At 66.4% G+C, this 47,991-nt stretch carries 42 protein-coding genes, 2 tRNA genes, 1 pseudogene and 1 riboswitch (1 of these 46 cut by a window edge); of the genes and pseudogenes, 35 read left to right on the plus strand and 10 right to left on the minus strand.

What is annotated here, in order from left to right:
* Together gltX and UC32_RS07585 are read left to right on the plus strand one after the other, a co-directional pair.
* A protein-coding gene (gltX, locus tag UC32_RS07580; RefSeq protein WP_045730624.1) for a glutamate--tRNA ligase crosses the window boundary here: on the plus strand, window positions 1–1,257 show its 3' portion. The gene continues 258 nt to the left of window position 1, outside the view; only the last 1,257 of its 1,515 coding nucleotides appear in the window; its start codon lies off the left edge, out of view; it ends in the stop codon at window positions 1,255–1,257.
* Window positions 1,257–2,003, plus strand: coding sequence for an HAD family hydrolase (locus tag UC32_RS07585; RefSeq protein WP_045730625.1), 747 nt, complete (start codon window positions 1,257–1,259; stop codon window positions 2,001–2,003). The genes gltX and UC32_RS07585 overlap by 1 nt, the downstream gene beginning before the upstream one ends.
* Window positions 2,004–2,070: 67 nt before the next feature.
* On the opposite strand, the gene UC32_RS20945 is transcribed toward UC32_RS07585, so the two are convergent.
* Both UC32_RS20945 and UC32_RS21170 read right to left on the minus strand, forming a co-directional pair.
* Window positions 2,071–2,871, minus strand: a complete 801-nt coding sequence (locus tag UC32_RS20945) for a hypothetical protein (protein ID WP_235423618.1) — start codon at window positions 2,869–2,871, stop codon at window positions 2,071–2,073.
* Window positions 2,872–3,022: 151 nt separating this feature from the next.
* Window positions 3,023–3,664 (minus strand): annotated as a pseudogene (locus tag UC32_RS21170) (hypothetical protein); the annotation flags it as partial.
* A gap of 309 nt (window positions 3,665–3,973) precedes the next feature.
* Between UC32_RS21170 and UC32_RS07595 the strand changes: the two are divergent.
* The 5 genes from UC32_RS07595 (at window position 3,974) to UC32_RS07615 (ending at window position 8,816) form a co-directional block, all read left to right on the plus strand.
* A tRNA-Gln gene (locus UC32_RS07595) sits at window positions 3,974–4,045 on the plus strand.
* 127 nt (window positions 4,046–4,172) lie between these two features.
* Window positions 4,173–4,248: transfer RNA gene (locus UC32_RS07600), tRNA-Glu, on the plus strand.
* Window positions 4,249–4,325: 77 nt separating this feature from the next.
* Window positions 4,326–5,423 (plus strand): acyltransferase family protein, encoded by a 1,098-nt coding sequence (locus UC32_RS20290; RefSeq protein ID WP_082071984.1) that lies wholly within the window; start codon window positions 4,326–4,328, stop codon window positions 5,421–5,423.
* Window positions 5,424–5,430: 7 nt separating this feature from the next.
* Window positions 5,431–7,206, plus strand: coding sequence for a dynamin family protein (locus UC32_RS07610; RefSeq protein ID WP_045730627.1), 1,776 nt, complete (start codon window positions 5,431–5,433; stop codon window positions 7,204–7,206).
* The gene (locus UC32_RS07615; protein WP_045730628.1) at window positions 7,203–8,816 is read left to right on the plus strand and encodes a GTPase; all 1,614 of its coding nucleotides are present in this window, start codon (window positions 7,203–7,205) and stop codon (window positions 8,814–8,816) included. Before UC32_RS07610 ends, UC32_RS07615 begins: the two co-directional genes overlap by 4 nt.
* Before the next feature lie 9 nt (window positions 8,817–8,825).
* On the opposite strand, the gene UC32_RS07620 is transcribed toward UC32_RS07615, so the two are convergent.
* Both UC32_RS07620 and UC32_RS07625 read right to left on the minus strand, forming a co-directional pair.
* Entirely contained in the window at window positions 8,826–9,386 is a 561-nt protein-coding gene (locus UC32_RS07620) for a DUF1697 domain-containing protein (protein WP_045730629.1), read from the minus strand.
* A 53-nt stretch (window positions 9,387–9,439) separates the two neighbouring features.
* Window positions 9,440–10,159: an IclR family transcriptional regulator gene (locus tag UC32_RS07625; RefSeq protein WP_009356552.1), complete on the minus strand. Its 720-nt coding sequence runs from the start codon at window positions 10,157–10,159 to the stop codon at window positions 9,440–9,442.
* 113 nt (window positions 10,160–10,272) lie between these two features.
* On the opposite strand from UC32_RS07625, the gene leuC reads away from it, so the two are divergent.
* The 6 genes from leuC to UC32_RS07655 all read left to right on the plus strand — a co-directional run bounded on the left by leuC (window position 10,273) and on the right by UC32_RS07655 (window position 16,801).
* The gene (gene leuC, locus UC32_RS07630) at window positions 10,273–11,727 is read left to right on the plus strand and encodes a 3-isopropylmalate dehydratase large subunit (protein WP_045730670.1); all 1,455 of its coding nucleotides are present in this window, start codon (window positions 10,273–10,275) and stop codon (window positions 11,725–11,727) included.
* A 9-nt stretch (window positions 11,728–11,736) separates the two neighbouring features.
* Window positions 11,737–12,339, plus strand: coding sequence for a 3-isopropylmalate dehydratase small subunit (leuD, locus tag UC32_RS07635; protein WP_045730630.1), 603 nt, complete (start codon window positions 11,737–11,739; stop codon window positions 12,337–12,339).
* Window positions 12,340–12,498: 159 nt separating this feature from the next.
* Entirely contained in the window at window positions 12,499–13,824 is a 1,326-nt protein-coding gene (murA, locus tag UC32_RS07640) for a UDP-N-acetylglucosamine 1-carboxyvinyltransferase (RefSeq protein ID WP_045730631.1), read from the plus strand.
* Between the two features lie 9 nt (window positions 13,825–13,833).
* Window positions 13,834–14,607 (plus strand): lysophospholipid acyltransferase family protein, encoded by a 774-nt coding sequence (locus UC32_RS07645; RefSeq protein ID WP_045730632.1) that lies wholly within the window; start codon window positions 13,834–13,836, stop codon window positions 14,605–14,607.
* Window positions 14,604–15,650: an NAD(P)H-dependent glycerol-3-phosphate dehydrogenase gene (locus UC32_RS07650; protein ID WP_045730633.1), complete on the plus strand. Its 1,047-nt coding sequence runs from the start codon at window positions 14,604–14,606 to the stop codon at window positions 15,648–15,650. The genes UC32_RS07645 and UC32_RS07650 overlap by 4 nt, the downstream gene beginning before the upstream one ends.
* 2 nt (window positions 15,651–15,652) lie before the next feature.
* On the plus strand, window positions 15,653–16,801 hold the full coding sequence (locus tag UC32_RS07655; protein ID WP_045730634.1) for a D-alanine--D-alanine ligase family protein: 1,149 nt from the start codon (window positions 15,653–15,655) through the stop codon (window positions 16,799–16,801).
* Window positions 16,802–16,840: 39 nt separating this feature from the next.
* Here UC32_RS07655 and UC32_RS07660 read toward each other — a convergent pair whose 3' ends face one another.
* Window positions 16,841–17,344: a DUF3515 domain-containing protein gene (locus tag UC32_RS07660; RefSeq protein ID WP_045730635.1), complete on the minus strand. Its 504-nt coding sequence runs from the start codon at window positions 17,342–17,344 to the stop codon at window positions 16,841–16,843.
* Window positions 17,345–17,492: 148 nt separating this feature from the next.
* Here UC32_RS07660 and UC32_RS07665 point away from each other — a divergent pair, with 148 nt between their 5' ends.
* Genes UC32_RS07665 through rsmD form a run of 4 tightly spaced genes read left to right on the plus strand, consistent with a single transcriptional unit; the run spans window position 17,493 to window position 22,465 of the window.
* The gene (locus UC32_RS07665; RefSeq protein ID WP_045730636.1) at window positions 17,493–18,521 is read left to right on the plus strand and encodes a thiamine-phosphate kinase; all 1,029 of its coding nucleotides are present in this window, start codon (window positions 17,493–17,495) and stop codon (window positions 18,519–18,521) included.
* Between the two features lie 22 nt (window positions 18,522–18,543).
* Window positions 18,544–19,536, plus strand: a complete 993-nt coding sequence (locus UC32_RS07670; RefSeq protein ID WP_045730637.1) for a DAK2 domain-containing protein — start codon at window positions 18,544–18,546, stop codon at window positions 19,534–19,536.
* On the plus strand, window positions 19,526–21,799 hold the full coding sequence (locus UC32_RS07675) for an ATP-dependent DNA helicase RecG (protein WP_045730671.1): 2,274 nt from the start codon (window positions 19,526–19,528) through the stop codon (window positions 21,797–21,799). The genes UC32_RS07670 and UC32_RS07675 overlap by 11 nt, the downstream gene beginning before the upstream one ends.
* A gap of 51 nt (window positions 21,800–21,850) precedes the next feature.
* A complete protein-coding gene (gene rsmD / locus UC32_RS07680; protein WP_045730638.1) occupies window positions 21,851–22,465 on the plus strand; it encodes a 16S rRNA (guanine(966)-N(2))-methyltransferase RsmD in 615 nt (204 codons plus the stop codon).
* Window positions 22,466–22,510: 45 nt separating this feature from the next.
* Here the strand turns inward: rsmD and UC32_RS07685 are convergent, their stop codons facing one another.
* Together UC32_RS07685 and UC32_RS07690 are read right to left on the minus strand one after the other, a co-directional pair.
* Window positions 22,511–23,299: a spermidine synthase gene (locus tag UC32_RS07685; protein ID WP_200896342.1), complete on the minus strand. Its 789-nt coding sequence runs from the start codon at window positions 23,297–23,299 to the stop codon at window positions 22,511–22,513.
* On the minus strand, window positions 23,299–24,528 hold the full coding sequence (locus UC32_RS07690) for an aminotransferase class I/II-fold pyridoxal phosphate-dependent enzyme (RefSeq protein WP_200896343.1): 1,230 nt from the start codon (window positions 24,526–24,528) through the stop codon (window positions 23,299–23,301). Before UC32_RS07690 ends, UC32_RS07685 begins: the two co-directional genes overlap by 1 nt.
* Before the next feature lie 43 nt (window positions 24,529–24,571).
* Between UC32_RS07690 and coaD the strand changes: the two genes are divergently transcribed.
* From coaD to ftsY, 9 genes are all read left to right on the plus strand, one after another.
* On the plus strand, window positions 24,572–25,072 hold the full coding sequence (gene coaD, locus UC32_RS07695) for a pantetheine-phosphate adenylyltransferase (protein WP_015937423.1): 501 nt from the start codon (window positions 24,572–24,574) through the stop codon (window positions 25,070–25,072).
* A gap of 122 nt (window positions 25,073–25,194) precedes the next feature.
* Window positions 25,195–25,719, plus strand: coding sequence for a YceD family protein (locus tag UC32_RS20295; RefSeq protein WP_082071985.1), 525 nt, complete (start codon window positions 25,195–25,197; stop codon window positions 25,717–25,719).
* A gap of 36 nt (window positions 25,720–25,755) precedes the next feature.
* A complete protein-coding gene (gene rpmF / locus UC32_RS07710; RefSeq protein WP_009356569.1) occupies window positions 25,756–25,959 on the plus strand; it encodes a 50S ribosomal protein L32 in 204 nt (67 codons plus the stop codon).
* A gap of 20 nt (window positions 25,960–25,979) precedes the next feature.
* Window positions 25,980–26,708 (plus strand): ribonuclease III, encoded by a 729-nt coding sequence (rnc, locus tag UC32_RS07715; RefSeq protein ID WP_045730640.1) that lies wholly within the window; start codon window positions 25,980–25,982, stop codon window positions 26,706–26,708.
* A 6-nt stretch (window positions 26,709–26,714) separates the two neighbouring features.
* The gene (mutM, locus tag UC32_RS07720) at window positions 26,715–27,680 is read left to right on the plus strand and encodes a bifunctional DNA-formamidopyrimidine glycosylase/DNA-(apurinic or apyrimidinic site) lyase (RefSeq protein ID WP_045730641.1); all 966 of its coding nucleotides are present in this window, start codon (window positions 26,715–26,717) and stop codon (window positions 27,678–27,680) included.
* A gap of 140 nt (window positions 27,681–27,820) precedes the next feature.
* Window positions 27,821–29,125 (plus strand): MFS transporter, encoded by a 1,305-nt coding sequence (locus UC32_RS07725; protein WP_235423619.1) that lies wholly within the window; start codon window positions 27,821–27,823, stop codon window positions 29,123–29,125.
* The gene (locus UC32_RS07730) at window positions 29,122–30,237 is read left to right on the plus strand and encodes a TolB-like translocation protein (RefSeq protein WP_082071987.1); all 1,116 of its coding nucleotides are present in this window, start codon (window positions 29,122–29,124) and stop codon (window positions 30,235–30,237) included. The genes UC32_RS07725 and UC32_RS07730 overlap by 4 nt, the downstream gene beginning before the upstream one ends.
* Window positions 30,238–30,378: 141 nt before the next feature.
* On the plus strand, window positions 30,379–33,966 hold the full coding sequence (gene smc / locus UC32_RS07735; protein ID WP_200896345.1) for a chromosome segregation protein SMC: 3,588 nt from the start codon (window positions 30,379–30,381) through the stop codon (window positions 33,964–33,966).
* Window positions 33,967–34,072: 106 nt separating this feature from the next.
* Window positions 34,073–35,275 (plus strand): signal recognition particle-docking protein FtsY, encoded by a 1,203-nt coding sequence (ftsY, locus tag UC32_RS07740; protein WP_045730642.1) that lies wholly within the window; start codon window positions 34,073–34,075, stop codon window positions 35,273–35,275.
* A 3-nt stretch (window positions 35,276–35,278) separates the two neighbouring features.
* On the opposite strand, the gene UC32_RS07745 is transcribed toward ftsY, so the two are convergent.
* Window positions 35,279–36,547, minus strand: coding sequence for an MFS transporter (locus tag UC32_RS07745; RefSeq protein ID WP_045730643.1), 1,269 nt, complete (start codon window positions 36,545–36,547; stop codon window positions 35,279–35,281).
* A gap of 224 nt (window positions 36,548–36,771) precedes the next feature.
* Between UC32_RS07745 and UC32_RS07750 the strand changes: the two genes are divergently transcribed.
* Together UC32_RS07750 and UC32_RS07755 are read left to right on the plus strand one after the other, a co-directional pair.
* A complete protein-coding gene (locus tag UC32_RS07750; protein ID WP_045730644.1) occupies window positions 36,772–38,130 on the plus strand; it encodes an ammonium transporter in 1,359 nt (452 codons plus the stop codon).
* Window positions 38,127–38,465, plus strand: a complete 339-nt coding sequence (locus tag UC32_RS07755) for a P-II family nitrogen regulator (RefSeq protein WP_015937412.1) — start codon at window positions 38,127–38,129, stop codon at window positions 38,463–38,465. The genes UC32_RS07750 and UC32_RS07755 overlap by 4 nt, the downstream gene beginning before the upstream one ends.
* A 130-nt stretch (window positions 38,466–38,595) precedes the next feature.
* On the opposite strand, the gene UC32_RS07760 is transcribed toward UC32_RS07755, so the two are convergent.
* Window positions 38,596–39,999 carry a glucose-6-phosphate dehydrogenase gene (locus tag UC32_RS07760; RefSeq protein ID WP_045730645.1) on the minus strand — a complete coding sequence of 468 codons (1,404 nt, stop codon included), beginning with the start codon at window positions 39,997–39,999 and terminating at the stop codon, window positions 38,596–38,598.
* 84 nt (window positions 40,000–40,083) lie between these two features.
* Here UC32_RS07760 and ffh point away from each other — a divergent pair, with 84 nt between their 5' ends.
* A complete protein-coding gene (ffh, locus tag UC32_RS07765; protein WP_045730646.1) occupies window positions 40,084–41,667 on the plus strand; it encodes a signal recognition particle protein in 1,584 nt (527 codons plus the stop codon).
* A gap of 99 nt (window positions 41,668–41,766) precedes the next feature.
* Window positions 41,767–42,501 (plus strand): alpha/beta fold hydrolase, encoded by a 735-nt coding sequence (locus UC32_RS07770; RefSeq protein ID WP_045730647.1) that lies wholly within the window; start codon window positions 41,767–41,769, stop codon window positions 42,499–42,501.
* Window positions 42,502–42,550: 49 nt separating this feature from the next.
* On the opposite strand, the gene thiC is transcribed toward UC32_RS07770, so the two are convergent.
* A complete protein-coding gene (gene thiC, locus UC32_RS07775) occupies window positions 42,551–44,368 on the minus strand; it encodes a phosphomethylpyrimidine synthase ThiC (RefSeq protein ID WP_045730648.1) in 1,818 nt (605 codons plus the stop codon).
* A riboswitch (TPP riboswitch) is annotated at window positions 44,363–44,470 on the minus strand. (Overlaps the previous gene by 6 nt.)
* Window positions 44,471–44,562: 92 nt before the next feature.
* On the opposite strand from thiC, the gene UC32_RS07780 reads away from it, so the two are divergent.
* The 5 genes from UC32_RS07780 to UC32_RS07800 form a co-directional block, all read left to right on the plus strand.
* Complete coding sequence (locus UC32_RS07780) at window positions 44,563–45,645, plus strand: amidohydrolase family protein (protein ID WP_045730649.1); 1,083 nt, start codon at window positions 44,563–44,565, stop codon at window positions 45,643–45,645.
* Window positions 45,646–45,746: 101 nt separating this feature from the next.
* Window positions 45,747–46,622, plus strand: a complete 876-nt coding sequence (locus UC32_RS07785) for a VOC family protein (RefSeq protein ID WP_045730650.1) — start codon at window positions 45,747–45,749, stop codon at window positions 46,620–46,622.
* Between the two features lie 96 nt (window positions 46,623–46,718).
* A complete protein-coding gene (locus UC32_RS07790) occupies window positions 46,719–47,159 on the plus strand; it encodes a hypothetical protein (protein ID WP_045730651.1) in 441 nt (146 codons plus the stop codon).
* A 225-nt stretch (window positions 47,160–47,384) separates the two neighbouring features.
* A complete protein-coding gene (rpsP, locus tag UC32_RS07795; protein WP_045730676.1) occupies window positions 47,385–47,789 on the plus strand; it encodes a 30S ribosomal protein S16 in 405 nt (134 codons plus the stop codon).
* A 1-nt stretch (window position 47,790) separates the two neighbouring features.
* The coding region (locus UC32_RS07800) for an RNA-binding protein (RefSeq protein ID WP_045730652.1) at window positions 47,791–47,991 on the plus strand (201 nt) is incomplete at its 3' end.

Genomic DNA, 47,991 nt, shown 5'->3' on the forward strand with positions numbered 1-47,991 from the left:
GACGAGGGCGTCGAGGTGGGCGGCCCGCACGAACCCTACCGGCAGTCGCAGCGCAGCGACATCTATCAGGACGTCATCAAGCGGTTGCATGAGGGCGGCTTCATCTACGAGTCGTACTCCACGCCGGAGGAGATTGAGGCCCGCCACCGTGCCGCCGGCCGTGACCCCAAGCTCGGCTATGACGGGTACGACCGGCACCTGACGGAGGAGCAGCTTGCCCAGTACCGCGCCGAGGGCCGCCAGGCCGTGCTCCGCCTCCGGATGCCCGACGAGGACCTGACCTTCACCGACCTGGTCCGCGGCGACATCACCTTCAAGGCCGGGTCCGTGCCGGACTTTGCCGTGGTCCGGGCCAACGGCGCACCGCTCTACACGCTGGTGAACCCCGTGGACGACGCCCTGATGGGCATCACCCATGTGCTTCGCGGCGAAGACCTGCTCAGCTCCACCCCGCGGCAGATTGCGCTCTACCGTGCGCTGTACGCCATCGGCGTGGCAGAGTACATGCCGGAGTTCGGCCACCTGCCCTACGTCATGGGCCAAGGCAACAAGAAGCTTTCCAAGCGTGATCCCGAGTCCAGCCTCTTCCTGCACCGCGAGCGGGGCTTCATCCCGGAGGGCCTGCTGAACTACCTGTCCCTGCTGGGCTGGTCACTCAGCGCCGACGAGGACATCTTCACCGTGGAGCAACTGGTGGAGAACTTCGACATCCACGACGTCCTGGCCAACCCCGCACGCTTCGACCTGAAGAAGGCAGAAGCCATCAACGGCACGCATGTGCGGATGCTCGCCCCGGAGGATTTCCGGAACCGGGTGGCGCACTACCTGCGGGAAGCCGGACTGGTGGGGGAGATCCTGACCGACCGCGAAGAGGAGATCGTCACCGAGGCTGCGCCCCTGATCCAGGAGCGCATCACCCTGCTGGGCGAAGCTCCGGAGATGATCGCCTTCCTGTTCAAAGCTGATGAGGCCATTGACGTGGCCGACGACGCGCGCAAGGGCCTGCCGGAAAACCTGGCCGAAGTCCTGGACGCAGCGATCAGTGCCCTTGAGCCCATTGGTGAATGGAATCCGGAGACCATCCAGGCAGCCCTCAAACAGGCCCTTGTTGAGGACCTTGGACTGAAGCCGCGCCTGGCTTTCGGACCGGTCCGTACTGCCGTGTCCGGCCGCCGCATCTCGCCGCCGCTGTTCGAGTCCATGGTGATCCTGGGCAAGGAAGCGTCCCTGCGCAGGCTTCAGGCCTTCCGCGGCTGATGGTTGTGGCCAGTTCCGCTGCCGGCGGCATCCTGGCGGCCCGCGTGGGTACCGTCCGGGGCGTCCTGTTCGATATCGACGACACGCTCGTGGATCTCGAATACTCCATGACCACCGCATTGCGGGAGGTCAGCGAGCATCTCCTGCCCGGTCTCGACCAGTCCGGGTGGGAGCGGTTCGGCCGCATCTTCACGCATGAGACGACTCATTATTACGACCAGTACCTTGCGGGGGAGCTGACATTCAACGAGCAGCGCCTCCTGCGGGGCAGGGCTGCATTGGGACACTTCGGCATCGAACTGGCCGACGGCGAGGAGTCCCACCAGTGGCTGACCGCCTACATCCAGAAGCAGCCGTCCTATGTGAAGCCGTTCCCGGACGTCCTGCCGCTGCTTGATGTCCTGGACGAAGCAGGGATCCCGTACGGGGCCGTGAGCAACAACGTCCACGACTACCAAAGGGCGAAACTGGACGGCGCCGGGCTGGAACGGGTGGCGCACCTCGTAGGCACGGACACTTTGGGGGTGGCCAAGCCCAATCCGGCGATCTACCTCGAAGGCGTCCGGCTCCTGGGTACGGCCCCCTCCGAAACCCTTTACGTGGGCGACAACAGGTTGCTCGATGCGGAGGGCTCGACGGCGGCCGGGCTGCAGGGGGTCTGGCTGAACCGGAACGCGGAAACCGCGGCGCATTTTTCAGGTGCCGCGGTTTCCACGCTGGCGGAATTGCTCCCGCTCTTCCACTAGGCGTCGTGCCCGTTCAGTGCCGCTGAACCGCTGTCGGCCAACCCGCCGTTGCTGAGCCCGCCACCGCTCAGTCCGTTCCCGGACGGGCGGCGCGGCGGCGAAGGACCATGAAGGCGGCGACGCCGGCGGCCAGCAGCAGCGCGATGAGCAGAAGCGCTGTCGCGGGACCGTTCAGCCATGACGACGGCGATACTGCCGCCACTTTGGCCTGCAGCTCTTCCGTACCGGCGGCAAGCTGTGAGTTCCCGTTGGCGAGGCTGCCGGCGCCCTCGGCCAGCCTGCCCGAACCATCGTCCAGCTTGCCGTTGCCCTCGGCGAGCTTTCCTGTGCCCTCAGCCAGCTGGCTGCTGCCGGCCTGGAGCGTGCCTGCCCCGGCGCTTAGCTGCACGGTGCCGTCGGCAAGGGCCTGCGCTCCGGCGAGGAGACCAGGGTTTGCCGGGTCTCCGTCGCCGTTGATCCCTGCCGTGAGTTTGGCGGTGCCGTCATGGAGGCTGTTGGCGGCATAGATCAGTCCCGGCTTCTCCGGGTCCCCGGGCACGCCGTCCATGCCGGTGCGGATCTTTGCCGTGCCGTCGGCAAGGAGTGAAGTGCCCAAGACAACACCAGGGTTTTGCGGGTCCGTGGAATTGAGCCGCTCCGCGAGGGTGGCAAAGCCTGCGGTGAGCCTGCCCGCACCGGCATTCAGCTCGTTGGCTCCCGCGGTGAGGGTGCTGGTTCCGGCCTTGAGCCTACCGGCGCCGTCGCTGAGTGCAGTGGCCCCGGAGTCGAGTTTGCCGGCACCGGTATTGAGCTGGGCTGCCCCCGAGTAGGCCCTCCGGCCGCCCTCGGCAAGCTTGGCGATCTTGTCCTTGAGCAGGCCGATAGGCACCAAGCCCTGGGGGCCACGCCGCAGACTCGAGCTGGTCAAGGCCCTGGCTGAGTGCAGCCAGCCCATCTCCCTTCGCGGGGTCGTTGCCCTCGCCAGGGTATCCCTCAAGCCGATCCGTCCCGGCCTTGAGCTGGGCTGTGCCATCCCGCAGTGCCGCCGCGCCGACGTTGAGGGTGCCAGCACCGGTGTCCAGCAGTCCTGCGCCGGTAGAGAGGCGGCCGGTTCCTGCCGCCAATTGCCCGGCGCCGTCCGCAAGGTTGTTCGGCGCGTTCCCGGCCGGCGTGGGAGTCAGGGCAGTGGAAAGCTCGACGGCACCTGCCTGAAGCCTTTTGGCGCCGTCATCGACCTGGTAGACACCCGGAACGAGCCTGTTGACCACGTCGTTTTGGAGCTTGGTGGTGCCTGCATGCAGTTTGTCCGCTCCGGGTGCCAACTTGTCCCGGACCCCGGAGTAGATCTCGCCCGCCCCGGACTGGAGGGCCACTGCGCCGGTGCTGAGTGCCTTTGTCCCGTCTTCTACTTTGACGGAGCCGTCCCTGACCTGGACGGCGCCCGTGTTGGCCGCTCCGGCCCCATTGGCGAGCTGGCTGGAGCCATCCCTGAGTTGGGCCGCGCCGGCTGCTGCCCTGGCGGCGCCATCACTGAGCCGGGCTGCGCCGCCGGAGATCTGGCCGGTGAGGTAGGTGTAGAAGGCAAGGAGCAGGACAAGCAACAGGGATAACGAGAAAATTGCAATGGATTGGGACCGGCTTTTGCGGCCGCTGGCCGCTATGGCTGCTGTACGGGTTGTCAACGCTGACTTCCTAACCCGCCTCCGGACGACGCTGCCCGGCGGCGAAGACCAAGGTGATTGGAACGGTTCCAGTTCTTCGGAGGCGCCCGATTGGCAGGGCGGACATCTAGTTACTGATGAGTAACTTACTCGACGGTAACTTTAACTCTGGCCGTTGGGCAAGGGTTGGGTACAAATGCAGCTTCGGGTGCCGGGAGGGGCTCGGCCACCTCGATTTGTGCGAGCCGAAAGTCTCGGGTAGAGTATTTTCTCGTGCTGAGGCGCACGGAGCAGGGCGAAGGCCCTGAATGCCGGGCCCGAAAGTTCCATTGGGATATGGTGTAATTGGCAACACTACGGTTTCTGGTACCGTCATTCTAGGTTCGAGTCCTGGTATCCCAGCTCTGATGTGAAAGTGTTTTTTGACTACATATCAGGCAGCTTCAAACGGCTCGCCGATTTGAGACTGGAGCAAGGTGTATGAAACAATCACTGAGCTTGAACGGCGGAAACGCCAAAAAAGTTACTTGGCCCCATCGTATAGCGGCCTAGTACGCTGCCCTCTCACGGCGGTAACGCGGGTTCGAATCCCGCTGGGGTCACCAATGAAATGGTCCCGGGCAATAAGCCCGGGACCATTTCTTTTGTTTAAGCTGCGCTAAAACTGCAAGTTCCTCAGCGCATGCGGCGCTACTGTGGCCCCACTACGTCGTGGGGGGAAACCAGGCTCGGAACGAGCTTTGCCGAGGGCAAGAATTCACTGAACGCCATTCGGCTGACTCTTGCAGCTACCGTCATCCTGTCCCATTCCTGGTGGTTGGGCGGCTACGGTCCGGAGCCTCAGCCAGGCGGCCTCAAGCTCGGGAGTTGGGCGGTGCTCGGTTTCTTCGGCATTTCTGGCTATCTGATTACTCGAAGCCGGGTCCGGGCGGCAAGTTCGATGGATTATGCCAGAGGACGGTTCTGTCGCATTTTCCCAGGCCTGGCTGTTTGTGTTGCAGTGGTGGCCTTTGTTTTGGCTCCATTGACTGCGGCCGCACGTGGTAACAACTATTCGCTGCGCGACGGGCTACTGTACTTCGTGACAAACCTGTCAGTTGGAACTCCTGGCATTGCACTGCCGGGCATACCCGGCTCACTGGACGGGGTGCATGATCCTGGTTCCTGGAACGGTCCCCTGTGGACGCTCTTCTGGGAAGTTGCCTGCTACGCGCTGGTCGGAATCGTCCTGGGAGTCCTGAAAACCAATCTGGCGAGAATAGCGCTGTTGGTGCCCTTCGTGGCGGGGTCCGGCTTCGTCTTCACCCTTGACGCGGGATGGGGAGCGGTACCTACGCCGCAGGACTGGCCCCTGATCCCTGTCCTGACGTTCCTGGCGGGCTCCCTGGTCTATCTGTTTCAGGACAAGATACCGGTCCATCGCACAATGCTGGTTGGAGCCGCTGCCGGGGTGCTCGTGGCGGCGAGTTCGGGGTTCGCAGCGTCTTTGGTTCACATCCCACTAAGTGTCCTGCTCATTGCAGGCTCCCTTCACTTTCCCTTGAATCGACTGGCCCCGCGGTCTGACCTCTCGTTCGGCATCTACATATACGGCTGGCCCGTTCAGCAGATGTTGGCCGCGGCGGAATTTGAAACTCACGTTTCACCTGTTGTCTTCGCCATGGCATCCCTGGCAGCCGTTACCCCCATGGCTTGGCTCTCGTGGCGTTGGGTAGAGGCTCCCGTCCTCATGTGGAGCCGTGCGCGGAATAGCCGACGGCAAGTGCCCCAACTGGCATGATGTTGCTGTGACCTCACCACAGGAGAACCACCCGGCGGACCGGCAGGAGCAGCGGAACACGGCAGCCGTGTCCCTGCTTGAACAGGTCCGCGGCACCCTGGCGGAGGTGACGTTGCCCCTGGCCCTGCCGGGGGCGGAGCAGGGGCGTCGTGACGCTGCGGCCGGCGTGGCCCAGCTCGACGATTACATCCTCCCCCGCTACCGCAGCCTCGACGCCCCGCTGCTTGCCGTCGTCGGAGGGTCAACCGGTGCCGGAAAATCAACCCTGGTCAATGCCCTGGCCGGCCACCCTGTTACCCGCTCCGGCGCCATCCGCCCCACCACCCGCCAGCCGATCCTCCTGCACCATCCTGCGGAAGCTGCCTGGTTCGAGGGCAGCCGGGTCCTGCCGGGGCTGGGCCGGATCCGGGGTGCCCTGTCCGCTGGGCCGGTCGCTGCAGCCCAAACGGTGACGGGGCCGGACGCCGGGGGCGCCTCCTCGCTGGTCCTGCTCGCCGATGACGCCGTTCCGGCGGGCATTGCGCTCCTCGACGCTCCCGACGTCGATTCCATTTCCGATGACAACCGGAAGCTGGCCGGCCAGCTGCTCGCAGCCGCGGACCTGTGGATCTTTGTCACCACCGCCAACAGGTATGCCGACGCCGTCCCTTGGCGGCTGCTCCTGGATGCGGCCGCGAGGGACATCATGGTGGCCGTTGTCCTGGACAGGGTACCGCCCGGCGCGGAAGACGAAGTCAGTGAGGACCTGCGGCGGCTCCTTGACGCTGAGGGGCTGTCAGGTGCCCAGCTCTTTGTCATCCCCGAGTCCACGCTGGATCCGCTGGGCATGCTTCCCGCCGGTGCTGTCATCCCCCTTCGGAACTGGCTCACCGGCCTCGCCGCTGACGCCGCAGGCCGGGCTGATGTCGCACGCCGCACCCTGAATGGTGCGGTCCGTGCACTGGCCGGCCGGGTTGCAGCCATCTCCGCTTCCGCCGCAGAGCAGCAGCGCGCGGCAGCTGCGCTGGAGGCCGGCGTTGGTGCCGCCTACCGGGACGCGGGCAGCAGGATCCTCGACGCCACGCGCGACGGAGCCCTTCTCCGCGGGGAAGTGCTGGCCCGCTGGCAGGACTTTGTGGGAACCGGTGAGTTCTTCCGGACCCTCGAGCAGAATGTGGGCCGCCTCCGCGACCGGCTGGGTGCCTTCTTCCGGGGTGAACCACCGCCTGCAATCCAGGTTGAAGCAGCAATCGAAACGGGCCTGCAGGCCGTCATTGTCGATGAGGCGGCAAACGCCGCTGAGCAATCCGACCACCGCTGGCGGTCCGACCCGGCGGGCCGGCAACTGCTGGGCACAGACGACCTCTCCGGGACCGGTCCCGGATTCGCGGACCGGGCAGCACGGGAGATCCGCGCCTGGCAGGAGGCGCTGATGGAACTTATCCGCACGGAGGGCCAGGGAAAGCGGACCCAGGCCCGGTGGCTCTCCTTCGGCATCAACGGGCTGGGTGCCGCACTGATGATCGTTGTCTTCTCCATGACAGCAGGCCTGACCGGCCTGGAGGTCGGCGTGGCAGGCGGAACCGCCGTCGTGGGCCAGCGCCTGCTCGAGGCCGTGTTCGGTGAAGACGCTGTGCGCCGGATGGCCGAAAAGGCACGCACCGACCTTGCTGCCCGCTGCCAGCGGCTCCTTGAAGAGGAACAGCAACGTTTCCTGGTCCGGCTCCCGGCCGCAGGGACGGTGGCGGCCGGCGTACTCGACACCCAGGCCGATGCGCTGGGCCGCCTGGCGGGCACCGCGTGAGCCGGCACAGCGGCGCCCGCGATTCATCGCGGCTGGACCGGCGGCTGGAAGCACTGAACGATGCGAGGCAGCTCGCCGGTGGTGTCCTTCCGGACGCACAGCTGGAGGAGGTTCTCCAGGTCCTGGAGCACGCCGAGTCGCGCCGCTCCCTGTCCGCGGAACACACTGTGGTGGGGTTCTTCGGTGCCACCGGAAGCGGAAAATCCTCTCTGTTCAACGCCGTGAGCGGCAGTGGCATCGCGACGACGGCGGCGCGCCGGCCCACAACATCGGAGCCGCTGGCGGGGGTCTGGGGAGTGGACGGCAGCGAACCGCTCCTCGACTGGCTCGATGTCCGCAACCGGCACCACGCAGCCCCCGTGGAAGGCTTCGCGGGCGAGGACACCGGCCTGATCCTGCTGGACCTGCCGGATTTCGATTCCACCCGCGCGGCCAACCGTGAAGTGGTGCAGCGCATGGTGGGCCTGGTGGATGTCCTCGTCTGGGTGCTCGACCCGCAAAAGTACGCGGATGCAGCGGTCCACCAGGATTTCCTTGCCCCGCTGGCCTCACACGGTGCGGTCACGCTGGTGGTCCTCAACCAGGTGGACAGGCTCCCGGCCCACGACGTGCCGCCCGTCCTGGATTCCCTCCGCGGGATCCTCGCCGCCGAAGGCCTGGGCAAAGTGAAGGTCCTCGCTGCATCTGCGCTGACGGGCCAGGGCGTGGACGGCGTGCGTGCTGCGATCAGGAACGTGGTGGTGCAGCGGAAGGCACGCTCGCAGCGGCTGGAGGCGGACGTAGCGAAAGCTTCCAGGGAACTGCGGGAGGCGTCCGGGGACGGTGAAGCTGCCGGTGTCCGCAACCAGGCCGTGGCGAGGCTGGGCGGCGAACTGGCGATGGCAGCCAATGTTCCGGTGGTTGTCAGTGCCGTGGCCCGTTCCTACCGCCTCGAATCCGTCCGGCGGACGGGCTGGCCCGCCACCCGATGGCTCTCGAGGTTCCGGCCCGACCCCCTGCGCAGGCTCAACCTCCGCAGGGACGCACCGGCGGAACTCAACCGCACGTCGCTTCCACCGGCCAGTGCCCCTGCCCGGGCCCGTACGGACTCTGCGGTCAGGGAGTTTGCAGATGCCGCCAGCGCCGGCGCGCCGGGTCCCTGGCGGGCCGCCATCCGCAGCGCGGCCCGTGAGGGCCGGGACCGGCTTCCGGATGTCCTGGACCAGGCCATCGCCGGCACCGACCTTGGGGCCAACCGGAAATCCTGGTGGTGGGGTGTCTTTAATGTGGTCCAGTGGCTGGCGCTGCTGACCGTCCTGGGCGGCCTCGGTTGGCTCGGCGGCCTCGCGGCACTGCAGTATTTCCAAATGCCGGCACCGGAGCCGCCGCGGGTGGAAGGGTGGCCGGTGCCAACCCTGATGGCCGCCTTCGGAGTGGTGCTGGGGATTGTGCTGGCCCTGGCCGGCCGTTTCATTGCCGCAGGGACCGCCGCGGCACGGGCATCGAGGGCGCGGAAGCGGCTGGAGGCGGCCGTGGCCGGGGTTGCCCGGAATCTTGTGGTGGAGCCGGTTGAGGTAGAGGTGAGCAGGCTTGCGGCGTTTAACGCGGCACTTAAGGTAGCTGCGGGCTAGGGGAGGGGCTCATCCCTTGGCTCCGGCGGCTTCCAGGCCGGCAGCAGCGTCCCGCACCTTGATCATGGTGCGCAGGTTGCGGGTAGTGGTTGCCGCCTTGAACTTGGACTTCGACGAAATCTTGCTGAACGGGCTGTCCAGGGTCCCGCCGGCCGGTGCGAGCCAGGCGAGGGCCTCAGGGCCAAGCCGGTGTTGCCGGTGTGTGTCCCCGAGGGCCTGGCCTGCAGCGTCCAGTTCGTCCAGGACAGCGTGGTCGGAGGAAAGCGTGATGTACGAGTGCGTGGACTTGTCGTCGTCCGGGTACGGGCACGCCTCCACCAGTTCTGCCACCCGGCTGGCCGGCAGGACCACTACCCAGGCCTCGTAGCCGAAAGCGGCGCGAAGGGCCTTCTCGAACTCCTGCTTCACGCCGGCGGCGTCCAGTCCGCTGGTAAGGACCACGTTGCCGCTGGCCAGCAGTGTCTTGGCGTCGCCAAAGCCGCTGCCCTTCAGTGCGTCGCGAAGGTCCGCCATTTTGATGTTGATGCCGCCCACGTTGATGCCGCGGAGAAATACTGCGTAGCTGCCCATGGGCCACAGCCTAACCGCCCGAGGTCGGGTTGGGTGCTGTTGCCCGGCGGCGGTCAGTCGTTGTTTTTGCGCAGCGCTTCGGTAAGGATGCGGCCGGCGTTGCAGACCACTTCGGCGTGCAGCCTGCCGGGCTGGCGGGTCAGCCGCTCAATGGGGCCGGAAATCGATACGGCGGCAATGACGCGCCCGGACGGTCCGCGCACCGGCGCCGAGACCGAGGCGACCCCCGGCTCGCGTTCGCCAAGGCTCTGGCCCCAGCCCCGGCGTCGTACGCCTGCCAGGACGGTGGGCGTAAAGCGCGCCGACTGCAGGCCCTCGAGCAGGCGGTCGTGGTCTTCCCATGCCAGCAGGACCTGGGCCGCGGAACCGGCCTTCATGGATAACTGGGTGCCCACGGGAATGGTGTCGCGCAGGCCAATGGGGCGCTCGGCCGATGCTACGCAGACCCGCCAGTCGCCCTGGCGGCGGAAGATTTGCGCGCTCTCGCCGGTGGCGTCCCGAAGCTGCATCAGGACGGGGCCGGCAGAAGCGATGAGGCGGTCCTCGCCGGCGGCCGATGCCAGTTCAACCAGCCGGCTTCCCAACACGAACCTGCCCTGGATGTCACGGCTCACCAGCCTGTGGTGGACCAGCGCGAGGGCGAGGCGGTGGACAGTGGGACGGGCCAGGCCGGTGGCCGCCACAAGCTGTGCCAGCGTGGTGGGGCCGGCTTCGAGCGCGTCAAGCACCTGTGCTGCTTTATCAATGACGCCGACTCCACTAGAATTGTCCATGTAATGATATTGCCGTCTCATTATCTGAGATGCAAATCTTTCGGCTGGCGCAGTGACGAGCCGTCCTGCTTCAGTTGAAGCATTCAGCCAAACAGCAGTGAAGGGAGATGGCCATGGCAAAGACATTGGCCGAGAAAGTCTGGGACGCGCACGTGGTGCGCAAAGGCGACGGCGCAGGTGCCAACGCCCAGCCCGACCTTCTCTTCATCGACCTTCACCTGGTCCACGAGGTCACGTCTCCCCAGGCCTTCGAGGGCCTGCGCCTGGCAGGCCGCCCGCTGCGCCGCCCGGACCTGACCATCGCCACGGAGGACCACAACACTCCCACGCTGGACATCGACAAGCCTATCGCCGACCTCACCAGCCGGACCCAGATCCAGACGCTGCGGAACAACTGCGCGGAGTTCGGTGTCCGCTTGCACAGCCTCGGTGACGCCGAACAGGGCATCGTCCACGTGGTGGGTCCACAACTGGGCCTCACCCAACCCGGCATGACGGTGGTCTGCGGCGACTCGCACACCTCCACGCACGGCGCCTTCGGCGCGCTGGCCATGGGCATCGGCACTTCCGAGGTGGAGCATGTGATGGCCACCCAGACCCTGTCCCTGAAGCCGTTCAAGACCATGGCCATCAACGTTGAAGGCACGCTGCGCCCCGGCGTCACGGCCAAGGACATCATCCTGGCCGTCATTGCCAAGATCGGCACCGGCGGCGGCCAGGGCTACGTCCTGGAGTACCGCGGATCCGCCATCCGTGCCCTGTCCATGGACGCCCGCATGACCATCTGCAATATGTCCATCGAAGCCGGCGCCCGCGCCGGCATGGTGGCGCCGGACGAGACCACCTACGCTTACATGCTCGGCCGCCCGCACGCCCCCGAAGGCGCTGACTGGGACGCCGCCGTCGAGTACTGGAACACGCTGAAGACCGACGACGACGCCACTTTCGACGTCGAAGTGGACTTGGATGCCGACGCGCTGGAGCCGTTCGTCACCTGGGGCACCAACCCCGGCCAGGGCGTGTCCCTGTCGCAGGCCGTGCCGTCCCCCGAGGACTTCGGTGACGAAAACGCCAAGGCAGCCGCTGAACGGGCCCTGCAGTACATGGGACTGGAGGCCGGCACGCCCATGAAGGACATCCGTGTAGACACCGTCTTCCTGGGTTCCTGCACCAACTCCCGCATCGAGGACCTCCGCGCCGCCGCGGACATCATCCGCGGCCGTGAAAAGGATCCGAAGGTCCGCATGCTCGTGGTGCCCGGCTCTGCGCGCGTCCGCCTCGAAGCGGAGGCTGAAGGCCTGGACCGCGTGTTCAAGGACTTCGGTGCCGAATGGCGCTTCGCCGGCTGCTCCATGTGCCTGGGCATGAACCCGGACCAGCTGGAACCGGGGGAGCGCTGCGCCTCCACCTCGAACCGCAACTTCGAGGGCCGCCAGGGCAAGGGCGGCCGCACCCACCTGGTATCCCCGGTGGTGGCAGCGGCCACGGCCGTCCGCGGCACGCTCAGCTCGCCGTCGGACCTCGATCCTGCCCCCGAATCCGCCGCCATCCGCACCGACGCAGCCTAGGACGCAACCATGGAAAAGTTCACCAAGCACACCGGCATCGGCGTTCCGCTGCGCCAGAGCAACGTCGACACGGACCAGATCATCCCCGCGGTGTACCTCAAGCGCATCACCCGCACCGGCTTCGAGGACGCCCTATTCTCGGCCTGGCGCAAGGACTCCTCCTTCATCCTGAACCAGGAGCCCTTCAACGCCGGATCCGTCCTGGTGGCCGGGCCCGACTTCGGCACCGGTTCCTCCCGCGAGCACGCAGTGTGGGCGCTGAAGGACTACGGCTTCCGGGCGGTGCTCTCCTCTCGGTTCGCCGACATCTTCCGCGGTAACTCGGGCAAGCAGGGACTGCTGGCCGCCCAGGTGGCCCAGGACGACATCGAGCTGATCTGGAAGGAACTGGAAAACGCGCCGGGAACCCAGGTGACTGTGGACCTGGAGTCGAAGACCGTGGTGTGCGGCAACATTGTGGCCCCCTTCGAGATTGACGACTACACCCGGTGGCGCCTGCTCGAAGGCCTGGACGACATCGGGCTCACCCTGCAGCATGAGGCCGATATCACGGCCTATGAGGCCGCCCGGCCTTCGTTCAAGCCCAAGACCCTCCCCGCCAAGGTCTCCTAGCGCCGGGGCCCTGCTCCTCGGCCCTTCGCGGGGTGCCGTACTTGGCCGCCACGCCCCGGCCAAGGAGCCTGCGTATTTCGGTTCGGTAACGCGACCTCCTATGCTTGGGTGGAGCCTTTGCAAGGATTTGGGGGCGAGTAATCGTGAGGAAACCGGTATATGAGTAGTGTTCTGACAATCCGCGGCGGAGTCCCGCTTACGGGCCGCGTCACCGTCCGGGGGGCCAAGAACCTTGTCCCCAAGGCAATGGTGGCGGCGTTGCTGGGCAACGAACCGTCGGTGTTGCGGAACGTTCCGGAGATCAAGGACGTGGAGGTTGTCACCTCCCTCCTGCAGCTCCACGGCGTGACGGTGGAGAAGGACCCGGTCAGCGGGGACCTCACCCTTGATCCGAAGGCAGCGAAGACGGCATCCAGCACGGCCATCGATGCCCACGCCGGCGACTCCAGGATCCCCATCCTGCTGTGCGGCCCCTTGATCCACGCCATTGGCGAAGCGTTCATCCCGGACCTTGGCGGCTGCAAGATCGGCGACCGGCCCATCGACTACCACCTGGACGTTCTGCGCCAGTTCGGCGCGGTGGTGGAGAAGCGTCCCGGCGGGATCCATATTTCTGCCCCCAAGGGACTGCACGGGGCCAAGATCTCGCTTCCGTACCCGTCCGTCGGTGCCACGGAGCAGGTTCTGCTGAGCGCCACCCGCGCGGAGGGCATCACCGAACTGACCGGTGCCGCCACAGAGCCGGAAATCATCGACCTCATTGCTGTGCTGCAGAAGATGGGCGCGATCATCAGCGTCCAGACCGACCGCACTATCCGCATTGAGGGCGTCCGCGACCTCGGCGGCTACAACCACCGTGCCCTCTCCGACCGCAATGAGTCGGCGTCCTGGGCGTCCGCTGCCCTTGTCACGCGCGGAGACATCTTCGTCGAGGGCGCTTCACAGCGCGACATGATGACCTTCCTGAACACCTACCGCAAGGTGGGCGGCGGCATGGACATCGGCGAGGACGGCATCCGTTTCTACCACCCCGGCGGGAAGCTCAACCCCCTGGTGCTTGAAACCGACGTTCACCCCGGGTTCATGACCGACTGGCAGCAGCCGCTTGTGGTGGCGCTGACCCAGGCCGAGGGCGTCTCGATTGTCCACGAAACCGTTTATGAGAACCGCTTCGGCTTTACGGACGCGCTCATCCGGATGGGCGCCAGCATCCAGGTGCACCGCGAATGCCTGGGCAGCGTTCCCTGCCGGTTCGGGCAGCGCAACTTCCTGCACTCGGCGGTCATCTCCGGGCCCACCCAGCTCAAGGGCACCGACATTGACGTGCCGGACCTGCGTGGCGGGTTCAGCCACCTCATCGCCGCACTGGCCGCCACCGGCGTCTCGCGGGTCACGGGCATCGACATCATCAACCGTGGTTACGAGCGCTTCACCGAGAAGCTGGCCGGGCTGGGTGCCGACTTCGACATCACTGCCGCGAAGTAGCGGGCTGCCGTGAAGGAATCTGCCAAGAGCAGGGCCACATTCGTGTTCATCGCCGGCATTGCCCGGCCGCTGTTGAACCTCATGATGAACAAAAAATGGGAAGGCATCGAAAAGCTTCCCGCCGGTGGATTCATCGCCGCGCCAAACCACTGCACGGAGATCGATCCGCTGGTGGTGGGGCACATGCTGTACAACCAGAAGCGGGCCCCGCATTTCCTCGCCAAAGCCGGCCTCTTCAAGGTTCCGGCACTCGGCTGGCTCCTGCACGCCACCAAGCAGATCCCGGTGGAGCGTTCGACGGCGGGTGCGAACCGGTCGCTGCAGGTGGCCCAGGAGATCGTGGCGGAGGGCGGCGCCATCATCATCTACCCGGAAGGCACGCTCACCCGTGACCCGGACCTGTGGCCGATGAAGGGTCACACCGGAGCTGCCCGGCTCGCACTCGAAGGCGGCATCCCCGTGGTTCCGATCGCCCACTGGGGAGCGCACGAAGTGTTTCCGCGCTATGGCAAGAGGTTCCACCTTTTCCCGCGCAAGACATCACGGGTCGTCATCGGCGACCCCGTGGACCTCAGCGCCTTTGCCGGCCGGCCGATGGACAAGGCCACGCTGACGGAAGCCACCGAAGCCATCATGGATTCCATCACCGGCCTCCTTGCCGGTCTGAGGGGCGAGGTACCTCCCGCCGAGCGGTGGGATCCGGCACGGAAGCAGCAGACCAAGCACGGTCGCTTCATGGAGCGCGGCGGTCAGCGCCCCGGCAACGGACCGGACGATCAGTGACTATTAACCTTCAAGGTTCAGCCCGCTCCGTCGCTGTCCTGGGCGCCGGTTCCTGGGGAACAACATTTGCGAAGATCCTGGCCGACGCCGCAACGGCGGCGGGTACCCCGCGTGAGATAAGGCTGTGGGGCCGCCGGGGTGAAGTGGTTGAGCAGGTTAACACCAGCCACCGCAACCACCAGTACCTCAAGGACGTGCCGCTGCCGGCCAGCATCACGGCGTCCAGTGACGTCGCGGAGGTGCTCCACGGGGCCGACCTCGTGGTCCTTGCGGTCCCCGCCCAGTCGTTGCGTCCGCAACTGCGGGAGTGGCGCCACCTCATCGCCCCTGATGCTGTGGTGGTCTCGCTCATGAAGGGCCTCGAGCTCGGCACCGACGCGCGCATGAGCCAGGTCATCAGCGAGGAGCTCGGCCTCGATGCCGGCAGGATCGCCGTCGTCTCCGGTCCCAACCTGGCCATGGAAATTGCGCGGGAAGAGCCCACCGCTTCGGTGGTGGCCTGCGCTGATTCGGCAGTCGCGGGTTGGCTGGCGCGGAGCTGCACGGCGCCCTATTTCCGCCCGTACACCACATCTGACGTGGTGGGCGTGGAGATCGGCGGGATCGTCAAGAACGTTATAGCGCTGGCGGTCGGTATCTGCGAAGGGAAAGAGATGGGGGACAACACCAAGGCCTCCGTTATCACCCGCGGCTTGGCCGAGACGTCCCGGCTCGCCCTTGCCCTCGGCGGTGAAGCCAAGACCATGGCCGGGCTTGCCGGCCTGGGCGACCTCGTGGCCACGTGCTCGTCGCCGCTGTCCCGGAACCACACGGCGGGAAGGCTGCTGGGCCAGGGCTTCACGCTGGAGGAAGTGGGGCAAAAGATGACGCAGACGGCCGAAGGCATCAAATCCGGCCAGGCCGTGCACGAACTGGCGGGCAAACTGAGCGTGGAAATGCCCATCACCGCCGCCGTTGTGGCCGTGCTGGCCGGCAAGCTGTCCGTTGACCAACTGGGACCGGTCCTGCTGTCCCGGGAACTGAAACCTGAAGGTGATGACTGACGATGTCCCACAACGACCTGACCTCAGCGGAGCCGGCCGGGCGTCCCAAACCGCGGGTAGCGGTCCTGTTCGGGGGCCGGTCCAGCGAGCACGCGGTCAGCTGCGTTACCGCCGCTGGAGTACTTGGCGCCATTAATAAGGACAAGTACGACGTCATCCCCATCGGGATCGCCAAATCCGGCCAGTGGGTGCTGGCCGGCGGTGATACTGCCCAGTGGTCCCTTGCCGGCAAAGCGCTGCCTGAGGTGGCGCCGTCCGAGCAGACTGTCACGCTGGCCGAGATCGGCGGGGAGCACCAGCTGATCGTGGCTGCCCCCAATGAGGTTCCGCAGGAACTGGGCACCGTGGACGTGGTCTTTCCCCTCCTTCACGGGCCCTTCGGCGAAGACGGAACCATCCAGGGGCTCTTGGAACTCTCGGATACCAGGTACGTCGGCGCCGGGGTGCTGGCTTCCGCCGTGGGCATGGATAAGCACTTCATGAAAGTTGTCTTCGAATCAGCCGGCCTCCATGTGGGGCCCTACGTTGCCGTGACTGACAGGCAATGGCAGAAAGATCCCGAGGCCGTCCGGAAACAGGTCGACAGGCTGGGCTTCCCCGTGTTCGTCAAGCCCGCACGGGCCGGTTCCTCGATGGGCATCTCCAAGGTGGACTCGCTGGAAGGGCTGGATGCAGCCATCGAGGAAGCGCGCCGTCACGACCTCAAGCTGGTCATCGAGGCCGGCATCGTGGGCCGGGAAATCGAATGCGCCGTGCTGGAAGGCCGTGGAACCGATGCGCCCCGGACCTCTTTGCCCGGCGAGATTTCCGTGGCCGGCGGCGGCCACGAGTTCTACGATTTCAACGCCAAGTACGTCGAGGACGATGCCGCGTCGCTGAGCTGCCCCGCAGCCATTCCGGATGAGGCCATCGCCAGGGTGCGGGAACTTGCCGCCGCAGCGTTCGACGCTGTCGGTGCCGAAGGCCTGAGCCGCGTTGACTTCTTCTACACGCCTGACGGCGACCTGATCATCAACGAGATCAACACCATGCCCGGGTTCACGCCGAAGAGTATGTACCCGCAGATGTGGGCCAAATCCGGTCTCGGTTATGCCGACCTGATCGACGAGCTGATCCATTTGGCCCTGAACAGGAAGACCGGACTCCGCTGACCCGGGCATTTCCTGGCAGCTGGTCGTGACGAAGCCTGGCTACTGGCTCTGGGGCAGGTCCTGCAGTTCCTGCTGGCCCACGCAGTTGCGGCCGGCCGGCACCTTGCCTGCGGCCGTGGCAAGGTCGGCCAGCACTGTGGCGGAGCTGATCTTGTCCGGGTCCATCAGGATTTCGGTGGCCGGTTCACGGCCATAGGTGGTGAGCGTCCACACGGGATCGCCTTCCTTGATGACCCAGTCAATGCCGTTGACCGTGACGCAGCGGTCTGTGGTGGGGCCAGGAACGTTAACGCCGCAGCGCAGGATTACCAGCGAGGGATCGCCCCAGGCCGCAGTGGCCTGGCTGTTGGTTTGCCGCAGCTTCGCCTCGCCGATGGCGTCCGGGAGGGCCACCATCATGGGTGCGCACGCAGGATTCGCTGCATCCTGGGCGGCGGTAACGTCGACGGCGGGGGCGCAGCCTGCCAGCGGGAGGGCCGCAATGGCCCCAATGAGCACCGTCCTGGCAGCACGGCGGGGCAGGGACAAGTGGGTGCGCGGCATGATCCAAGCCTATCGCCGGAACGGAGTGTTCCGGACACCACAGGTTCCCTCCCGCAACAGTCGGCAGCGCGGCCCGGCCCCGGCCGCCAGCTGGGCTGACCGGAATGTCAGTGCCGCGCTGTAGCGTAGTGGGGTGCCTGAAAAGCGTATGCCTGAAGCAGATTCTCCGGTGGTTGCCGCCCTCTCCGAGGCCGAGCTGCTGGCAAGGATCTTCCCCCGCCTGGCCATGGACGCGGGACATTCCGCCGCCACCATCCTCGGCCCCGGTGACGACGCCGCCATCATCAGCGCGCCTGACGCCAGGACGGTCATCAGCATCGACACCCAGGTCCAGGACCAGGACTTCCGCCTCGCCTGGCCCAACGGATACTGCACCACAGGGTTCGACGTCGGTTGGAAGGCTGCGGCCCAAAACCTCAGCGACATCAACGCCATGGGTGCCCGGGCCACCTCCATGGTGGTAAGCCTCACGTTGCCGCCGGACACCCCTGTGGCCTGGGTGGAGCAGCTGGCCGACGGCCTCACCGCCGGGATCCGGGAACTCGGGGCGTCAGGCTGTTCGGTGGCGGGCGGCGACCTCGGACGGGGCCGGGAAATATCAGTGACAGTGGCAGTGCTCGGTACGCTCGACGGCGGGCAGCCGGTCCTCCGCTCTGGTGCGAGGCCGGGGGACGTCCTGGCCCTGGCAGGTACAGCGGGCCGCGCCGCTGCGGGCCTGGCGCTCCTGGAGTCCCCGACTCACGTGGGGCGGCTGACTCCGCAGCAGCGCAGCCTGGTGGATCTCCAATGCCGTCCCGAACCCCCGCTTGGCGCCGGGCCTGCAGCACGGAGGGCAGGCGCCACGGCGATGCTGGACGTCTCGGACGGACTGCTGCGGGATGGAAACCGGATGGCATTGGCCAGCAGGGTCTCCGTAGACCTCGATCCCGACATCCTGGACCAGCTGGCCGCTGCCCTCGAACCGGCCGGGGACGTGCTGGGAACGGATACCCGGACGTGGTTGTTGGGCGGAGGCGAAGACCATGGATTGCTCGCCACCTTCCCGCCGGACGTTCAGCTTCCTCCCGGATTCACTGCGATAGGCTCGGTACAAGCACTGGGAATCGACGAAGGTCCGCGCGTGACGATTGCGGGCCGGGCCGCGGACACCGGGGGATGGGACCACTTTGCAGACTAAGATCGCCGCCAATGCCCAGGCTATGAGGCGGTGGCTGAACAAAGCGGAAACCGCGCTGGGCAACCACAGCGACCGCCTTAACGCCATCAATATCTTCCCTGTCGCGGACGGCGACACCGGCACCAACCTCTACCTCACGGTCCGTGCCGCCTCCGATGCCCTGGACGGGCTGGACCCGTCAGTGACGGACGTCGGCGCCGTCCTTACCCACGCGGGCCAGGCGGCGCTGGAAAAAGCCCGGGGTAACTCCGGAACGCTGTTCTCCGTCTTCCTGTGCGCGGCGGCGGAACCCCTTGCAGGGCAGCAGCGCCTCAGCTCGGCCCTGCTGGCAACAGCCCTGCACCGTGCCCAGATCCGAGCCTGGACCGCGTTGAGCGATCCCGTGCCCGGCACCATGCTTTCCGTGATGGAAGCTGCATCCCTGGCGGCCGGAGAGATCGACGCCCTCCATCCCGGAGATGACAGCAACCACGCCCTCGGGGTGACGCTGGATGCCGCGGTGGCCGCGGCATTGGCCGCCGTCGTCTCCACGGAGGACCAGCTCGATGCCCTGCAGGCAGCTAAGGTGGTGGACGCCGGCGGTGTTGGCCTGCTGCTAATCCTGGACTGCCTCCGTTCGGTGGTCCTGGGGGAGGAACTGCAGGGAACCCTGCTCGATGACCTTCACGGCTACAGCGTCCAGGATCCCCACATCCACACGAGCATGCCGGTGGACGAAGGTGTTGAGGTCATGTGCACCATCAGCCTTTCGCCCTTGGACGCAGCCACGCTCCGGCAGCACCTGGACGAGCTGGGCGACTCGGTCATCATGAGCCAGCTGGGCGGTGGGGAAGCCGGCGACGGCACCTACCGGTGGCGGGTCCACGTGCACGTCCCCTCGCCGGGTCCTGCCGTTGAGCTGATCCGCACCCTGGGTACGCCCACCGATATGTCCATCAGCGCCCTGTCTGACACGTCCGGCCACCGGAGCCAGGCGCTGCAGGAGGCAGTGGACTCCGGTGGGCATGAACGCTGAGCCCGGCCTGGCCCTGGAACGCCGCATCGGCAAGCGTTCAGCGGGGGTCATCGAAAAACACCTCAACATCACCACGGTTGAGGGCCTGCTTAACTATTTCCCGCGGCGCTACATGGCACGCGGTGAACTGACGCCCATCAGCGAACTGCCGCGCGACGAAGAAGTAACCCTCATCGCACGCGTACTCTCAAGCAGCACCCGTTCCATGCAGGCACGCAAGGGAACCATCACGGACGTCGTTATCTCGGACGATGACGGCCGCAACGGCCTGAAACTGGTCGGCGGTACCGATTTCCACGGCAAGGTCCCCGGGACCCTTAAAATCAGTTTCTTCAACGCTTTCCGTGCAAAGAGCGAACTGCTGCCCGGCCGCCGGGCACTGTTCTCGGGCAAGGTCACCAGCTTCAAGGGAACCCTTGGCCTGACCAACCCTGATTTTCAGGTACTGGATTCGGACCCTTTCACAGCCGGCGGCGATGACCCGGAAAAACTCGCGGCAATGCCGATTCCCGTGTACCCGGCCACGGCAAAGCTGCCCAGCTGGAAAATCCAGAAGGTCATCGCCACCCTGCTCGAAACCGTGGACCTCGGCACCCTCCCGGATCCCGTGCCGAAGACTGTCACCGAAAGGGAGGAATTCCTGCCGCTCGCTGAGGCCTACCGCCTGATCCATGAGCCGGAAACGGCCGCGGACTGGCAGCGGGCACGCCAGCGGTTCCGCTACCAGGAGGCGCTGGTGCTGCAGTCCGCCCTGGCCCGGCGCCGGTCCCAACTGGCCGCCGAGGAAGCTACCGCCAGGCGACAGGTCCGGGACGGCCTGCTGGCTGCGTTCGACCGCAACCTTCCTTTTACGCTCACCGACGGCCAGGCCGCCGTCGGCAAAACCCTGGCGGCCGGGCTCGCCGCAGACCACCCCATGAATCGCCTGCTGCAGGGCGAGGTGGGATCGGGCAAAACCGTCGTGGCGCTGCGGGCCATGCTGCAGGTGGTGGATGCCGGAGGCCAGGCCGCCCTGCTGGCTCCAACAGAAGTCCTCGCCGCCCAGCACTTCGACTCCATTCGAAGGACGCTCGGCCCGCTGTCCAGGGACGGACTGCTCGGCGCATTTGGCGGCACTGACGGAGAATCGGTGCAGGTCACCCTGCTGACGGGTTCCATGCCTACCGCGGCCCGCAGGCAGGCCATGCTGGACGCCGCGTCAGGGACAGCAGGGATCGTCATTGGTACCCACGCGTTGTTGAGCGACAACGTGTCCTTCTATGATCTGGGACTGATCGTGGTGGACGAGCAGCACCGCTTTGGCGTGGAGCAGCGCGATTCCCTGCGTGCCAAGGCCAGGAAACCCCCGCACCTCTTGGTGATGACCGCAACGCCCATCCCGCGCACCGTGGCCATGACCGTCTTTGGCGACCTCGAAACCTCCACGCTGGACGAACTTCCCAAGGGCCGCGCCCCCATTTCCACCCATCTGGTCGGCCTGGCAGAGAACCCGGGCTGGGCGGGGCGGATCTGGGCCCGTGCACGCGAGGAAATAGATGCCGGCCATCAGGTCTACGTTGTCTGCCCCAAAATCGGCACCGACGATGACGGCGACTTCAGCCCGGGCGAAGCGGAGCCGGCCGCCGCCGACCTCGAAGAGAACGGTCGGGAACTTGCCTCCGTGACTGCCGTCGTCGAGCAGTTGCAGGACGAACCAGCCATTGCCGGGGTGCCCGTGGCTCCGTTGCACGGACGCCAGGACCCGGACCTCAAATCGGCCACCATGGCAGGATTTGCGGCCAACACCGTCAAACTTCTCGTTTCCACCACCGTGATCGAGGTGGGCGTGGACGTCCACAACGCCACGATGATGGTCATCCTGGATGCCGACCGGTTCGGCATCTCCCAGCTGCACCAGCTTCGGGGACGGGTGGGCCGGGGTGGGCTTCCGGGGACCTGCCTCCTGGTCACCTCGCTGGAACGCGGGCATCCCAGCCGGCGGCGGCTTGAGGCTGTGGCCGCCACAACCGATGGCTTCGTCCTCTCCCAGGAGGATCTCAAACTGCGCCGGGAGGGCGACATCCTGGGCGCATCCCAGTCCGGCGGCCGGTCCACGCTCAGGCTCCTCCGCGTCCTGGAGCATGAAGACATCATCGCCCAGGCCCGTTCCGATGCCCAGGAGATCGTCACCGGCGATCCGTCCCTGGCCGCCCACCCTGAGCTGGCGGATGCCATCGACAGATACCTCAACCCCGAGAAGGAGGCGTTCCTTGAACGCGGTTAGCAAGTACCCTGCCGGAAGCAGCAGGACCGCGGGCGGTCAGCGGGTGCCCGCATGAGCCGGATCATCGCAGGAGCGGCTGGCGGCACACCCCTCTCCTCCGTCCCGGGCTCGCTGACCCGCCCTACCACCGACCGCGTCAAGGAGGCACTCTTCTCCCGACTGGATGCCTTCGACGTCATCGCCGGAGCCCGCGTACTGGATCTCTACGCCGGGTCCGGTTCGCTGGGGGTTGAGAGCGGCAGCCGTGGAGCCGGCAGCGTGGACCTTGTTGAATCCGATGCCAAGGCAAGTGCGGTTTGCCAGCGCAACGCGGACCTGATCAACGGCGTTGTGGGCCGCAAGGCAGTGACCGTTCACCGGTCCAAGGTGGAGCCCTTCCTGGACCGCGCCGCGGAGTCGGCAGCGTGGGACCTGGTATTCCTGGACCCGCCCTACCCGCTTGACGAAGTGGCGCTCTCCGCTGTGCTGCGGAAACTCGCCGCGCATCTGGCGCCGTCCGCCGTCGTCGTCGTCGAACGGTCCTCCCGGTCACCCGAACCGGACTGGCCTGACGAGCTGGAACGGTTCGCCGAGAAGAAGTACGGCGAAACCCGGCTGTGGTTCGCTGAGCCTTACGTGCCGGACGCCATTGAAAGCGATGACCTTCCCGCCGCTGCCGAGTCCTAGCAGCCACGTTCGGCCCGGATGACGCTGAGGGGCCGGGCCGGCCGGCTACGGAGCCAACCGGTCCAGGTCCACCCCCGCCAGCACCTTCGCCGGGTGGGGGCCGAGGGCAGTGAGTTGGGCGGTCCATTCCTGCGGCCAGGCCCCCTGGGTTCCGGCCAGGATGATGTTGCCCGGGTACCGGCCCTCGAACATGCCGTTTTCAGCGAAAGCCGCAACGTCCGCCATGGTCTCCCGCAACGCGGCCACCTGGCTTCGGACAAGGGTGAGCGCGGGCTCGTCTCCTACGTTGACCACCAGCACCCCTGAGGGTTTTAGCTTGGCCCGGACTTCGCCGTAGAAGTCGGCGCAGGCGATGTGCGCGGGCGCTTCCGGGCCGGAGAAGATGTCCAGGATGACGACGTCGAACGCAAGCTCCGGGTCAAGCTCACTGAGTGCCTCCCGGGCGTCGCCAATGACGGGGTGCAGGTCCGTCCCCTCAGGCAGGGGCAACTCCCGCAGGACGAAATCCAGCAGCTCGCGCTCCAACTCCACCGCATACTGCACGGAGCCCGGCCGGGTCGCCTGGATGTAGCGGGCCAGGGTCAGCGCGCCCGCCCCCAGGTGCAGCGCACGGAGCGGCGCTCCGGCAGGGGCTGCCAAGTCAACGAGGTGGCCGATGCGGCGGAGGTACTCGTAGAAGATGTCCTCGGGGTGGGACAGGTTCACGTGCGACTGCTCTGCCCCGCCGATGCTGAGCACATAGCTGCCATCGGTGAAGGCGTCCGGCTCGATGGTGGCGTGCTGCCCTGTGGCGCGAAGGAACCGGGAGGCGTGCCCGGGTGTGCCGGACGCCATCAGAGCCTGCTGCTCAGCGTGGCCAGCCGCCCGGCGGCCTCTTCGAGGACGTCCGCTTTCTTGCAGAAGGCGAAGCGGAGCAGGCTGCGGGTGCGTTCAGCACCTTCCGGGTGGCAGAACACCGGCACTGGGATGGCGGCCACACCTACCAGCCCGGGGAGGCGACGCGCGAGGTCCACCGAGTCGGTGATGCCCAGCGGAGCCGTGTCGACGTTGATGAAGTAGGTGCCTTGCGGGGTGTAGACGCCGAAGCCGGCGGCGCGCAGCCCCGCACTGAGGATGTCGCGCTTGTGCTCGAGTGAGGCCGCAATTCCCTGGTAGAAACTGTCAGGGAGGCCCAGCCCTGCTGCTATGGCGGGCTGGAAGGGAGTGCCTGAGCTGTAAGTGAGGAACTGCTTGACGGTTCGCGCGGCGGCCACGAGCTCTTCGGGCCCGGTGAGCCAACCGATTTTCCAGCCCGTGAGCGAGAAGGTCTTGCCGGCGGAAGAGATGGTGATGGTCCGTTCGGCGGCACCGGGCAGGGATGCCACCGGGATATGGCGGACGCCGAAGGTGAGGTGCTCATAGACCTCGTCGGTGATGATCAGCACGTCGTGCCTGTGTGCCAGGTCCACGATTTTCTGCAGTACCTCCCGGGGAAAGACCGCCCCGGTGGGATTGTGCGGATTGTTCAGCAGGACAACGCGGGTGCGTTCGCTGAAGGCGGCCTCAAGGGCGGCCAGGTCCGGCATGAAATCAGGTGCGAGAAGCGGCGCAGTGACATGCGTGGCCCCGGACAGCCCGATCACCGCGCCGTAAGAGTCGTAGAACGGTTCAAGGGTGAGGACTTCGTCTCCGGGTCCGGTAAATGCCAACAGTGAGGCGGCTATGGCCTCGGTGGCGCCGGTGGTGATCAGGACCTCCGAGTCAGGGTCAGGTGCCAGCCCGTAGAAACGTTCCTGGTGGGCGGCCACCGCGGCACGCAACTGGGGGATACCCTTGCCGGGTGCGTACTGGTTGGCGCCCGCCGCGATGGCATCCCGGGCGGCGTCAAGGAGTTCCTGCGGACCGTCTTCGTCGGGGAAACCCTGGCCCAGGTTGATCGCCCCGGTCTGGACCGCGAGGTTGGTCATTTCCTCGAAAATCGTGACGCCCAGCCCGCCGTCAGCGGCCAGGAGGTTCGCTCCAAGGGCGGTCCGCTGCCATGGAGCGGGGGCAGAAGGCGCGGAAAGTTCCCGTGACGCATGCATCCAGTCATGGTATCCCGGGCTTCGCATGGGGTAGGTTCGGAGCATGAGACGAGCTGTCTGCCCCGGATCCTTTGATCCCATCCATAACGGCCATCTCGAAGTCATTGCCCGCGCTGCCGGTCTCTTCGACGAAGTCATTGTGGCCATTTCCACCAACTACGCCAAGAAGTACCGGTTCAGCCTCGATGAGCGCCTCGAAATGGCGCGGGAAACCCTTGCGTCCCTCAAGGGGATCGTTGTGGAACCTGTAGGGGAGGGGCTGCTGGCTGAATACTGCCGGCAGCGGGGCGTCTCGGCCATCGTTAAGGGGCTTCGGTCCTCGTCGGACTTCGATTACGAATTGCCCATGGCCACGATGAACAGGCAACTGAGCGGCGTGGAAACTGTCTTCCTGCCTGCGGAAGCGCATTACATCCACCTGTCGTCGACCCTCATCAAGGAGGTGGCCGGACTGGGCGGCAACGTCTCCGAGTACGTCCCCAGGTCCGTGCTGCGGAGACTGCTGGCGGGCGAGCCTTCGGCGAATCAGCAGCCCAGGCGGTAGGCTGGTCCGGTACTTCGGCGGTATCGCCGGCCGGTTTGAGTCCCTGTGGCTCTTCAGGCTAAGATGGTACGTCGGTCATATGTTCAACAGGAGTTCTCATTAAAAGAGATGCTGGTTCGCCCCTGGCGTTCGACGTCAAGGACCTCGGGCGCAGCCCGGGAAGCATGCGGACACTGAAGGAACATGTACCCGCACCTGGTGATCTTGGTGTGGCGCTCATTGGCGTTCAGGAAGGCTCGGATATCGAGCTGGACCTGAGGCTGGAGGCCGTACACGAAGGAATCCTGGTATCAGGAACCGTCCTCGCCGGTGTAACCGGGGAATGCGGCCGATGCCTGGATCCCCTTGCGTATGACCTTGAGGTCAATGTGCAAGAACTTTTCTTCTACGAAGGTGCTGAGCTTTCAGGCGAAGAAGAAGATGAAGAGCAACGTCGAGTCGAGCACGATGTAATCGATCTTGAACCGGTGTTGCGGGACGCGGTTGTCACCAACCTGCCGTTCCAGCCGGTGTGCCGGGAAGACTGCCAGGGCCTTTGCTCCGAATGTGGAGTACGCCTGGAAGACGAGCCGGGGCACCACCACGAGGTCTTGGATCCTCGCTGGGCTGCCCTAGCTGATATGGCTAAGCCTGACCGGCAAAATTGATTTGTACGTGTTTGTCTAGAGAGAAATGAGTTAGCCGTGGCTGTTCCCAAGCGGAAAATGTCTCGCTCGAATACCCGCGCCCGCCGCTCGCAGTGGAAGGCGACCGCCCCCCACCTGGTGAAGACCGTTGAAAACGGCCAGGTCACCTACAGCCTGCCGCACCAGGCTAAGGTCGTTACCGACTCTGCTGGCACTGCGCTGTTCCTTGAGTACAAGGGCCGCAAGGTCGCTGACGTCTAATCGGCCACTCAGGCTGACTGATGTCTTCAACTGAAGAGCTTCTGAAGCGTCTCGGCGTCACTATTGACGCCGGGACGCTTCGTCTTGCGCTCACACACCGTTCCTACGCCTACGAAAACGGCGGGATACCCACCAACGAGCGGCTGGAATTCCTGGGGGACTCAATCCTGGGCTTCTCAGTCACGGATTCCCTCTACCGGGACAACCCGGATCTCCCTGAGGGCGAGCTGGCCAAGCGGCGTTCGGCCGTGGTCAGCACCCGGGCGCTTGCCAACATCGGCCGGAGCCTTGGCATCGGCGAGTTCATCTACCTGGGACAGGGCGAGAAACTCACGGAGGGCAAGAACAAAGCCTCCATCCTCGCTGACACCATGGAAGCGCTGATCGGTGCCACCTATCTCTCCAACGACATTGAGACCGCGCGACAGCTGGTCATGCGATTGATCGGACCCTTGCTCAAGGATGCCGCCGTACTGGGTGCCGGGACTGACTGGAAGACCAGCATCCAGGAGCTTGCGGCAAGCCGGCAACTTGGAACCATCCACTATGCAGTGGAGGGCGCAGGGCCGGACCACGCACGCACTTTCAGCGCCGTCCTGAATATCGGCGGCAAGCCCTACGGCAAGGGCACCGGCCATTCCAAGAAGGAAGCGGAGCAGGAGGCTGCGGCGGATGCCTGGCGTGTCCTGTCCGGACCCGGTGCCGCTGACGGCGCCGGCAAGTCCTCCGGCTCCGTCCCCGCCAAGTAGCCTCCCGTGCCTGAACTGCCAGAGGTGGAGGTGGTCCGCCGCGGCCTGGTGAGCTGGGTCCGCGGCAGGACCATCGAGTCCGTCGATGTGCTGGACCCCCGCTCCATCCGCCGCCACGCCCTCGGCGCGGAGGACTTCATCGGCAACCTGCAGGGTGCCACTGTGTCCGACGTCGTCCGGCGCGGCAAATTCCTGTGGCTGCCCTTGGACGATGGTTCCGCACGCGCGGCAGGCAACGGACATGCTCCGCCACCGGGCGTGGCGCTGATGGCACACCTGGGGATGAGCGGGCAACTCCTGATGCAGGATTCGGACGTCCCCGATGAAAAGCACCTGAAAGTACGGATCCACCTCAGCCCCAGTGAGGGAATGCCTGCCGAGTTGCGGTTTGTGGACCAGCGTATTTTCGGTGGACTCTTCGTCACCGGTTTGGTTCACACAGACGACGGCGGCCCCGGCGGCCTCGCGGAGTCACCCCTTCCGCTGATCGCCGAGGAAGCGTCACATATTGCCCGGGATCCACTGGACCCGGCCTTCTCGTTCGACCGTTTCTACCAGCGCCTGCGTGTGCGCAAGACCGGGTTGAAACGGGCGCTCCTGGACCAGGGGCTGGTCTCGGGCATCGGGAACATCTACGCCGATGAGGCCCTCTGGCGTGCGCGGCTGCACTACGCACGGCCTACCGACAAGCTGCGGCGCGCTGACGCCGTCCGGGTTATCGAAAGCGCCCGCGAGGTCATGCTCGATGCCCTGGCCGCCGGCGGAACCAGTTTCGATTCGCTGTACGTCAACGTCAACGGCGCCTCCGGATACTTTGACCGGTCGCTCAACGCCTACGGTCGGGAAGGCGAGCCCTGCAAACGATGCGCGGCTGCAGGAATCCACGCCACCATACGCCGTGAACAGTTCATGAACCGCTCCTCCCACACCTGCCCGGTGTGCCAGCCGCGCCCCCGCAACGGACGCTGGTAACGCCAAGCAAAAGTTTCGGCTTTCTTGATTCCCCCACCGGCCACCGGCTGGCAAGCTGGCCCGGAACAGGCGGTGCGCGGCCCGCGGGAGTGCAACGCCATCCCAGCTGATTGAGGGACGGGCTGCCGTTGTACATATCGATGTCGGACCGCAAAGGCGGCCGCAGGGACCAGGCGGACACTGTCAGCCCCGCCACCCGCACAGCATTCCGGCTGTCCCCGGTAATTGTCTGGCTTGGCATCGTCAGTATGGCCACCGACATCTCTTCCGAGTCCGTGGCCGCCGTCCTTCCCCTCTATGTCACGGGGTTCCTGGGGCTTTCCACCATTGCCTTCGGAATTATCGACGGCATCAACCAGGGCGCCAGCTCCATAGTCCGGATTGGTGCCGGCTGGGTCGCCGACCGGACCGGCCGGCCCAAGAGCGTGGCCGTGGCCGGATACGGGCTCTCGATGGTGGCCCGCGTGGGCTTCCTCTTTGCCGGCGGGTTCTGGTCGATAGCAGCCATCATTACCGGCGACCGGGTTGGCAAGGGGATCCGCACCGCCCCGCGCGACGTCATGATCGCTGAGGCAGCGCAGCCCGACTATCTTGCGCGGTCGTTCGGTGTCCACAGGATGCTGGACAACATCGGCGCGGCAGCCGGTCCGCTGATTGCGTTCGCGCTGCTTTCACTGATCCCCAACGGGTACAGCAGCGTCTTTGTGGTGTCGCTGGCATTTGCCGCCATCGGTGTCGCCGTGCTGCTGCTGACAGTGCCGAACAGAACGGTATGGCCCGGCAAGGCACCGGCGCCGGAGCCTGCCACCGTGGAACCGTTGGCCGAAGCGCCGCAGCAGCAACCAAGAGCGGGCTGGTCGCGGACCTCGTGGCGGGCGCTAAGGGTCCAGGGACTGCCACGGCTGCTCGTTGCGGCAGGGCTGCTGGGCATCCTGACCATCGGTGACGGCTTCGTTTACCTGCTGCTGCAAAGCCGCGAAGCGTTTCCCGCGCAGTGGTTCCCCCTCCTGTTCGTGGGCACCAACGCCGCGTTCCTCGTCTTCGCGATCCCCATCGGCCGCCTGGCCGACCGGTGGGGCCGGGTGCCGGTTTTCCTGGCCGGCCACCTGGCGCTGCTCGCCTGTTACCTGCTGACAGCCGTCCCATCCGGCGGCACGGCAGCCACCCTTGGCTGCCTGCTGCTGCTCGGCCTGTTCTATGCCGCAACGGACGGGGTCCTCGCAGCACTGGTCTCCCAGCTGGCGGTGCCGGAACACCTCGGCACTGCGCTCGGTACGGCTCAGACCGTGGTGGCCCTGAGCCGGATGGTGTCAGCGGCTGCGTTCGGCGTGTTGTGGTACGCCGCGGGCCCCGCAGCAGCGGCGGCCTGCGTAGCTGTTCTCCTTGTCCCTGCCCTGGGCGCAGCGACTGCACTCCTGAGCCGCACCCCGCGGACTGCGTCATGAGCGGCCGGCCCCAGCAGGTCCGGGCCGTCCGCCAGGAAGGAAAGGGCGACGGCGGCGGGCGGGCTGCCGCTGCGGATCCCCGCCTCCGGTCCGCTGCCGGAGTCCCCCGGCGGATAGTGGCTCTGCTGGCGGTCACGCTCCTGGCCCTGGCCGCGGCCGGAGCCTACGCCGCCGCGGCGTTCCAGGAGGCCCGAAACAGCCAGGCCGCCGTGCCCGCGGTCCAGGTCGCTGCAGCAGGCGCCCTCCCCGCGGAACCCTTCGTGATGTTCCGCAACACCGCCGCAGGCCAGGGGTACGGTGAAGCCGCCTTTGCACCACTCGCCAATCCGTCGGGGGAACGGTTCCTCTCCGGCCGCGCCTGCGACCGCGTCTATGCCACCCGGGAGCTCGTCAGCTGCCTGTCGACGCAGAACATGATTCCCACCCGGTTCGAGGCAAGCATTTTGGGCCCTGCGCTTCAGCCGTTGCAGGGCTGGGAGCTCGGAGGCATCCCCAGCCGGACCCGGATCAGTCCCGACGGTGCCCTCGTAGCCAGCACGGTCTTCGTGGCAGGCCATTCCTACGCGTCCGCCGGATTCTCCACCGAGACCGTAATCCGCGGCGCAGACGGCACCGTCCACGGAAACCTCGAGACCTTCGCACTGATGTCAGGCGGAACCCGGATCAAGGCCACGGACCGGAACATCTGGGGCGTGACGTTCGTCCCTGGCGCGCCCAACGCGTTCTACGCCACTGCCTCGTCACAAGGAAGCATCTGGTTGGTCCGCGGCGACCTGGTCGAGCGGACGCTGACAGTGGTTGCTTCAGGAGTGGAATGCCCGTCCATCTCCCCGGACGGCAAGCGGATTGCCTTCAAGAAGAGTGACTCCGGGACCCTGGTGGGTGACCGCCGCCCCGCCGTGCTGGATCTCGCCACGGGGAACGTCACAGTGCTGGGCGAACAACGGAACCTTGACGACCAGATCGAGTGGCTGGACGGCAACACCATCCTCTATGGCCTTCCCCGCGATGACACCGGCCTGGACAGCGATATCTGGTCCCTGTCCACACGTCCCGGAGCAACACCGGAACTCTTCATCGAACATGCCTGGTCTCCGGCCGTGGTCCGATGACGCGTCCTGGCCCGACTGCTGGCGGTTTGCTGCCGTGCCGGGCGGGACAGGCGGCGCCGGATCCGCGACTTTTGGCCGCAACCCGGTAGATTTAGGACCGCCAAGCAGCCGCCCAGCCCCGTCCAGGAGACCCGAAAAGCCTTGCACCTCAAAAGCCTGACCGTCCGGGGGTTCAAGTCCTTTGCCTCCGCCACCACCTTCGACTTCGAAGCCGGAGTCACTGCCGTGGTGGGGCCCAACGGCTCCGGCAAGTCCAATGTTGTGGACGCACTGGCCTGGGTGATGGGGGAGCAGGGCGCCAAGACCCTCCGCGGCGGCAAGATGGAGGACGTCATCTTTGCGGGGACCTCCGGCCGCCCCCCACTGGGACGGGCACACGTATCGCTGACCATTGATAACACTGACGGCGCCCTGCCCATTGAGTACAGCGAAGTCACCATCTCCCGGACACTGTTCCGCACAGGAGGCTCGGAGTACGCCATCAACGGTGCCGGCTGCCGGCTGCTGGACATCCAGGAGTTGCTCTCCGATTCCGGCATGGGCCGGGAAATGCATGTCATCGTGGGCCAGGGCCAGCTGGACCGGGTCCTTCACGCCACCCCCGAGGATCGCCGGGGCTTCATCGAAGAGGCCGCCGGCATCCTCAAGCACCGCCGGCGCAAGGAACGGACGGTGCGCAAACTTGAGGCAATGCAGGCTAACCTGCAGCGCCTCACGGACCTGACGGGCGAGATCCGCCGCCAGCTCACACCGTTGGGCAAGCAGGCCGAGGTGGCACGCCGCGCCCAGCGCGTCCAGTTCGACGTCCGGGATGCCCGCGCCCGCCTGCTGGCCGACGATCTGGTGCAGCTCCAATTGGTCTTGCAGCAGGACGTCGCCGACGAAGCCGCGCTGAAGGAGCGGCGGACCATCGTGGGGCAGGAACTGGAGTCCGGGCGCCGGCAACAGGCTGCCCAGGAGCAGCTCGCAGCAGAGGCAACGCCGCGCCTCAATGCGGCCCGGGATACGTGGTACCGGCTGACCGCCGTCCGGGAGCGGCTCCGTTCACTGGGCTCGCTGGCCCAGGAAAGAAGCCGCGTGCTCGGATCCGTGGACGAGGCGCCGTCGGGGGGCCGGGATCCCGAGCAGCTGGAACGGCAGGCAGCGCGCGTGGGCAGCGAACTGACCGGACTGGAAGAGTCGCTCGCGGGCCGGCGGACCGCCCTGGAAGCCGCAACGGCGGCCAAGGCGGAAGCAGAGCGTGCGGCGCAGGCCGAGGACCAGCGCCTCACCGCCGAACTGCGTGCGGTGGCCGACCGCAGGGAAGGCCTGGCGCGCCTCGCGGGCCAGGTTGGGGCTGCCCGCTCCCGGGTGGAGTCCGCCCAGGCGGAGCTCGGCCGGCTGCGCGAGTCACTGTCCGCGGGTGCCGGACGGCGTGCCAGGGCGCAGGAAGAGTTCACCGCCCTGGAAAACCAAGTGGCGGGCGTGGAGGAAGGCGAAGAGTCCCTCGACGCAGAGTACGAGGCCGCCAGCGAAGCGCTGGATACCGTGCTGCAGGAAATCTCGGACCTCACATCAGAAGTCAACGAGGGCATCCGCCGGCGCGATGCCCTCGCAGCCCGCCTCGAGGCCTTGAAGCTCGGCCTGGAGCGCAAGGACGCAGCCAGGCACGTCCTGCAGTCCGGGCTTGGCGGGGTCCAGGGAGCGCTCGCCGCTGAGCTCCGGGTGCGGGCCGGTTATGAGACCGCCATAGCAGCCGCGCTCGGGGAAGCCTCCGAGGCGCTCCTGGTCGATGACCCGTCCACTGCGGAGTCCGTCCTGCAGATGCTCAAGGACGAAGACGCCGGCCGGGCAGCGTTGCTGCTGGTTCCCGCTGGCCCGCCGCACGAAGACCCTCCACTGGCCCCGGCACTCCCGGAAGGTGCAGTCCTGGCCGCAGGTCTCGTCGATGCGGCCGACGCCTATATCCCGCTGGTGCGGCACCTGCTGTGCCGGACCGCCGTCGTACATGACATCCGGGCCGCTGCGGCCCTCGTAGCGGAACAGCCCGGCCTGACTGCCGTCACCCACGCGGGAGACGTCTTTACCGCCGTCTCCGTCACCGGTGGCTCGGCGAAGGCGCCGTCACTCCTGGAAGTCCAGGCCGCCGTGGACGACGCCGACAGGGAGCTTGGGCAGGTTACCGCTGCCTTGGAGCGCAACAGGTTCGCCCTCGCCACGGCCGAGGCGAAGCGCACCGGAGCGCAGGAAAAGGCGGACGCCGCCCTGGACAGGCTGCACGAGTCCGACGCGCGGCTGGCCGCCGTGGCTGAGCGGCTGGGACACCTGAACTCAGTACTGCGCAGCGCCGTGGGTGAAAGCGACCGGCTCGCGGCCTCGCTGGCCCGTGCCGAGGCCAACGTGGAGTCAGAGGAGCAGGCGCTCGCGGCCATTACCGCCCGCCTTGCCGCGGCCCAGGAGGTGCCGCTCGAGCAGGAACCCTCAACGGCGGAACGTGATGCCCTCGCGAAGGCTGCCTCGGCCGCACGTGCGGCCGAGGTGGAGGCCAGGTTGTCGCTGCGGAGCACCGAGGAACAGGTGGCGGCCACACGCAACCGCGTCGCCTCGCTGGAACGTGCTGCCGCCACCGAACGGCGTGCACGTGAGGAGGCGGCCGAAAGGGCGCGGCGCCGGCGCATCGAGGCCCGGCGGGCAGCCGCGGTCCGGGCGGCTGTGGACTCGGCCCTGGATTTCGTGGACGTGTCCGTCGATATGGCTCGGCACGCCCGTGACCTGGCGGAAGAAAACCGCGAACGCCGGGACAGGGAGCTGCAGGAACTGCGCTCCGCGAACGAACTGCTCGCGAAGGAGCTTGCCGAGCTGACCGACAACGTCCACCGTGACGAGCTCGCCAGGGCCCAGCAGCGCGCCCGCATCGAGGCCCTCGAAACGCGGTCGGTCGATGAGCTCGGGATCACCCCTGACGCCCTGGTGGCCGAGTTCGGCCCGCACGTCGCTGTTCCGGTTCCAGCGGAAGAAACGGGTGACAAGTGGGCTGCCCTGCGCGCCCCGGTGGATGAAACGGGTGAGGCCATTGTCAACGGCGTGCCGTTCGTCAGGGCTGAACAGGAGAAACGCCTCCGGAAGGCCGAGCGCGATCTGTCCAGCCTGGGCAAAGTCAATCCGCTGGCGCTGGAGGAGTTCGCGGCACTGGAGGAGCGCCACCAGTTCCTCAGCACCCAGCTGGAGGACCTCAAGGCAAGCCGCAAGGACCTGCTGGACATCATCAAGGAGGTGGACGACAGGGTCCAGAGGGTGTTCACCGAGGCATTCGAGGACACCCAGTCACAGTTCGTTCGGGTTTTCGACCGGCTTTTCCCCGGCGGCGAAGGCCGGCTGGTCCTGACCGACCCCGCGGACATGCTCACCACCGGAATCGAAGTGGAGGCCCGCCCAGCGGGCAAGAAGATCAAAAGACTGTCACTGCTGTCCGGCGGGGAGCGATCCCTGACGGCGGTGGCCCTGCTCGTGGCCATCTTCAAGGCCCGCCCCTCACCGTTCTATGTCATGGATGAGGTGGAGGCGGCCCTCGACGACACCAACCTGGGCCGGTTGATCACCATCTTCGAAGAACTGCGTGAGTCCAGCCAGCTCATTGTCATTACCCACCAGAAGCGCACCATGGAAGTGGCAGACGCCCTTTACGGAGTGACCATGCGCGGCGACGGCGTCTCCACCGTGATCAGCCAGCGCCTGGACAACGGCGACTGAACGCCGCCCGCCGCCGAACATTCGGCCGGGCAGGCGCCTGAGTAACGGCAGGTCAGCCCCCTGCCACGGCGGGAAAGGGCTCCGGTGGTTATGAGAAGCTAGGGGAGTGAACGACATCCTTCCCATAATCCTGTCCATTCTCGGTGCCCTGGTGGTTGTCGGAGCCCTGATCCCGGTCCTGGTGAAGACGCGGAAGAACATCAACCGCTACCCGGAAACGCGCGACGCAAACGACCCCGAAGTCCGGCCAGGTGGCGGCACCCTCGTGGCCGACGAGACTGCCACGACGGAGCGGACAGCCCCCGCCGAGGCGGACCTTGACGGCGCGGCCACCACGGTGCCCGACGACGCCGCCGGACTGGAAGTCATTCCGGTTGAAACACCCCTGCCCGTAGCAGGACGCCTGACCCGGCTGCGCGAACGCCTGGTCCGCTCCAACAGCATCATGGGCAAGGGCCTGCTGGCCCTCCTTTCGAGCGACAAGATCGATGAGAACGTCTGGGACGAGGTGGAAGAAACCCTCCTCCTGGCGGACCTCGGCACCGAACCGACCATGCAGCTGGTGGATGCCCTCCGCGAACGTGTCAAGGTACTCGGTACCCGCAGCCCGGAGCACGTCAAGGCCATGCTGCGCGAGGAACTCATCAAGGTGGTTGACCCCACCATGGACCGCACCCTCAATGTCCAGCGCCACGGAGACAAGCCGGCCGTCATGATGGTGGTGGGCGTCAACGGAGTGGGCAAGACCACCACCGTGGGCAAGCTGGCGCGCGTGCTGGTGGCTGAAGACAAGGACGTGATCCTCGGTGCCGCGGACACCTTCCGTGCCGCCGCCGCCGAGCAGCTGGCCACCTGGGGACAGCGGGTGGGCGTTCCCACCGTCAAGTCCGACATCGACGGTGCAGACCCCGCGTCGGTGGCCTACGAAGCCGTGAAGGCAGGCATCGACCAGGAGGTCGACGTCGTCATGATCGACACCGCCGGCCGGCTGCAGAACAAGGTGGGCCTCATGGACGAACTCGGCAAGGTCAAGCGCGTCGTGGAAAAGCTCGCCGAAGTGGACGAGGTCCTGCTGGTCCTGGACGCAACCACCGGCCAGAACGGCCTCAACCAGGCCCGCGTCTTCTCCGAGGTGGTCAACATCACCGGCATCGTCCTGACCAAACTGGACGGCACCGCCAAGGGTGGCATCGTCGTCGCGATCCAGAAGAGCCTCGGCGTCCCGGTCAAGCTGATCGGCCTGGGCGAAGGCGCGGACGACCTCGCTCCGTTCGACGCCGAGCAATTTGTGGACGCGCTGCTGAACTAGCCGCTAACCCTTCTTTCGGCCCGCTGCGTCCTGTGACGCGGCGGGTCGAAGTGTTTCCGGCGTGGCCAGCCACGCAAGGACGGCCAGGAGCAGGACCCCGCCCGTAACGCCGAAAGCCCAGCCGAAGCCCAGCCGGTCGGCGAGCAGGCCGGCAAGGACGGGACCCACGATCGCACCGACGTCGGACGTCATCTGGTAGACCGCCAGCACCTTGCCGCCGGACCGGCCGCTGCCGATCACATCTGCGACCGCTGCCTGCTGGGCAGGGCCGAACAGGCCCGAGCCGACGCCGGCGAGTGCGGAAGCGGCAAGGAACCACGGCAGGCTCTGGGCGAAGCCGATGCCCGCGGTGGACAGGCCCGCCACCGCCAGCCCCCACATCATCATGGGCCTGCGTCCCAGCGAATCTGCCAGGCGGCCGGAGAATGAAAGCGCCGCCGCATTGCCCGCCGCGAAAACTGCCAGGGCCAGCCCGGCCGCCTCGGGACCGGCTCCGAAGGCCGCCGCAGCAAACAGCGGGACGGTGGCCATCCGGACCCCGAACGTAGCCCACCCGTTGGCAAAACTGGAGGCCAGTGCGGCCCGGTAGGCTCCGGTCCGCAGGGCCTCGCCGAAGGGCATATCAGGCGCCCGGTTGACCGCGGGGCCGGAGCCGCGCCGTTGGTGGCTCAGCTGCGTCTGCACCACCGCTGCCGCGATGACCAAGGCCGCCGCGTAGGCAAGGAACGGAACCCGCAGGCCGAATCCTGCAAGCAGGCCGCCGACGATCGGTCCGCAGACGTTGCCGATCAGGAACGCGGAGGCGTAGGCCCCGGACACTCTGCCCCGGCTCTCCGGCGGCGCCAGCCTGACCACCAGGGCCATGGACGCCACTGTAAACATCACCGAACCTGCTCCGCCCAGTCCACGGAACAGCAACAGCTGCCAGTAGCTCCCGGCAAAGGCGCAAGCCGCCGTTGAGGCCGCCACGATGAGCAGCCCCGACACATAGACCGGCCGTTCCCCGAGCTTGGCGATCAGGGCACCGCCGGCCGGGGCGAAGACCAGCCGCATGAACGCAAAGATCGCCACGATCACGGCGGCTTCCGTGTTGCCCACGCCGAAGGTTGTGGCGAATTGCGGCAATACAGGCGCAACAAGCCCGAATCCCAGGGCGATCAGGAACGCGGCGGCCAGCATCACCTTGATATCGCGGGGAAGCTTGTCCCGGCGGGGCCGCAGGCGGGCCAGGATCCTTGAAGCGGTGCCGCTGGCGCGGGCTTCTGCCGTCATGATGCACAGTTCCTTGCAGGGAGGGTCGCCGGCTGCCGGCGGGAGTGGTGAAACACAACCGTAACAAGGCGGATATGCACCATTTACTTCCTAGAGGTTGTTGTAACAGTCCGGCAATCTAAATCCTCTGCGGGCGAAACACGCCGCCGACACACTCGTTACAGGACGCAAAGGGCGTTGGCAGGCGGAGGACTCCGCAAGATTCGGAAGAGAGGACGTGCACCATGGAACTTACCGCAGGTCACGTTTGGGTCATGGTGTCCGCAGCACTCGTGCTGCTGATGACACCGGGGCTGGCATTTTTCTACGGCGGCATGACGCGCGCCAAAGCGGCACTGAACATGATGATGATGAGTTTCATCTCCATCGGCATGGTCGGAGTTGTCTGGGTCCTCTGGGGATACTCGATGTCTTCCGGCGAGGGCTTCCTCCAGATGGTGGGCAACCCGTTCGCCAAGTTCGGCCTTGCCAACATCGACACCCCTGACGGCCTCATCATGGTGGGCTTCGGCGCAACGTTCGCCATCATCACCGTGGCCCTCATCAGCGGCGCCATCGCAGACCGGGCAAAGTTCGGTGCCTGGAGCGTTTTCGTCCCAGTCTGGGTAACCCTGGTGTACTGCCCCCTCGCCTACATGGTGTGGGGCGGCGGCCTCTTCAGCGAAGAAGGCGCCGTTGGTGCCGCACTGGGTGAAGCCATTGACTTCGCGGGCGGCACTGTGGTCCACATCAACGCCGGTGTAGCGGCGCTCATCCTCGTCTTCATCGTGGGCAACCGCAAGGGCTTCGGCAAGGACCCGAACCACCGCCCGCACAACATCCCGTTCGTCATGCTGGGCGCTGCCCTCCTGTGGTTCGGCTGGTTCGGCTTCAACGGCGGCGCCGCCACCACGGCCGAGCAGGGCGGCCTCATCTGGGTCAACACCCTGGCAGCTCCGGCAGCGGCAATGCTCGGCTGGCTCGTGACCGAGCGGATCCGCGACGGGCACCCCACGTCCCTGGGCGCCGCTTCCGGTGTGGTCGCCGGCCTCGTGGCCATTACCCCGGCCTGCGCCAACGTCAGCCCCGTCGGTGCCCTCGGCCTGGGCCTCGTGTCCGGTGTGGCTTCCGCACTGGCAGTCGGCCTTAAGTTCCGCTGGGGCTTTGACGACTCGCTGGACGTCGTCGGCGTCCACCTGGTCTCCGGCATCATCGGTACCGTGGCCCTGGGCTTCATTGCACTGCCCGCCGACGGTGCGGGTGGCGGCCTCTTCTACGGTGGCGGCTTCGCCCAGCTCTGGGCCCAGCTCGCAGCTGCCGGCATCGCCATCGCCTACTCGGCCGTGATGACCACCATCATCGCGCTGGCTATCCACAAGACCATGGGCTTCCGCGTCTCGCAGGAACAGGAAACGGTGGGTGTGGACCTTAGCCTGCACGCCGAGACCGCCTACGAGTTCGGCGTCTCCGGACACGGCGGCAGCTTCCAGCCGCTGCACGACATGATCACCGGCAAGAACCAGGCAGAAACCGCCGGCAGTGCCGCGGCAGCAGATGCCAAGAAGTCAGAAACCGCAACAGGCAAGGAAAGCGTGGGGGCATGAAACTGATCACCGCAATCGTCAGGCCCGAGAAGCTTGAAGCCATCCGGGAAGGCCTGGAGGCCTACGGAGTGCAGGGCCTGACGGTCAGCGCAGCCAGCGGCTACGGCCGGCAGCGGGGCTACACCGAGGTGTACCGCGGCGCCGAGTACAACGTGGACCTGCTGCCCAAGATCCGGGTAGAGGTGCTGGCTACGGACGAGCAGGCCGACGACATCCTGGATGTCATCATCGCCAGCTCCAACACTGGCAGGGCGGGTGACGGCAAGGTCTGGACCATGGATGTCTTTGAGGCAGTCCGGGTCAGGACCGGCGAACGCGGCGTCGCCGCCATCTAGGACAGCTAGTCCGCCGGACCCTGCCGCGGGGCGTAGGCAGACGGACGCGGGGTGGGCGGGAACCGGAAGGTTTCCGCCCACCCCGCTTTGGCGTTTAAGGCGTGCGGACCGACCTTAAGGCACGAAGCGCTCACTGCCCTTCCCGGGAGGTGGGCCAGGCCGCCGGACCCGCCGACCCGGCGTCGTATTCCTCCAGGGGAACCGAACCCTGCGCCCAGGCCTGCAGTACCGGTTCGACGATCCGCCAGCAATCCTCGGCGGTGTCACCGCGCACCGACAGCAACGGGTCTCCGGTCAGCACACCTTCAAGGACCTCACCGTAGGGAAGCAGATCGGAGGCGCTCAGCTCCGCCTCGAGGGTGACCCGGCCAAGGCTGAAGATGTTTCCGGGGCCGTTGACGTCGACATCGAACTCAAGGGTGTCCGGCCCGAATCCGACCCTCAGCTGGTTCGGAGAGTCGACGCCCGTGAAGCCCTGCGGCAGGTGCGGCACCGGAAGGAACGTGATCACAGCTTCTTTGCGCTTCTTTCCCAGCGCCTTGCCGGACCGGAGGATGAAGGGAACGCCGTTCCAGCGCCAGTTGTCGATTCCAATCCGGATTTCAGCCAGCGTCTCTGTGCCGCGGTCCGGGTCCACGCCGTCCTCGCGGGCATAATCCGGCACAGACTTGCCTCCTACGGTGCCTGCACCATAGCGGGCGCGCCGGGTGGAACCGGTAAATGGCGGCGCAACGCTGGCCGCGCGAAGGACGGAGGCGATGGCGTCGCGCAGGTCCCGCTCGCCCAGGGTGGCCGGCGGTTCAATGGCCAAAAGGGCCATCACCTGCAGGAGGTGGCTCTGGATCATGTCACGCAGGGCGCCGGCGCCGTCGTAATAGCGGGCCCGGCCCTCCAGCGCGAGGTCCTCGTCGAAAAAGATCTCGACTTTCTCCACGTGCCGCCGGTTCCAGACCGGTTCCAGGAAGTTGTTGGCGAACCGCAGGCCGAGGATGTTCAGGACAGTGGCCTTCCCCAGGAAGTGGTCCACGCGGTGGATGTGGTCTTCCGGAACCAGCCGGGCAAGCGTCCTGTTCAGGGACCGCGCCGATTCCTCGCTGGAGCCAAAGGGCTTCTCCATCACCAGCCGCGTCCCCGCCGGCACCTCTTCGGGGCGGAGTGCTTCGCACGCCAGCTGGCTGATCCGCGGCGGCAGCGCGAAATAGACGGCGGTGGGGCCGTCGAGGCTTTCCAGCAGGGAGGCGAGGGTGCCGGCAGCCGTGACATCCACCTGGTGGTACGCCGTGTCCTTTTCCAGGGCAGCCAGCGCGTCCTTGCCGTCCGGCCCCGCGGTGTCCATTGCTGCGGCGAAAGAGGACTGCACCCGCTCCCGCCACTGTTCCGGTGTCCAGGGGTCGGAGCCGGCGCCCACCAGGCGGAGGCCCTCCGCCCGGCCGGCGGCCACGAGGCGGGCCAGTCCAGGGAGGAGCAGCCGGCCTGTGAGGTCGCCTGAGGCGCCGAGGATGAGCAGGGTCTTGACAGTTGGTTGGCTCGTCATTTGGCCAGCATGCCATCTGGCGTGCCCGACTTGGTACCCTAGATAGTCGAGTCCCGATCATCTCCTGAAAGAAGTTCACGGCGCGTGTTCAATTCACTCTCTGACCGGTTGACAGCAACCTTCAAGAATCTCCGCGGCAAGGGCCGCCTGACGGAGGCCGACGTCGATGCCACCGTCCGGGAGATCCGCCGCGCCCTGCTGGACGCGGACGTTGCCGTTCCCGTGGTGCGGGAATTCACCGGCCGCGTGCGCGAACGTGCGTTGGGCGCCGAGGTTTCAGCAGCGCTGAACCCCAGCCAGCAGATCGTCAAGATCGTCAACGAGGAACTCAAGGAGATCCTCGGCGGCGAAACCCGGCGCATCCGGCTGGCCAAGAACGGCCCCACCATCATCATGCTGGCAGGCCTTCAGGGTGCGGGTAAGACCACCCTCGCCGGCAAGCTGTCCAAATGGCTGAAGTCGCAGGGACACAGCCCCATCCTGGTGGCCTGTGACCTGCAGCGTCCCAACGCGGTGACCCAGCTCCAGGTGGTTGGCCAGCGTGCCAACGTGCCGGTTTTCGCCCCCCACCCGGGTGCCACCTCAACCGAGCTTGAGCACCCGGCCGGAGACCCCGTCGCCGTTGCCCGCGCCGGCGTTGAGGAAGCCCGCCAGAAGCTGCACGACGTCGTCATCGTCGACACCGCCGGACGCCTCGGCGTTGACGCGGACATGATGGAGCAGGCGCGCCAGATCCGCCGTGCCATTGTGCCCAACGAAGTCCTCTTCGTCATTGACTCGATGATCGGCCAGGACGCCGTGAACACGGCCCTGGCGTTTGACGAGGGCGTCAACTTCACCGGCATCGTCCTGTCGAAGCTCGACGGCGATGCCCGCGGTGGTGCCGCGCTGTCCGTCTCCTCGGTCACCGGCAAGCCCGTCATGTTCGCGTCCACCGGTGAGGGCCTGGACGACTTTGAGCTTTTCCACCCGGACCGGATGGCCTCGCGCATCCTGGACATGGGCGACGTCCTCACGCTGATTGAGCAGGCCGAGAAGTCCTGGGACAAAGACGAAGCTGCCCGGATGGCGAAGAAATTCGCCGACCAGGAAGACTTCACCCTTGACGACTTCCTGGCCCAGATGCAGCAGATCCGCAACATGGGCTCCATGAAGAAAATGCTCATGATGATGCCTGGTGCCCAGAACATCCGCCAGCAGCTGGAGCAGTTCGACGAACGCGAGATTGACCGCGTTGAAGCCATTGTCCGGTCCATGACCCCGCACGAACGCGTGGCCCCGAAGATCATCAACGGTTCGCGGCGCGCCCGCATCGCCCGTGGTTCCGGTGTGCACGTCTCCGAGGTCAATGGCTTGTTGGAACGCTTCGCACAGGCCCAGAAAATGATGAAGAAGATGGCCCAGGGCGGCATGCCAGGGATGCCCGGAATGCCTGGCCTCCCCGGTGCCGGGGGCGGCACGCGGAAGAACGCAAAGAACGCACCCAAGAAGAAGGCCCGGTCCGGCAACCCGGCGAAGGCCGCCCAGGAACGCAAGGACGCCGAAGCGCGCCGCGCCAATGCGTCCAAGGCGCTGCCCACCGGAGCTTCCTTCGGCCAGCAGGCGGGTGACTTCGACCCGTCCCAGATGAACCTGCCCAAGGGTTTCGATAAGTTCCTGGGGAAGTAGGAACCTCCCCGCAATCAGCGCCAAGTGTTGTCGGAAACGCGCCAACGACACTTGGCGCTGTTCAGTTAAGATGCCGGCGCCGTGGAATAGGGTTGGGGGATGTTCAAGCAGAGGGTAGTGTTCGTGCACGGCTCGGGGAGCTTCGGCGCCGCCGCCTGGCCCCGGCAGCACGGCATGGCGCTGATGTACGATGCGCTGTTCCTCCGCCGGCACGGGTACCACAGCACCGCCGAGCCCCTGGAGTCCTCCTTTGCGGAGGACACAGCCATCGTGCTGCGTTCCCTGGGCGATGACGGGCGCGGTGCTGCCGGCGGACACGTGGTGGCTCACGCGCAGGGAGCCATTCCGGCCATGATGGCGGCCGTGGAGCGCCCGGACCTTGTTCATTCGCTGACCCTGGTGGAACCGGCCTGCCTTTCCCTCACCGCGGAGCTGCCCGCAACCGCCGCCCACATCCGGATGATGAAGCCGCTGTTCGACGTCCGCCACCAGCTCAGCGACGAAGACTTCCAACGGGAGTTCGTCCGCCGCGTCTACGCCGCGGACCTGCACCAGCCAGCCACTCTCGAGGAGAAGCGCTCAGCCCGCCGGCTGCGGCTGCAGTCACCCTCCTGGGAGGCGCCGCTTCACATCGTTCCGGGCGTCCCCACACTGGTCCTCACCGGCGGGTGGGAGCCACTCTATGAGGAAATTGCCGGGTACCTCCGGGAGACCGGCGCACTGCACCGTGTTGCCGCCGGCGGGCACCGGCCCCACGATTCAGCCGACGGCAACCGGGCCATCCGGCAGTTCCTCGCCGATGTCAGCCGGAGTGAACCGGCCCGGGCCTCTTAGCTGCGCGGGCCGGTCAGGGGCAACCCGCCGGTCACCGCCGGCGGCAGGCTCAGCTGCCGGCTGGGACTTCCAGCTCGGGAAGGTACACCTTGCCGCCGGATTCCATGAATTCCCGGCTCTTCTCCCGCATCCCGGATGCTGCTTCTGCTATGGCGCCCTGGGCTTCCGCGGACCCGTACTCGTTGCGGATGTCCTGACTGATCCGCATCGAGCAGAACTTCGGCCCGCACATGGAACAGAAGTGTGCCGTCTTGGCGGGCTCGGCCGGAAGCGTTTCATCATGGAACGCTTCGGCCGTCTCGGGGTCAAGGGAAAGCGCGAACTGGTCCCGCCAGCGGAACTCGAACCTGGCCTTGGACAGGGCATCGTCCCGTTCGTGCGCCCCGGGGTGGCCTTTGGCCAGGTCGGCGGCGTGGGCGGCGATCTTGTAGGTGATAACCCCGGTCTTCACATCGTCCCTGTCGGGCAGTCCCAGATGTTCCTTGGGCGTGACGTAGCAAAGCATGGCGGTGCCGTAGCGCGCGATCTCGGTAGCGCCAATGGCTGAGGTGATGTGGTCGTAGCCTGGGGCCACATCGGTGACCAGCGGGCCCAGCGTATAGAACGGCGCGCCCTTGCACAGTCTCTGCTGGCGCTCCACGTTCTCCCGCACCAGATGAAACGGGACATGGCCCGGCCCTTCCACCATGACCTGCACGTCATGCTTCCAGGCGCGCTCGGTGAGCTCGGCAAGAGTGTCCAGTTCCGCGAACTGCGCAGCATCGTTGGCGTCAGCGGTGGCACCGGGGCGCAGGCCGTCACCCAGCGAGAACGCGACATCGTACCTGGCGAAGATCTCACACAGCTCATCGAAATGCGTGTACAGGAAGTTCTCCTGATGGTGCGCCAGGCACCACCCCGCCATGATCGAACCGCCCCGTGACACGATGCCGGTGACCCTGTTGGCCGTCAGCGGCACGTAACGGAGCAGGACGCCGGCGTGGACCGTCATGTAGTCCACGCCCTGTTCACACTGTTCAATGACGGTGTCCCGGAAAATTTCCCACGTGAGTGCGTTCGCCTCGCCGTTCACCTTTTCCAGGGCCTGGTAGATGGGCACGGTGCCGATCGGCACGGGGGAGTTGCGGATGATCCATTCCCTGGTGGTGTGGATGTCGTCGCCCGTGGAAAGGTCCATCACCGTGTCGGCTCCCCACCGCGTAGCCCACTGCAGCTTGTCCACCTCCTCCGCGATGGAGCTCGTGACCGCAGAGTTGCCGATGTTCGCGTTGATCTTCACCAGGAACGCCTTGCCAATGATCATCGGCTCGGATTCCGGATGGTTGATGTTGCTGGGGATGATGGCCCTGCCGGCGGCAACCTCACTGCGGACCAGTTCCGGATCACAGCTTTCCCGGAGCGCCACGAACCGCATTTCCGGGGTCACCACGCCGTTCCGGGCGTAGTGCATCTGGGTGACTGTCCGGCCGTCGACGGCGCGGCGGGGCACCGGGCGGCCGCCTTTCCATTCCGCAGAGGCGGCGCCGCGGCGCACGGCTGAGCGGCCGTCGTCGAGCAGGTTCCGTTCGCGTCCTCCGTACTCTTCGGTGTCGCCCCGCTCTTCAATCCACTCCGACCGGAAGGGGCTGAGGCCCCGCACCGGGTCGCTTCCCGGGCCTGCTGTCCGGTAGGTGCGGAAGGGGGCGTTTGGCTGTCCGTTGGGCGACGGCTCCAGCGCGATCTCCGTCACCGGGACGCGGATCCCGTGCTGCGGATCATCGATGTAGGCCAGCGAGTGGGACTTCAGGGACTGGGTTACAGGTGCTTCAGGCCTGGCTCCGGCAGGGTGGTTTTGGGCATGGGGCAGCACTGTTTTGGGTGTATTCAAGGAGTACTCACTTCCTTCGCCGGCATTACCCGGACAGGTTCGACGGTCGCAGGCCGCGTCAGCCCGATCTCAGCCCCTGCAGGGGCACCCGTGTGGTCAGGAACGAAGCTACCACACGCGCTGTAGGGGCAAGTGCTGACAGCCCTGTCATATTTGCCGGTGCTAGCCTGACCGGGCAGGAAGAGGAGGCATCCATGCCATACATCATCGGTTTTAGCGGCACCGCCCTTTCGGGACCGGACAGGGAGCGGCACGGCCTGTGGTCCGTGGACGGACGCCTGACATTTACCCGTCCGGAGGCCGGCCCGGACGTTGTGCTGGACGGCTGGGTGCTGCCCGGCTTTGTTGACGCCCACTGCCACATTGGCCTGGGCCCTGCCGGTCCGGTAGACGCCGATGAAGCCGAAGCCCAGGCCCGCGCCGACCTGGACTCGGGCACGCTGCTGATCCGGGACGCGGGATCGCCCGCCGACACCCGCTGGATGCAAGGCGGCCGGGATTTCCCGCTGCTGATCCGTGCCGGGCGGCACGTCGCACGGACGCGCCGTTACCTTCGGGGATTCGCCCACGAGGTGGAGCCTGAGGGGCTCGTGGAGGCCGTACGTAAGCAAGCCCGCGACGGCGACGGCTGGGTCAAGCTCGTTGGGGACTGGATCGAGCGGAGCGCCGGCGACCTTGCGCCATCATTTCCCGCCGGCGTCGTCCGCGATGCCATCAGTGCCGCACACGACGAAGGTGCCCGCGTTACCGCCCACTGCTTTGCCGAAGACACCCTGGACCAGATGCTCGATGCAGGCATTGACTGCATCGAGCACGCCACCGGCTTGCTGCCCAGGCACCTGCCGCGGTTCGTGGAGCAGGGCGTACCCATCGTGCCCACGCTGGTCAATATCGCCACGTTCCCGGATATTGCCGCCCAAGCCAGGCCCAAGTTTCCGGTGTACGCCGACCACATGATGGCGCTCTGGGAACGCCGGCTGGAACGCGTAGGGGAGGCCTGGGAAGCCGGCGTGCGGATCTTCGCCGGAACGGATGCCGGCAGCGTGATCCGACACGGCAGGATCGCGGACGAAATCCTTACACTGCACGCGGCGGGCTTGCCCGCGGCCGAGGCGCTCAATGCGGCCAGTTGGGCCGCCCGTGCGTGGCTGGGCGCTGACGGGCTGGCAGAAGGGGCGCGTGCCGACGTCGTGCTGTTCCGGGACGATCCCCGGAGGACCCTGGAGACCGTGGCTCACCCATCCCACGTGGTTTTGGGCGGCCACGTGGTCCGCTAAGGAAACCTCCGTCCTGCACTTGGAATAAATTGAAGCTTCAAGTAATTTTAACTCATGACAGGCCGCCCCATCCGGCAGGCCTCCAGACGAGGGAGCGTTCAATGACTGCAGAAGCCACCAGCCAGGATCTTCTTCCTGCCGATCTCGCCATGGGCACCGTGATGCTCAAGGTCGGCAACATGAAGGTCATGACCGACTACTACCAGCGCGCACTGGGGCTCGAGGTGGTCGCGGAGCAGGACGGCGGCCTCTACCTTGGCCGCCTCGGCAAGCCGCTGGTCCACCTCGCTCCGGCCCCCGGACTGACCATTCCCGGCAGGGGAGAGGCAGGCCTGTTCCACACGGCCCTCCTGTTCGAGGACCAGGCGGCGCTCGCCGCCACGGTGGCCACCGCAGCCCAGTTCGAACCCCGCTCCTTCACGGGCAGCGCGGACCACCTGGTCAGCGAAGCCTTCTACTTCACTGATCCCGAGGGCAATGGCATCGAGCTCTACTGGGACCGCCCGCGAAGCAACTGGTCCTGGAACGGCACCGACGTGGTGATGGACAGCCTGGCGCTGCCGCCCCAGCGCTACCTGGAACAGCACCTTTCGGAAGAGTCCCTCCAGGGGCAGCGGCAGACCACCGCCGGGGTAGGCCACGTCCACCTCCAGGTGGGCGACGTCCAGTCGGCACGCGACTTCTATGTGGGAACCCTCGGCTTTGAAAAGACGGCCGGCTGGCACGGGCAGGCCCTCTTCGTCTCCGCGGGCCGCTACCACCACCACATGGCCATGAACGTCTGGAACAGCCGCGGCGCCGGTCCGCGGAAAGACACCCTTGGCCTCGGTGAGGTCCTCATCGAGGTTCCATCCGGTGACGACGTCGGCGCGCTCGCTGACCGCCTGAAGGTCGCCGGGGTCTCCTCGCACCACACCGGCGCTGAGCTGCGCTTCGAGGACCCATGGCGCAACAGCATCCGGGTTGCGGTGCGCTGAGCGGCCCTCCCGCGTACTAGGCTGAAACCGTTAGACCGGGGATGCCAGGAAGGTATCCCCGGCGCGCCGTACCGTACACGGAAGAGGTCACTTCCCATGGGTTTTACCGAAATCTTCGTAGCCACCCACGATGCCGCCCTGAAGCGCGCAGGAACCCTTGATGGCGGGGGCACCCCGCCCGCCGCCGACGCGGTCCGGATCCCCGGCATCAGCGACTTCGAAGTAGAGCAGCTCGGAGACCTGGCAGGTACTGCGGTCCATGCGGGCGGCGCCGACTACGAACTGACGATGGTGGACGTGGCCAGCGACTCCCTGCTGGCCGTCCCCCCGGCCATGGTCCGCGCCCTGGCTGACCTGCTCACCTACGAAACTGAAGGCGAGGGTGATGTCCTCGAGGACGTTGCAGCGCAATGGGCCGCGCAGGACGACATGCCGTTCGACGCCGGGCAGGCGCAAACCTACGTCCGGCAGCTTGCTGAACTGGCGGGCGGAATCGGTGATTCAGAGCGTTCGGGACTGTACGTCTGGTCCGCCTGACCTCACCCCGGCGGGCCAAACCGGGCAGGGCCCGGCGCTGTCCCCGCGAACGCGGGGCGCCGAGTCGAAATCCTCCCGCTGATCTGGCACAATGGACAGGTACTCGATCTGCGTGGCCCCTCTCTCCGCGTCTGGATCCTGTCCTTCGAGCCCGCAAGTACGGCCCGCCCCACGGGTGCAGAACGCCGGGTTCACCCCTTTTCTGAAACAGGAGTGACCACAAAAGTGGCCGTAAAGATTCGCCTTAAGCGCTTCGGCAAGATGCGCGCCCCGTACTACCGCATCGTCGTCATGGACTCACGCGCCAAGCGTGACGGCCGTGCCATCGAAGAGATCGGCAAGTACCACCCCACCGAAGAGCCCTCGTACATCGAGGTCGCTTCCGAGCGTGCACAGTACTGGCTCTCCGTCGGTGCCCAGCCGTCCGAGCAGGTTGCCGCGATCCTCAAGATCACCGGTGACTGGCAGAAGTTCAAGGGCCTCCCGGGCCAGGAAGGCACCCTGAAGACCAAGGGCGAGAAGGAAGCCTTCGTCGCACCGGAGAAGGGTTCCGTCATCATCCCGGAAGCCATCACCAAGAAGGCTTCCAAGTCTGAGGCAGCCGAAGCAGAGACTACCGAGGCTGAGTAAGTTGCTGGCAGACGCGCTGGAGCACCTGGTCCGCGGAATCGTTGATTCCCCGGACGACGTCACGGTCAATTCGAAGAACAACCGCCGCGGGGATACCCTCGAGGTTCGTGTTCACCAGGATGACCTGGGGCGGGTGATCGGCCGCCAGGGCCGCACGGCGCGCGCATTGCGCACCGTCGTGGCAGCGCTGGCCGGCGGCGAG

Origin of the sequence: Pseudarthrobacter chlorophenolicus (assembly GCF_000962805.1) — a bacterium.
GTDB lineage: Bacteria > Actinomycetota > Actinomycetes > Actinomycetales > Micrococcaceae > Arthrobacter > Arthrobacter chlorophenolicus_A.

Excerpts from the sequence above, each read along its gene's own strand:
- UC32_RS07585 (WP_045730625.1), top strand. The coding sequence starts at position 1,257 with ATGGTTGTGGCCAGTTCCGCTGCCGGCGGCATCCTGGCGGCCCGCGTG.
- UC32_RS20290 (WP_082071984.1), top strand. The coding sequence starts at position 4,326 with ATGCGGCGCTACTGTGGCCCCACTACGTCGTGGGGGGAAACCAGGCTC.
- UC32_RS07620 (WP_045730629.1), bottom strand. The coding sequence starts at position 9,386 with ATGGGCAGCTACGCAGTATTTCTCCGCGGCATCAACGTGGGCGGCATC.
- UC32_RS07625 (WP_009356552.1), bottom strand. The coding sequence starts at position 10,159 with ATGGACAATTCTAGTGGAGTCGGCGTCATTGATAAAGCAGCACAGGTG.
- leuC (WP_045730670.1), top strand. The coding sequence starts at position 10,273 with ATGGCAAAGACATTGGCCGAGAAAGTCTGGGACGCGCACGTGGTGCGC.
- leuD (WP_045730630.1), top strand. The coding sequence starts at position 11,737 with ATGGAAAAGTTCACCAAGCACACCGGCATCGGCGTTCCGCTGCGCCAG.
- murA (WP_045730631.1), top strand. The coding sequence starts at position 12,499 with ATGAGTAGTGTTCTGACAATCCGCGGCGGAGTCCCGCTTACGGGCCGC.
- UC32_RS07655 (WP_045730634.1), top strand. The coding sequence starts at position 15,653 with ATGTCCCACAACGACCTGACCTCAGCGGAGCCGGCCGGGCGTCCCAAA.
- UC32_RS07660 (WP_045730635.1), bottom strand. The coding sequence starts at position 17,344 with ATGCCGCGCACCCACTTGTCCCTGCCCCGCCGTGCTGCCAGGACGGTG.
- UC32_RS07665 (WP_045730636.1), top strand. The coding sequence starts at position 17,493 with ATGCCTGAAGCAGATTCTCCGGTGGTTGCCGCCCTCTCCGAGGCCGAG.
- UC32_RS07670 (WP_045730637.1), top strand. The coding sequence starts at position 18,544 with ATGAGGCGGTGGCTGAACAAAGCGGAAACCGCGCTGGGCAACCACAGC.
- UC32_RS07675 (WP_045730671.1), top strand. The coding sequence starts at position 19,526 with ATGAACGCTGAGCCCGGCCTGGCCCTGGAACGCCGCATCGGCAAGCGT.
- rsmD (WP_045730638.1), top strand. The coding sequence starts at position 21,851 with ATGAGCCGGATCATCGCAGGAGCGGCTGGCGGCACACCCCTCTCCTCC.
- UC32_RS07685 (WP_200896342.1), bottom strand. The coding sequence starts at position 23,299 with ATGGCGTCCGGCACACCCGGGCACGCCTCCCGGTTCCTTCGCGCCACA.
- UC32_RS07690 (WP_200896343.1), bottom strand. The coding sequence starts at position 24,528 with ATGCATGCGTCACGGGAACTTTCCGCGCCTTCTGCCCCCGCTCCATGG.
- coaD (WP_015937423.1), top strand. The coding sequence starts at position 24,572 with ATGAGACGAGCTGTCTGCCCCGGATCCTTTGATCCCATCCATAACGGC.
- rnc (WP_045730640.1), top strand. The coding sequence starts at position 25,980 with ATGTCTTCAACTGAAGAGCTTCTGAAGCGTCTCGGCGTCACTATTGAC.
- UC32_RS07725 (WP_235423619.1), top strand. The coding sequence starts at position 27,821 with ATGTCGGACCGCAAAGGCGGCCGCAGGGACCAGGCGGACACTGTCAGC.
- UC32_RS07730 (WP_082071987.1), top strand. The coding sequence starts at position 29,122 with ATGAGCGGCCGGCCCCAGCAGGTCCGGGCCGTCCGCCAGGAAGGAAAG.
- UC32_RS07745 (WP_045730643.1), bottom strand. The coding sequence starts at position 36,547 with ATGACGGCAGAAGCCCGCGCCAGCGGCACCGCTTCAAGGATCCTGGCC.
- UC32_RS07750 (WP_045730644.1), top strand. The coding sequence starts at position 36,772 with ATGGAACTTACCGCAGGTCACGTTTGGGTCATGGTGTCCGCAGCACTC.
- UC32_RS07755 (WP_015937412.1), top strand. The coding sequence starts at position 38,127 with ATGAAACTGATCACCGCAATCGTCAGGCCCGAGAAGCTTGAAGCCATC.
- UC32_RS07760 (WP_045730645.1), bottom strand. The coding sequence starts at position 39,999 with ATGACGAGCCAACCAACTGTCAAGACCCTGCTCATCCTCGGCGCCTCA.
- UC32_RS07770 (WP_045730647.1), top strand. The coding sequence starts at position 41,767 with ATGTTCAAGCAGAGGGTAGTGTTCGTGCACGGCTCGGGGAGCTTCGGC.
- UC32_RS07780 (WP_045730649.1), top strand. The coding sequence starts at position 44,563 with ATGCCATACATCATCGGTTTTAGCGGCACCGCCCTTTCGGGACCGGAC.
- UC32_RS07785 (WP_045730650.1), top strand. The coding sequence starts at position 45,747 with ATGACTGCAGAAGCCACCAGCCAGGATCTTCTTCCTGCCGATCTCGCC.
- UC32_RS07790 (WP_045730651.1), top strand. The coding sequence starts at position 46,719 with ATGGGTTTTACCGAAATCTTCGTAGCCACCCACGATGCCGCCCTGAAG.